Raw genomic sequence first — 57,108 nt, 5'->3', positions numbered from 1 at the left:
ACTGTATTTTCGACTTAGCACAAGCCTCGCCTGCTTTGTTTAGCATGTCAACAAGCTCTTTATAAAGATCAAGGTTCTCCCTCTCTTCTTTATACAACCAGGCACAAATCATATACTTGATGTTCATTGCAGCAGCATCATCAATTGCTTTGTCCCAGCCGTTTTTTAAACTTCCTTTGGTATTGCCATGCCTGCCTGTGAAGTAGTGAGAACTAATAACGGTTAAGCCAAGGTCGTTACAAATCTTGTTGAATTCTTTAGGGCTCTTGCCCCAATAGGTGCCATCGTAATCAAAGACTTCAAGTTCAGTATACCCTAGTTTGGCTAGCCTAGACAGTGATGCCACAAGGTCTTTTTTTAGATATTCACGAATGGTCCATACTTGTACGCCTAATGGATTTTTTGCTGGCCTGGCAAAGAGGGATGAACCAAAGGCGGCTCCGGCCGCCGAGAGAGTAACTGTTTTTACAAAGCTTCTTCTTTCCAAAATAAAAGGTTTTAGGAAAAGTCTGCATCAAATAGGCAAATAGCACGTTCTATCGGGTTTCTTTTTGAGCAGAAAAAAGTCTCAATTGTTTTATTGAAGATATTATAAATTCTTATAAAAATTCGAACAGCAGCGAAACCAAAAAAGACTATAAGGGACTGCACCGTTTTATGTGCAATAATGAAATAGAGTACACGGGTGCGACGCAACAAAAGAATAATGTAATCGAAATGCCCGGTTCATAATTTTTACCATTATTTGCAGATTACTAAATGAAGATTCAACAATTGGTTTAATTTGATGTTGGATTGGAGAAATATTATTATTGAGTGAAAAAATTCTTTTATGCAACAGGAGCGAAGACGGTTTTTGAAAATAGCATTAACAGGCGCAGTGTGGATAGGAGCGGGGAATAAGATGCAGGCATTTGGGGGAAGCAACTTTGTGCTTCCGTCAAAAGACAAAATTAAACTGCGGGTGGCGATAGCTTCAGACGGACATTTTGGGCAACCCCAAACCGCCTTTGAAGCGAATCATGCAGAAATGATTTCGTGGATAAATGCTGAACATGCGGAGCGGGGAGTAGATTTTACCTGTGTAAATGGCGACTTGATTCATGATGATACAGCGTTTATAAAGCCAGTTAAAGACACCTGGGATAAACTGAAAATGCCTTATTATGTTACCCACGGCAACCATGATAAGACGGACGAAGAGAGCTGGAAACAAACATGGAACTATGGTTGGGATTTCGGATTTGAAAAAAAAGGAATTGGGTTTGTCGTGCTGAATACGGCAGACGCAAAAGGTACTTATGTAAGTCCTGAAGTTGAAAAAACAAGGCAGTTATTGAAACAGTACGAGCAGCACAAGCAGCTGTTTGTGTTTATGCACATTACCCCCATTAAATGGACGGAAAATGGAATTGATTGTCCGGAAGTAGTAGATATGTTTAACAAACAGGCAAACCTTAAAGCAGTGTTTCATGGGCATGACCACGACCAGGATAATGTAAAAGAAAAGAACAATCGCTTATACTTTTTTGATTCGCATGTTTCGGGGAGTTGGGGAACGGCGTATAGGGGCTACCGGATTTTAGAGGTGATGAAAAACGGAGATATTCTTACCTACCAAATGAACCCGGCAAGTAATGAAAAGGTGAATAGCCGGAGCTTGACATAAAAGAAATTGAAACTTAGGAAAACTATTCGGGCTGCATCCCAAATTGTTGCTGTTGGCTAACGATTTACGCCGCCGGCTGGGGTTGGTCGTCGCCCGACCGCCGATGCCGGGCAGCAAGGTAGTTGTATGAATTTAGAGATTTGTAAGATCGGGTGTAGCGCCATTAATACCTGTCTTCTTTCGAAGCCTGCAGCATTTTACACTATTGCTTTGCTACAATTATTTGGGCCGGAAGGCAGCGGGTCTTTTTGAGCAATTAGATTAATTGAGAGTAAAAATGAAAGACCAGGTAATGTTATTTTCGTGCCTAAGTTGGGTGATTAGTCAGATGGTAAAGGCCGATAGACGCCACCTGAAAAGTTATCACTTCGCCTGGTGCTTTCATTTTTACTAACATGAATTTTGCCTATCTACTGGTTTTACATATCAATCATCTTCCCGATTACTTCCTGTGGAGTGGATGAATCTCCCTTTGCATTTACCTGCTCGAAGTAATTGTACCATCCTGCGCCATCTACCATTTTTTCGAAGCTTTGTGCGGCTTCATCATTAGGGAAAGTCCATACAGCGAAAAAGTCATAATCGGCCCTGTTAAAAGTTGATGAGTCGTTAACGCCCCAGCTAATAATTTTTACATCATTATCCAGCAGCTGCTGAATGGCCGGTCCTAGTAAATTCATGTAATTGCCTCTTTCTTCTTTTGAAAGATCTTTCCATGCTGCTTTAGCTCTCCAGAGCTCGAGGTACATTTTCATATTGCTTTCGTTTTGGTTGGAAGCTAAATATACATTTAATAACTTTTAAACCTTCCAATGCTCGCAACGGGTTAAAAAAGCTTCATCCACATCAGCACCTATTCCAGGAGCATCGGGGCAGTCGAGCACGTATTTATTATAAGTAGCACCACCAACAACAGGATCTTCCAGGTGGCCCAACAAGCAAGTGTCAAGATCGTAGTACTGCACGTTTTGGCTGGCCCATGCAAAATGAAGGTTTGCAGTCAGGGCAAAGCGGCTTTCAAGCATTCCGCCTATCATGCATGGTATGCCCGCCTCTTCAGCCAGCCGATGTATTTTCAAAGCGCCTGCTATTCCACCAGACTTTGCCAGTTTTATATTTATCGAGTCGCACGATTTTGTTTTTATGAGTCTTCTTGCGTCGTGATGATTGTAGCAGCTTTCATCAGCCATTACATGTACTGCCGCGTTGTGGCAAAGCTCAGGTAAATAATCATCGTACCATGTGCGCATTGGCTGCTCGCAAAATTCTATGTCAAATTGATCCAACGCCTGTAATGCAAATACTGCATCCTCATACACCCAACCCTGGTTTGCATCAACCCTAATAAGCGTTCCTGGTTTTACAGCCTGCCTGATGTGGCCTATTTTTTCAATGTCTTCATATGCATTTTTACCAATCTTTACTTTTAAAATATTGGCTCCCTGCTCCTCAAACTGTGTTGCCTTTTCAACCATTTCTTCAACCGGCCCTATACCAATTGTTATGTCTGTTTCAATGGTTCGTTTTTCGCCTCCTAAATATTTGTATAACGGAACATTGGCCGCCTTTGCTGCTAAGTCGTAAAGCGCCATATCAAAAGCACTTTTAATAGTTGAATTACCTGCGGCAAAGGCATCTAATTCCTTCAGCCTGTCTTCAATATTCCGTGCGTCTTTTTCTTTCCATAAAGCCGCAAAGTCTCTTGCCATAACAAGGCAGGTGTTTTGTGTTTCACCTGTTATATAAGGGAAAGCTGAGCACTCGCCTGCCCCGTAAATTCCCTCATCTGTAAATATTCTTATAAAAACATTTTGAGCTGACTGCATGGTTCCTGTTGCTATAGCAAAAGGAACCATAGGAATGCTATAACGGTAAATTTGTGTGTGCGTTATTTTCAAAACAAGAGGTTTTTAGATAGTTGTAAAAATACAGTAATTACGATGCTCTTATAATATTCATGGTACTGCTACATTAGAAGCGGGCGTTTTTTTTTGGCAAGCTTTGCCCATTATTCAACATTGTTGTGTCACTCACTTATGCTTTTATACACTAATGATCAAAACAACTTTAAAGCTCCATTTTTCCGCTTTGGTTAATAACTGTAAAACTTTTAGATTTGATTTCGAAGCTGCCACATCTCAAAGAAGGAAAACTTCACTTTTGATTTCCTTCCTTCTACGTGCCAACTTATTGTAAATAACCAGTTATAAAATTTAACGAATGCTTTTTACCCGAATAAAGGATAATGTTAGAGTCGTATTTCAAATCCTTATTATTCTCACCATTGCCTTTGCTTCCTTCTACTTTACACCATCCAACCCCCCGGGCTTAACACTAAAAAAAGGATCACACATTATTTTAGTAGGTAATAACCTTGGATCGCGTATGATGAACTTTGGCCATTTTGAAACTGAAATGCACTTAAGGTATCCTGATAGTTTGCTTTACATCCGTAATATGTGTGACGGTGGAAACACGCCGGGTTTCAGACCTCATTCAGGCCGGGTATCGCCCTGGGCATTTCCCGGAGCTGAAAAATTTCAAACCGAACTGGCAAGAAACTCAGACAGCCAGGGGTTCTATGAAACACCCGACCAGTGGAATAGCAATCATAAGGCCGATATTGTAATTGCTTTCTTCGGCTATAATGAATCTTTCCAGGGTAAAGAAGGCCTGGCGAACTATAAAGCAGAATTAGATGCTTTTATCAAACACACATTAACTCAAAAATACAATCGCGTTACTCCTCCGCAGCTTGCCATTGTATCGCCTATCGCATTCGAAAATCTTTCGCACAAGTGGGATCTTCCCAGTGGCAAACAGGAGAATATAAATCTTGCCCTTTATACTGCAGCTATGAGAGAAGTGGCCAGCAAAAATAAGGTTCACTTTGTAGATGCTTTTGCTCCCACAAAAGAGTGGTTCGATGCAGCTAAAGAGCCATTAACGATAGACGGTTCTCAACTTACCGATGCCGGCTATGCCAAATTTTCTACATTACTAACAGATCAAATTTTTGGCAAAGTTTCAAGGGCAGCAGAAGCTCAGCGAAACCTGGTTCATGCAGCGGTGATGGAAAAAAACTGGATGTGGCACAACGATCTGAAGATTCCAAACGGGGTTCACGTCTTTGGCCGTAGGTTCGATCCTTTTGGACCTGACAACTATCCTGCAGAGTTGGTCAAAATCAGGCAAATGACAGCGATCAGAGATACGTCTATATGGAAAGCTGCCAAAGGAGAAAAGATGGATGTGGCAGCTGCAGACGCAAAGACAATTGTACTTCCACCAGTGAAAACAAATTATAACCCTGATAAGAATGGCAGCCCCGAATACTTGTATGGAGACGAGGCCTTAAGCAAGCTGAAAGTAGCGCCCGGTTATAAAATAGAACTGTTTGCTTCAGAAAAGGAGTTCCCTGAGTTAGCCAAACCAAACCAGCTATCGTTCGATAACAGGGGGCGTTTGTGGTTAACCACCATGCCTACTTATCCTGCCTGGAAGCCGGGCGATAAAAAGCCTGATGATAAGATCATTATTTTAGAAGATACGAATGGAGACGGTAAGGCAGATAAATCAACTGTTTTTGCTGACGGCTTATATCTTCCGGTTGGTTTCGAACTTGCTGCCGAAGGAGTATATCTGTCACAGGGAACCAACTTTGTTCTTTTAAAAGATACAAACGGCGACGATAAAGCAGATACCAAAGAAATACTGTTAAGTGGTTTTGATGATCACGATACTCATCATGCACATCATGCTTATACCGTAGATCCGTCTGGTGCTATTTATATGGGTGAAGGCGTTTTTCTGCATACAAACGTTGAAACCTCTTATGGTCCCGTTCGTGCTACTAACGGTGGTTTCTACCGTTACAATCCGCAACGCCGTCAACTTGAACGGACAGCACAACTGTCTATACCGAATCCTTGGGGAATTGCATTCGATGATTGGGGGCAAAACCTTTTTGCTGAAACCTCAAGCCCCGATGTTCGCTGGATGATGCCGGGAACAGTGAAGTCAAGATATGGTGTGGCTACGCCGAGATCAGTCAGCCTAATTGAAGAAAAACACCGGGTACGACCAACATCCGGCTTAGAGTTTATCTCAAGTCGTCACTTTCCTGATGACGTGCAGGGCGACTTTTTAATCAACAATACAATTGGCTTTTTAGGCACCAAACAACACACGCTTCAGGACGATGGTACCGGATACAAGAGCAGGCACCGGCAGGACTTGTTGGTTTCTGAAGATAAAAACTTTCGTCCTGTCGATATGGAGTTTGCACCTGACGGTTCATTGTATGTGGTGGACTGGCACAACGTGCTTATCGGGCACATGCAACACAATGCACGCGATCCGCTGCGCGATCATGCTAAAGGAAGAATTTATCGCATTACTTATCCTTCACGTCCATTGGTTAAGCCTGCAAAAATAGAGGGGGCTGCTATAGATGAATTACTGAATAATTTAAAACTTCCCGAATATCGCACCCGCTACCGCACTCGCCGCGAGCTACGTGGCCGTCCTTCCTCTGACGTGCTTTCTCATCTCAATGCATGGTTAGCCAAACTCGACAAAAATGATTCGGGATACGAACATAATTTGCTTGAAGCGCTATGGGTAACATGGGGCTTAAACAAGGTAGATCAGAAACTACTTCGCCAACTACTACAAGCGAAGGATTACCGGGCGAGGGCAGCAGCAGTAAGGGTGGTTCGATACACGGGACACCAGGTAGCAGATCAGGCTAACCTGCTTGCACAAGCGGCGGCAGATGTTCACGGCCGGGTTCGCCTTGAAGCAATCGTAGCAGCTTCGTGGCTTGACAAAACAAAGGGGCTGGCAGTTTTAGCAGAAGCAGCCAAAAAGCCGTTAGATGAATGGATGCAACCTTCTTACGAAACAGCGCTGGCACATCTAAACAATCGTGAGGTTCCACCAAAAAAAGAAGCATTTGCTAAAACCGACTTAAAAGGACCAGACCTTGAACTACACAATAAAGGACGGGCTATTTACAATCGCGACGGTTTTTGTGGTACCTGCCATCAACCCAATGGTAAAGGTCTTACTGCATCAGGCTTTCCACCTCTCACCGCAAACAATTGGGTGTTGGGTAACCAGGACAGGTTAATAAAAATTGTCTTAAAAGGATTATATGGACCTATGGAAGTTCAGGGGGTCAAGTATTCAGGGCAGGTACCAATGACACCTTTCGGTGGCATGCTTAAAGACGACGAAGTAGCTGCTGTAATAACCTATATAAGAAATTCCTTTGGAAATAAAGCCCCTGCCGTTTCCCCCGACCGTGTAAAACAAGTGAGGGCCGCAACCAAAAATAAAACAGGGTTCTATTCACCTTCCGAGCTGCTCAAACAGCATCCAATGGAGAAGACTAATTTATAATCGTAAGGGCTTCACTAAGCTTGCCAATCATATAAACTTCAATGAAAAAATTAAGAGCTACAACCGGATGTTTTTTGCTGTGTTTTTTACTGGCTGCCAGCTTTTGCTCGTGCGCACAAAACAGGAAAAATGCCAGTGCTAAAAAGCCCACAATCATATTTGTTACCGGCGATCATGAGTACAGTGGAGAGGCCACCCTTCCGTTAGTTGCTGCAGAGCTCGAAAAGAATTACGGCTTTCAAACGAAATTTCTTAAAGCATTCCCTGATCATAATTCCGAAGAGAATATTCCTGGTTTAGAAGCTTTAAAAGAGGCCGATGTTGCTGTATTCTTTTTACGCTGGCGCAGGTTGCCCGCTAACCAGGTAAAGTATATTGAAGATTACCTTAAAACAGGTAAACCTGTGGTGGGTTTCCGTACAACAACGCATGCTTTCAACTACCCTAAAGGACACGAGTTGGAAAAATGGAATTCTTTTGGTGAACTCGTTTTTAATGCCCCTCCTGGATGGGGCGGCAAAGCCAATCACACACACTACGGGCATAAGTCTACTACGGATGTTACCATTATTCCCGAAGCCTCTAAAAATCCCATTCTAACAGGTGTCGGTAATAATTTTCATGCAAGTTCATGGCTGTACAAAGTTCTGCCAGACTACCCTGCAAAAGGCTCTACGTGGCTGTTGACCGGTCACCCTATTAATCCCGATAAAAAAGATGCAACCGATCAGCCGGTTGCCTGGACAGGAAAGAATAGTTATGGTGCAAAATTTTTCATAACCACTCTTGGTCATCCTGAAGACTTTAGTCAGGAGCCTTTTCAACGCCTTGTCATCAATGCCATACACTGGGCTGCAGGAAAACCGATTCCTAAAAAGTGGGCTGGAAAAATGGATATTAGCGTGCCATACCGGCAATAGATAGCTGAACCTGGTAGTATTTATGGTAGCCATTCTTCATTAATACTATGTTGCATCCGTTGCGTCGCACTCTTGTACTTTTTTTCTTTATTCAACATACAGTGGCGGTTGCTCACCCGCCATCATTTCACGAATCAAACTTATAGATCTTAATTAAAATCTTCCATCCATGAATAATATAGGATTTAATGTGCTAGCCTGGTCAGCGGTCATTTCAGATGATTTAAAACCCGTAGTCGAGCGGCTTAAAACGATAGGATACGATGGTGTAGAGTTCTTCATTGGTGCTCCCGGAGACGCTGCTTATAAATGGATGGGAGAATATACAAGAGACCTTCGTTTAGGCGTAACAACCGTTTTTGTGGTTGGTAAAGATGAAAACCCCATTAGCAATCAACCTTCTGTTCGATCTAAAGCCCTTGACAGAATTAAGTGGGCAATTGATCGCGCTCATGATTTGAATTCTCCAATACTTTGTGGTCCTTTTCATTCTGCCCATGCACATTTCGCCAAACGTGCTCCGGAAGACCAGGAGTACGAATGGGGCGCAGAAGTATTGCGTGCTGCAGGCGAGTATGCTGCGCAGGCCAATATTACCCTTGCATTAGAAGCTTTAAATCGTTTCGAGTGCTATTTGTGTAATACAATGCAACAGTTGTTACGCCTGGTAAAAGCTGTCGATCTTCCAAATGTGCAGGCGATGTTTGATACACACCATGGGAATATTGAAGAAAAGAGTTTCAGCGGCGCCATCCTAACTATTGCTCCTGTACTGGCTCATGTACACATCAGTGAAAATGATCGCGGAACACCCGGCGACGGGCAGGTGCGTTTTGATGATGCATTTTCCGGTTTGGCAAATATGCACTACAAAGGTTGGCTCACTATTGAAGCTTTTTCACGGAACGATCCTGATTTTGCCAATTCGATAGGCGTTTGGCGCGAATATTCGAAACCCTGGGATATTGCTGAAAAAGGTTTACAGTTTATCAGGGAAATGTGTAGCAAACATGGGTTGTAGACCCTACTAAAGTTATTGCACTCTGCGCATTGTATCATTCTTCGGGTTGGCTTATAAATTGTACTTGATTAAAAAAAGTAATACGATGAAGAAGCCAATCAGCCGGCAGATGCATGGAGTTGCGGATTACGCGTACGCTCCCCTAATGTTTGCTGCACCCCAGATCATGGGTTTTGAAGATGAACAAAAGGCGCAAACTGTTTGCCGTGTAGTAGGTGTAGGTGTATTAGGAGCGACTATGCTTACAAGGGCAGAGTGGGGCGTTTATAAAGTACTACCGTTTAAAGCTCACCTCGCACTAGACGTTGCCGTAAGTCTTTTTTCCTTAGCTGCTCCCTGGATTTTTGGCTTCGCTAACAACACTAACGCAAGAAATACCTTTATAGCAATGGGTGCTGTTGGCGGAGTAGTGACCGCCCTATCACAACCGGAAGAAATGTTGGTGGTCAAATAACTCAAGTGCTAATCCTATTTCAAGAATCTTAATTGCCGTGGCTATTTACCCTGCTTTTTATTTCAACTTCCCTTCCAGCAATAAAATCCGAACTTTTAGTATGGCTGTTACTGCTAGTGAGTCCGTGATCGTTCCATTTTCAACCATTTGGTAAGCTTCTTCAAAAGAAACTTTTTTAACCACCAATTGTTCAGTTTCTTCCGGCATCGCTTCTTCCTGCTTTAAACTTCTTGCAAGAAAAATGCAACCATATTCATCAGTTACAGAATTGGATAAATGAAGATCTAAAAGCTTTGTCCACTCTTCAGCAACAAGCCCGGTTTCTTCTTTTAGTTCCCTTTTAGCCGATTCTAACGGGTCTATTCCTAATGGCCCGCCACCTTCAGGTATTTCCCAGCTATACTTATTTAATGGAAAACGGTATTGACCAACCAGGTACGTGTTCAACTCGTCATCCAAAACAATTATTCCTATCGCATTATTCTTAAAATGCACTTTGCCGTAAATCCCTTTTCCTCCGGCTGGATTTAGTACATCAAATTCTGCAATGCTTATCCAGGGGTTATTGTAAATGTCTTTTTTGCTTAAAATCGTCCAGGGATTATGTTGTTCGTTCATTCCATCAAAATTAGTATTCCTTAGTATAGCTTCAACTTGGCCTGTATGCAAAATTTGTTGGTCGCTTTCGGTACGATGCAAACATTTTTTCTTCAATTCAGCTTTAGAATATTTTCTTTTTTGCTTGCCCAAAAAAGAAACAAAAAAAGGCCGCCGAAAACGAAACAGCCCGTTTTCGGCAGGGGTATTTCTATTAGGCTTTTGTAGTACTGTGGTGAAGAACATTTGAGCCTTGATGCTTTGATTGTTTTTCGGCTCTGTTTCATTTTAGAAGACAAAAAAGATAAGGCATAAAAACCAGCTGTTGAAGCCACAGTAGCACAACCGCTTAATCAACGAACAATGAAAGGAACGGGCTGTTTCGTTCCTTTCTTGATTTTTCTTTGGTTACTTTCTTTTCATCAAGGAAAAGAAAGTGACAAGCAGCACCCAGGACTTTCTTTTAAAAAGAAACTACCTGGGCATAGGTAAGTATGCAAGCATTTGTTCTATAATTTTTCTTTAGAATATTTTCTTTTTTGCTTGCCCTCCAAAACAAAAAAAGGCCTCCGAAAAGGAAACAGCCCGTCTTCGGAATTGGTATTTCAATGCTTTTGTACTGCTGTGGTGAAGGACAGTGAGGCCTTGATGCTTTGACTGTTTTTCGGCGCTGTTTCATTTTTAGAGGATAAAAAAAGAATAGGCATGAAAACCAAATGTTGAAGCCAAAGTAGCACTTAGCTTAAAGTGACAAGCTGAGCATAGGGCTGCTTTGAAAAGAAAAGCGGGTTATAGTTGCAGACTTGAAGTTTCATTTGCTAGGAGAGTGATGCAAATAAAAAAAGTAAAAGAGAATATCTACAGTTGCAGTGAGTGACACAACAATGTCGAATTATATTCAAATGTGGGTGACCAAAAGAAAAAAATGTACACAGAACTACAGGTAACCACCAATTTTACTTTCCTACGCGGAGCCTCTCACCCGGAAGAATTGGTTGAGCAGGCGGCGGCTTATGGATATAAGGAAATAGCAATAACAGACCGAAATACATTTGCAGGGATCGTACGGGCACATGCTGCTGCGAAAAAATTGGGAATAAGAATAGTAGTGGGTTGCAGGTTAGACTTGCTCGATGGTCCAAGCTTATTGGCATATCCCACTAATAAAGCCGCTTACTCTCAACTCAGCAATTTATTGACGTTAGGGAATACGCGGGCAGAGAAAGGAGCGTGTCATTTATATAAACCAGATGTATTGAAGTATGCTAAGGGGGTAAAGTTTGTTGCGTTACCACCTGATGAATTGAACGAGGCATTTGAGTTTGACCCATCGTTTGAAACGGCTTTAAAGGAATATAAGGAAGCTTTTAAAGAGGACTTATATATTGCAGCATCGCGCCGCTACCAGGGAAATGACAACAAGTATTTATACCGGCTTGAGCAGTTGTCAAACGAACTAGCTATACCTATTGTTGCGACCAATGATGTGCATTATCACACACCATCCCGAAGGCAGTTGCAGGATGTGATGACATGCATTCGTGAAAAATGTACGATCTATAATGCAGGTTTTCGCTTACATCCCAATGCTGAACGATACCTGAAACGCAGCGACGAGATGCTTCGTCTTTTTAGGCAATACCCTGGTACAATCGAGAAGACACAGGAGTTGACGGAAGCCTGCAGGTTTTCGTTGGATGAATTGAAATATGAGTATCCTGAGGAATTAACAAGCGAAGGACGAACGCCGCAAGAGGAACTTACCTACCTGGCATGGGAAGGCGCCAAAGAAAAGTTTGGAGAAGACATTCCAGTGAAAACAAAGGAGGCAATCAAATATGAGCTGGATTTTATCGAGAAGATGAATTATGCAGCATATTTTCTTACCGTGTATGACATCGTTCGCTTTGCCCGTAGCCAAGGTATTCTTTGCCAGGGAAGAGGTTCTGCTGCCAACTCAACGGTTTGTTATTGCCTTGGTGTGACCTCTGTTAATCCTGCAAAGTTTGATTTGTTGTTTGAGCGCTTTATTTCTTCTGCCCGCAACGAACCACCTGATATTGATGTAGATTTTGAACATGAACGACGGGAGGAAGTTATTCAATACATCTATCAGAAATATGGTCGGGACCGTGCGGCTATTGTTGCCACAGTAACACAACAACATCAAAAAGGAGCCATAAGAGATGTAGGCAAAGCAATGGGTTTATCTGTTGACACGATCAATCGTTTGTCAAGTGCTATCTGGGAATTTACAGATGAATGGTTCGAAGGGAAACGGATTGCTGAACAAGGCTTTGACCCCCAGAATAAACACCTGCAAAAGGTATTGCAACTTACCAAAGAGTTTATGGGTTTCCCCAGGCAGTTGGGTCAGCATACAGGTGGGTTTGTTATTACTAATGGCAAACTTTCAGACTTGTGCCCAATTATGAATGCCCGTATGGAAAACAGGACCTGCATAGAATGGAACAAAGATGATATTGATGCATTGGGATTTATGAAAGTGGACGTGCTTGCTTTGGGCATGCTTACCTGTATAAGAAAAGCTTTCGACCTTGCTAAAGAACATTATGGCCTTAATCTCACTTTAGCCAATATTCCCCAGGATGATCCAAAGGTGTATGAAATGATTTGTCATGCTGATACAATTGGTGTGTTCCAGATTGAGAGCCGTGCCCAACAAAGTATGTTGCCGCGATTGAAGCCGAGAGTGTTTTACGACCTGGTGATTGAAGTGGCTATTGTTCGTCCCGGACCAATACAGGGAGATATGGTACATCCTTATCTGCGACGTAGAAATGGCGAAGAAAAGGTAGAGTATCCTTCCCCTCAATTGGAAGAAATATTGAAACGCACTTTAGGAGTGCCCCTCTTTCAGGAGCAAGCGATGAAAATTGCAATCGTTGCAGCAGGCTTTACGCCTGCAGAAGCGGATGAACTGCGTCGAAGTATGGCAACCTTTAAAATGAAAGGAGGGGTTTCTAAGTTTCATAGCAAGCTCATCAACGGTATGACTGAAAGGGGCTATAGTTTAGCATATGCAGAACGTGTATTTAAACAACTGGAAGGCTTTGGAAGTTATGGCTTTCCCGAAAGCCATGCGGCCAGCTTTGCATTACTAGTGTATGTTTCTTCGTGGCTTAAATGTTATTACCCCGATGTGTTTGCCTGTGCGTTACTCAATAGCATGCCCATGGGTTTTTACCAACCTGCACAAATTGTAATTGATGCCCGCAAACATGATGTTGAAGTAATGCCTGTAGATATCAATTATTCCTATTGGGATAATAAGCTTGAAATGCCTCCTTCCCGGCAAGTTGATAAGCGAAGTGAGGGGGCTCTTCGCCTTGGCTTCAGGCAAGTAAAAGGAATACGCGAAGAAGACATGGATTTACTGGTTTCGGCAAGAGAAAAGAAATATGAGAGCATACAAGATTTACGAATGATTGGCTTGTCGGATGCTGCATTGGAAAAACTCGCAGATGCAGATGCATTTAGATCGATGAACCTTGATCGCCGCCAGGCTTTATGGGAAGTCTCCACAAAGGATAAACCGGTAGCAATGTTTACAGGACAACCGTCGGCAGATGAAAAACTTGAAGACATATCACTGCCTCAAATGACAACTGCAGAACATGTAGTGCATGATTACGCTTCCACCTCACTTTCGTTAAAAGCTCATCCTGTAAGTTTCGTCCGCGAGAAGTTGCAACAGCTCCACATTTTGTCAACCAGTCAACTTGCCACTGCAAAAAATGGACAGCCAGTAAAAGTAGCCGGACTTGTGTTGGTTCGTCAAAGACCTGGTACTGCAGGGGGTATTTGTTTTATGACCATTGAAGATGAAACTGGGGTTGCAAACCTTGTCATTTTTCAGAACCTTTTTGATGAATATCGAAAAGAGATTTTACAATCAAGGTTAATAATGGCCGAAGGACATTTACAGGTGCAAGGTGAAGTAATACATGTAATCGTAAAACGTTGTTTCGATTTATCAAAACTGCTGCGCAAACTCACTCCTGCAAATGATAAAATCTCTCCCCTCCCTTCAAAGGCCGAACATCTCCCTCCTCCCTTTAGGGCTGGGGCATCAATTCCTCCAGCACTAAACAAAAGAAGCCAGGTTAGGGAGAATGCACAGGAAAAGCTTTTCCCTGAAGCCAGGAATTTTAGATGAATTTGTTCTTAAAAGTTTTCGCAGCGTTACCCTAAATCTCAAACATTGATGACAATGAAATTTTATCTCAACGAATTGTCGTACAACTGCTACATCTTTCTTTAAACGGCAGCTATTAAACAAATGCAAAGAGGTACTCGTAAAGTATAGAGGTATTGCAGCCTTTTTAAACAAAAAAAGGTCTAATGAATATTTAAACAATCTGTATTATTTTTGGCTTTTGTTGTAGGGACCTATGAAAAGATTATTTATAATTTTAGTGGTTTTTGTACTGTTTCAATCATGTGCAAAAGAATATTCGTTTGAGGGCGGGAGAGCCAGAGATACACTTTTAATAATTACTCCCAATATAGACACTGCCCAAAGACCTGTAGTAGATAGTGCTTTAAAAGATACTACTTCCTTCCTTGTTAAAAAATATGTTGAAAAGCGGGGGAATACATCAGAGGAATATAATTTCAGTTACGACGCCCAGGGCAGGCTTGTAAGTAAGATTTCAGTTACCGGCAGTAACCGATTTATTTATCAATATAATGGAGACAACACCTTTACAATGGATTTTTTTAAAGGAAGTACATTATCCACTCGTCAAATCTTTTATCTCAATAATCTAAATTTAGTAGATAGCCTTGTTGAGATAAATTATGATAGAAAAGATACTGTTAGCGAAAAGTACATATATAATGTAAACAGGTTATTAGTTCAGGTAAGGGAATATGACATTGTGAATACTCGTTCAGTATTGAAAAATACAACCACTGCGGAATATGATACTAATGGAAACGTTACTAAAGAATACAATACTAATAATAACCAAATTGCTTATCAGTATACTAATCTTCCATTCAATCTTAATATAGGATTGAATTTTTTCAGTCGAAATACCAACCTGATTCAAACTTCCACCTATTCAGGATCAAGGAACTTAGTTTTAACCCATAGTTATACTTTCGATAATTTAAAAAGATTGACGAGCGAAACAGTGACAGATGCAAATGGTAATATAGTAGTGGTAAAACTGTATAGTTATTAAAATAGGGCACATTCTTCATCCCTTTTTCCAGCTGCAATCTCTAAAGGTGCCATTGGGTCGCTAAGACAATACATCTCTTAAAAAGTGCAGAGGCCACGCATCCTTGTTTCTTCAATTTTTATCTGGTACCTTTCTATAGGTGTTTAAGTACTAAAAATGAAGAAATTTTCAGTTATTTCAATAATTCTGCTGTCGGTTGCTTGTGGACGGGAGTCATCTCCGGAAGGAAGATCACAAATACGCGATGAAGAGCTCTTAAGAAAAATTGATACTTTAAAAGATCAAAATAGAGCTTTAATGGACTCTATTAGTGAGATTAATAAAGAGATAAGAAAGCTTAGAAATAAATAACTTTTTTCTTGTGTTTAATTTTTTGCGACACTGTTTAAAGACTCCATTTTATTCCTCCGTTCACCACAAATCTATCTAATGGGGCTTACATGTCTTATAAGATTGGATCACTGTATAACTTAATAGTGTTTTGTGTATTTACAAAGAAGACACAAGGAGCACAAAACTTAATAATAGTATAGACTTCACAATAACTTTAAGTCAAAAGAATGATTTAAAAAAATGCTGTACCAAAAACATACACTACCAATAGGCTGGAAGAAAGAGAAGAAATATTTCGACATAGAGCACAAAACGCAGCAGGATAATATATAACCGGATAGCATTGAGATAATTTTTCAATAAATTGTAAGATGAAAAAGATCAACATTACTTACTGGATTATTACCGCAATTTTTGCAGCTTTCATGTTATTTTCTGCTATTCCTGATATACTGGTAGCTCCTGATGCAGTAGCAATGGTTACGGGTTTAGGGTATCCAAAATATTTCATCCCTTTTATTGGTGTAGCAAAACTATTAGGGGTGGTTGCAATATTAATTCCTGGTTTTACAAGATTAAAGGAATGGGCATATGCAGGATTATTTTTTGATTTAGTGGGAGCGACATATTCTGCAATCGCTGCTTATGGGTTTCACACAGCCGTTCTTTTCATGGTGCTGCCAATTGGCTTTTTATTTTTATCGTATTTCTTGTGGCATAAAAAATTTGAACTGCGAAAAAGAACAACAGTTGCTTAAACCTAAACAATAAGCTCCTTGTTGTATCTCGGTGGCCGATCGGGAGAATGTAGTAACAAGTAATGAAACGTCGGTAATAATTGGTGAGGGGCTCAGTAGCAAATTGGTTGTACAAGGGTGCGACGCAACAAAGTTTAATGGTAGTTTTTAAGTTTGGTACATAGAAATCCAGAATCAATGAAATGATGATTACCATGAAGTCTTCTACATGCAAAACAATGCATTAAGGGTTTTAAGTGCCGGAAGGATACAAATCCGGTGGCTCGTTCCGCAATTTTATATCTATCGGGTGCAAGGCATTTGTATAATCGATAAAAATAAATGCATCGTAGCGTTTTGGTATTATGGAAGGAACAAAGTAGGGAAATTGGGCTTCATCGGGATGATAGACTACACCAATAGCCCGATGCCCGATGGACTTTTTGAAAAATTTATTCTCACTAATGTCTTTCGACAAAATGATCTTGTCGGTGCCGCCGAGTTGGTGTAATATTTCTTCCCAGCTACCTTGTTGAGCTTTTGGCACTTCCATTTTTTTAATTGGCTTACCCCAGCCTTCCGCTGCAATTACAGTCCCGTGGTAAGTGCCACTGCCAACAATAAAAACGTTGTTCTCGCCAAATTCTTTTCTGGCAAGCTGACCAACATTTACTTCCCCGCTTGCCGCCATGTTAGTGTATCGGGCATCGCCAACATGGGTGTTGTGTTCCCATACAATGGCTTTAGAATTAGGACCGTGAAAAGACAATAATCGCTTTAATGTTTCCGTCATGTGCCTGTCTCGAATATTCCAAGACTCAGCCCCGTCCGTAACCATGGTGCGGTAGTAACGTTCGCCATTTAGTGCCACTAAGGCATTTTGCTCCATTACAAAATCAGACTCATTTTTTGTTGTTTTGTCTTCCGTAAGCTTTTTAACTGATTGCCAAAAGCGCGTAGTTTCTACCCGGCAATCATCTTCCATTTTAGCAACTGCCATTGCATATTGCTCAGCATCGGCATTAAAAGGTTTGAAACATGCATGTACTTTATTTGCTGCTTTCACCACAGAAGGTGCTGCGCCTTTTAAGTATGGCATTACTTCGCTCATTGACTCCCATAAGCAATACACATCCAGCCCAAAAAAGCCGACTTTTTCTGCTATCGGTTTCGACTGGTTATAACTGTTTAACCAGCTAACCAGCGAAGCTATTTCATAGTTTCCCCACATCCACGTCGGCCAACGATTGTATTCCTTTAAAAGTTCTACTGCCGCAGCGCTATCTTTTTTGCCGCCTTTAATAAAATTATTTACACGATACGAATCGGCCCATTCACTTTCCGAGGCGATGAAATCAAATCCTTTTTCTTGTATCAATCTTTTAGAAATTGCGGTACGCCAGGTGTAGAATTCTGCGGTTCCGTGTGTAGCCTCACCTAACAAAACAACCTTTGCGTTTCCGATCTGTTCCATTATCACGTCAAGATCTTTCTCATTTCTTAAAGGATGGTTAGGTATGGTTAAACGTACAGAGTCTTTGCTATCTTCTGATGCATAACTATAAATCTGGTTGCTATCTTTTATAGGTATAACAGTTACTTCCTGGTTTTGATTTGCCTTAGGTTTACATGCAAGACAGAAACTGATTATACTAAGGCACATCAACAATCTTTTACACACACTATAAAGGCTCCTTGTCATATTCTTTTTTGTTAAATGTTACAATTAAAGGGCCAAGAGAAACTTTAGCAGTGCAACTTAATAGGGTAGGATTAGCAGTGTTTCTCACCTTTTGTTGATTTTATTTTGAGCCCGGCAGTGTAACTCTGTGATGCTTTACTTGCGTCGCACTCTTCAACATTTATCATTCTATTGAGCTATCATTTGCCTGTTGGCGAAAAGGGCGGGCTTTAAAGCGCCCACAGTTATCAACTTCATCCATTTCGACTTGAAAAATTGAATACTTTTAGCGAATTCTTATTTACCATTAAACTCCGTTTAAAGTAGCCATTATGGAAGGCATTGTAAACTGTATCGCTTATTGTGACGGCCGTCGTGTTGCTAATATCCACATTGCAAAAATTCGGGAGACTTTACTGCATAAGGACACCTTTGTTTGGGTGGGGCTGCACGAGCCAGGGGAGGAGTTGCTAAAGTCGATACAGGAAGAGTTTGATTTGCATGACCTGGCGATTGAAGATGCACACAATGCACACCAGCGACCTAAGCTGGAGTTGTACGGAGAAACCATGTTTATTGTTTTACGTACTGCACAAGTCAATTCAATAAATCACCATATTGATTTTGGTGAGACCCATTTCTTTGTTGGTGAAAATTTCATTGTCACTGTTCGCCACGGCTCGTCGCTTTCATACAAAGATGTGCGTACAAGGTGCGAAAACACGCCCGAGTTATTAAGCAAAGGCCCGGCGTTCGCACTATATGCTGTGATGGACTCAATTGTGGACCAGTATTTTCCTGTAATTGAAACGCTTGAACAAAAATTGCTTGACGTAGAAGAGGAAATATTTGGCAAGAAACCAACCCGCGGCACTACACAAAGAATATATGAATTGAAGCGGGAACTATTGGAAGTAAAGCGCGTAATAACTCCACTGATAGATATTTGTAACAGGCTACTGCGTTTTGATATAAAACGTATTCCTGACGATACCCGTCCTTACTTCAGAGATGTATACGATCATGCCGTAAGAATAAATGAAATGCTGGACACTACCCGTGACCTGGTTACCGCTGCACTTGAAGCTAATTTTTCACTTACTTCCATTTCGCAAAGTGAAGTCTCTAAAAAGTTTGCAGGTTGGGCGGCAATCATTGGTGTACCTACCATGATTGCAGGAGTGTATGGTATGAACTTCGAGACGATGCCCGAACTTCACTGGCGTTATGCCTACCCTGTAGTGCTTGTTTCAACTTTTTTGCTTTGTATTATCTTATATTTTTTCTTCAAGCGGTCGGGGTGGTTGTAAAACCGTAGGGTAGCATTAAGCGCTTGGGCCACAGCCCTTTTTACAAATAGCTTAACCACCACTGCTGATGCGTCATTTTATAGTGATTGAACCACTTGGACGGCAAGTAAAGTAGTGCCACAACTGATAGCCAGATTAAATAAACAACAGGCAGCCCATAACCAAAATGTACAGGTCTGAAAGCAAAAATACTTTGGGGATCAAAAATCTGTGCTGAGGTATGTCCTGTTGCATAAAATAGTATAACCAGCAGTATGTGTAAAATATAGAAATGGAGTATGTAGTAAAAGAAGGGAACGCGCCCATAAACACTAACGACTCTTGTGAAGGCAGATTGAAAGTTTTCGAAAAATGCAAGTAATAATAAAGAAGGGCCAATTGTCATGCAGGTGTATTGTAAAGACGGTGGGTATTTACTTGTATCAAAAAAAGAGAATATAGAATGCTCACCCGGCTTCCACACCCCGGGATCACCATAACCGCGGGCAAAACGCAAAATAATAAAAAGAACAATAGCGGCTGATCCGGTTATTAGTAATAATTTTTTTCGCCGTTCTGCAGAAAAATCTTTTTTAAACCAAGGGCCAATGCTATACCCGAGGAACATTAAACCTGTCCAGGGAAGAACGGCATAAAAAGCTCCGATGAAGTGACTTTTATCTATAGGAAATACTGCACCACGAGTCGTCATTAAAACGGTAGTGATGACAGTTGTTACACCGGTTTTTGGAAGAGTGATATAATCAAAAATGTTGTGAGCAAAAACCAGTAATAAACCAATTGCCAGTATAACCTTATAAGAAGTTCTTACAAACAAACCCAAAAGAACCATGCTAAATCCAATTGCCCAAATAACCTGAAGTATAACAAAGTTGTAAAAAGGATTAAACGTTAGCCCAAATGTTACCAATGTTACTTCTACAATAATTAGCCAGAAACCTCTTTTAAAGAGGAAGGAGCTGGCTTCATTTATTGATTTGCTCCTCGACGAAAGATATGCCGAAAGGCCTGAAAGAAATACAAATGTAGGCGCGCAGTAATGGGTAATCCATCTTGTGAAGTACAACATGGGAGTGGTGGTTGCAGGATCTAGTGGGTCTGCAGTCATCGCCGTGTTATGGAAAAAATCCCTGGTATGATCAAGCGCCATGATAACCATTACCAAACCTCTCAAAATGTCTATACTGACAATGCGGTTAGTGGTTGCAGCCTTCATTTATGGAAGATATAGTTTTAAGAGGAGTTTTGGCAACTATGCCAGAATAACTTTAACCGAAACTCGATGGCTCCACCTCTGCGCTTCTATTCTTTCAACAGGGCTTCACCCGCTTGTTCGGAAACTGCTTTTCATGTTTCTAAATGCATGCGCCTTTGCCCCGAACTCATCATGCAGGAAACGGTGGTCAAAGCAATCGCATTCATAGATAAATGCTGGTCTTTATTCAGCAGGAGTACAAAAGATTACCAGGACTTCTTCATTTTCACTATTCCAAAAATGACCATTCCGGTTGCCAGGCCTGTTACTGCAATGGAGGTAATGAGATTTTTTTTACGGGTTTGGGGATCTGCAGTTGTATTCCAGCCACCATGAATACTTGTTCCATAATTAGCGGGTGCAAATAAATTTCCACTTGTTTCAGGGGCAGGCTCAGCTTTTTTAAGATAAGCACTTACAACCTTTGCGGTAACAGATTGGGTGACGGCAGGTAGTAGAAAATGAGCAAACCTCAGGAGATTAGTGACGCTTCCGATTACAACAGATTTTTTGGGATGTTGAGCAACTGAAACAATTGACCGGGCAACTTTTTGTGGATCATAAATTGGGGGTGCAGGACGGAGAATTTTCCCGGAATAATTAGCAGCATGCTGTATTCCCGGAGTATCTAAAAATGCCGGGAAAAGGTCACAAATATGGATATTACGATATTGACTCAATTCTCCGCGGAGGGCTTCGGAATAGCCGCGTAAACCGAACTTGCTGGCTGAATACCCTACGCCGTAAGGAACGGGAAACCAACCGCCAATCGAGATATTGTTTATAAGCACTCCATATTGTTGTTTCTTAAAATAGGGAACAACTGCATGCGCACCGTAGATGTATCCCAGCAAATTTATCCGGATTACCTGTTCATGTACTTCAACAGGCGTTTCGGTAAATTCACCAGCAGCCAGCACACCTGCATTGTTTACCCACACATCTATAGAACCACCAAACTCTACGGCAGTCGCTGCCAGCGTTTTCATTGCTTCAGCATCAGTAACATCCGTTTGTACTGCAAGTGCTAAAGCCCCCATCTCCCTGCATATTGCTTCTACTTCATTCAACACCTCCAGGTTACGCGCCGCCAGAACAATTTTTGCTCCATGTCGTGCAAACTGTATCGCTGTTGCACGGCCGGCTCCACTGGATGCACCTGTGATCACGATCGTTTTTTCGTGCATTGGCCTGTAGTTCATAGTGGCTCCTGTTGAACTTTTCATAGTTGTAGAATTAAGGGTATTCGTGTAAATAAGTGTGCCAGTAGTACCGCTAAAAACATTGCTGTGTTTTAATTCGTAGTTTAGCAATCAGCACAAGATGAAGATTATAACAAAAAGGAACTTAATAATAGCAGCAATTACAGGTACGGCAATTGCAATTTTAGATGCGCTGTTTTTAGAAAAATATTTTTTTGAAATAAAAACATTCGAAGTAGGAAAAAAAGGAGCTGACCAAAAGCTCAAGCTATTATTCTTAACTGATCTTCACTTTAAAAAGTTCCTCGATCCTTCGTATAAGAAGCTTGCAAGGAAGATTAATGAGAGTAACCCGGACCTCATTTTGATTTCAGGGGATGTTATAGACGAGGGTGGAATATACGCACCAGCAAAACAATTTTTTAGCTTGCTACGATATTCAATCCCTAAAGTAGCAATTATGGGAAATCATGACCATAAAAATCGAATTAAGATTGGCACTTATAAAAAGTTATATGCGCAAAATAATTGCGATTTATTATTAAATGAGTCGAAGGTTTTTACTATTGCTGGCAAAAGGCTTATGGTTACCGGTGTTGATGATTTCATAAATGGAACCCCATCGTTTTCGAAAGCTATAAGGGATGTTGGAAGAGAAGAAAACCATATACTATTAATACATAGCCCACTTCAGCAGGAAACGATTTTAAAAGAGATGCAGGAGATCAACCTTGCAAGATTGGAAGAAAATAAACTAAATATTCAATACATTTTTGCTGGCCATAACCATGGAGGCCAATTATGTATTTTTGGATTAGCACCCATACAGCCTGAGATGGCGGGTAAGTATTTAAAAGGGTGGTATAATCAAGAGGCACCTTTTCTATATCTCTCAAGAGGATTTGGTACCACTACGCTTCCATTTCGTTTTGGGGCAAGATCAGAAATGACGGTTTTTTACCTGGGTGTTTAAATCTTTATTAACCCGACATAAATAAAAAGCCACCGGTAAAAGGTGGCTTTTTAAATTCGTTTGTTTATGTTTTTACATACTCTTACTCTTTTTTAGTTTGTCTTTAAATACTTTTTCGAACTTTTCAAGCTTGGGTTGTATAACATACCTGCAATACATCTGGTCCCGATTTGAATTATAATAGTTCTGATGATAATCTTCCGCTACGTAAAAATTCTTTAACGGTTCTATTGTGGTAACAATGGGATTAGGCCATGCATGCGATTTATCCAGTTCTTCTTTATAGTGGTCGGAGAGCTTTTTCTGTTCGTTGTTATGGTAGAAAATTACGCTTCGGTATTGAGGACCGCGATCGTTTCCTTGCTGGTCAACGGTGGTTGGATCGTGTGTTTTCCAGAAAACCTGAAGCAAATCGTCGAAAGTGATTTTTGAAGGATCGTAGACAATTTGGGCCACTTCTACATGTCCTGTTGTTTTCGCACACACCTGTTCGTAAGTAGGATTTTTAACATGACCGCCACTATAACCACTGGTAACTTTTAAAACTCCTTCTAATTGCTGAAAAACTGCTTCAACACACCAAAAGCATCCTGCACCAAGAGTTGCGGTGTCGGTCTTAATATTTGTCATGTTAAAATTAGCTGCATTCATTGTGGAGGACTGCTTTTGTGCACAGGAAACAAGTGTAATAGCAGCAAACAAATGACTAATTAAAACATACCTCATAGTTATAGCTTTTGTTATCATCTACACAAGTGTTATCTTTTTTTGACGACGTTACAAACTTAGTTGAACAACCGGAAAACAAGCGGGAGGGGTATAACTCTTAACAACAGAATAGGATAATCACCCCTTTTTTTAACAGCGGCTTTACTTTAGACCCTATATCTCTTAGGTATTGGAAAATTGCGTAGGATAAAAACTATTTGTAGACGTTTAAATTAAAGCAGCAGCCGGGTTATTAGCATAAAAGAAAAATCGGAGGTCGAGGGTTACTTAAAGAACTGCTGTAAATCTTTAAAGCAGTAGAATAGAATTGGTTAAGTAAAAGGGTGTGACACAACCGGAGACGAAAAAAGGACTAAGGAGGGCTACTAAAAAAAATTGAACAAAAAATGTTGAGTTTAAAAGAAGTGTCACTTTTTAAGTAATGGATACTTAACGATTAATTGCAGTGTGAAGGCTTTACTTTTGCACCTTCAAAAATAATATAACTGCCATATGGGCAGCGGTTTTTTTATGAAGTTATTCCCAGAATCAGCACCGGTACAATTAGAGTTTGACAAGATTAAAGCATTGCTAACAGAGCACTGCAAAAGCGAGTTTGCAAAAAAAAAGGCGACCGAGTTACGCATACATACGAGAAAAGAGTTTATAGAGACAGAGCTGCAGCAATCGCACGAGTTCAAGTTGATTAGCCTCAATAACCAGTATTTTCCTAATGATTATGTTTTAAACCTTACCAAAGACCTGAAGTTGCTTTCTATACCTGGTGCGGCTTTGGTGGGCGACCAGTTTGTGCAGATACGAAAACTTGCTTTAAACATTCAATCCATATTTCGTTGGTTTGATAATGAACGACGAATTGCTTACCCCGCATTAACTAAAGTAATACAGGAAACTTATTACGAGAAGGCTATTCTTGAAATGCTGGAGGAAGTACTTGATGAGCACGGCAACGTAAAAGACAATGCAACAGATGAATTACAAAAGATAAGGCTAAACTTATATAAGAAAAGGAATGAGTTGCGAAGAGTTTTTGAAAGGGTTATAGCACGATTAAATAAGTCGGGTTATGCCGCCGATATTGAAGAGAGTTTCAGTAACGGCAGAAGGGTAGTAGCGGTTTTTTCGGAATATAAAAGACAAATTAAGGGAATTTTACATGGTGAAAGCGATACGCGGAAAACAGCATATATAGAACCAGAAGAAACGATAGAGTTAAATAATGACATTTTTAGTTTAGAAAATGAAGAAAGCAAAGAAGTACAGAGAATATTGAGAAAACTTACTTCAGATCTTTCTGTATATGCTCACTTACTTTCTACCTATCATGCGATAATTGGTGAATATGATTTTATAAAGGCAAAGGCTAAGCTGGCAATTGATATGAACGGAGAGCTGCCAACAGTAGTTGATAAAGCTCATATAGAATTGGTAAACGCTGTTCATCCGCTGTTATATCTCTACAATAAAAAGTCGGGTAAGGCAACCATTCCTTTAACGATTACGCTTAATGATAAAAATCGAATTTTGGTTATCAGCGGACCAAATGCAGGGGGCAAAACTGTTACCCTAAAGACTATTGGCCTTTTACAAATAATGCTTCAAAGCGGTTTGCTTGTATCGGTTCACCCCACGTCGCAAATGGGAATTTTTAAACAGTTAATGATCCATATAGGTGATACGCAAAGTCTTGAATTTGAGCTGAGTACTTATAGTAGCCACCTTAAAAATATGAAGCACTTCATGGAAGTGGCTAATGGTAAAACATTATTTTTTATTGATGAACTGGGAAGTGGAAGCGACCCAAACCTGGGAGGAGCCTTTGCCGAAGTTATAATGGAGGAGCTTGCTCATAAACATTCCTTTGGCATTGTTACAACTCACTATCTCAATTTGAAAGTAATGGCCAATAAGGTGCCGGGGATAATAAACGGCGCAATGGCTTTTGATGAACAAAACCTGCTGCCAATGTACAAATTGATCATTGGCAAGCCCGGTAGTTCTTATACTTTCTCTATAGCAGAACGCATTGGCCTTTCGCCTCATTTAATTAAGAAAGCCAGGGGCCTGGTAAATGAAGACCATTTTAGTTTAGACAAGCTGCTCAATAGAACTGAGCAGGATTTACGCCAAATAGAGAAAAAGGAGAGTGACCTTCAGAAATTGGTTAAAGAGAATGAGCGGCTGAAAAAAGAGATGACCGTTGTAATGGATAAAGAGCGCCACCGCCAGGAAGTGGACTTACTTAAGCAACAAAACCAGGTGACGGAAGAAAGGATTGCTTACTTAAAAGACATGGAGCGGAAGCTGAAGCAGATTTTATTGGAATGGAGGAAAGCTGACGATAAGAGCGAGCCTATTAAGCAAATGCACAGTTTACTGTTTAAAAAGAAAGACGATTTAATAACTAACAAGCTTGCCAAAAAAGTACAAGGCAGGTACGAAGAAGTTGCCACAGACATAGTTGTTGGAGCACAGGTAAAATTGAAGAAAAATTACCAGGTTGGATCGGTAAAGGAGATAAGAGGAAAGAGAGCCATTGTGCAGGTAGGGATGTTACCGATGAGTGTAGATCTGGGAGACCTGGTGGTTGTTCAGGAAAAAGGAGCCGAAGGTTAAGTATTTTTTAATATGGATCACGATCTTTTAATTCTCTTAATGTCAATGCAATAAATAATTAATTTCCATATTTTACGTTATTTACTATTATAATCTTCAATTCGATTTATATTGCATCATCCGTCTATGATAAAGAGTTTAGTTGACAGTATGGCTTCAAACAATATTTCGTTTTTGAATTTTATTGAAAAGCTGCTGTCAGAAACTAATACAGGATGGTTGGTGGTAGATGATAACCTTAAGATCATCAATTTCAACACCGCATATCACCAATTTCACAACCTATTCAACCAGTCTCGCCTCGATTTAGAAACAGTGCTGCGCGATGGAGATTTTAAATCGTTTCCTGATAGCTTTATTTCAAATCTTAAAAAAATTCTTAACAGGGACTCTGAAAAGGTAAAACTGCAAATAGATTACCTGGGGAGTACGACATTGTCATTTGCCATTTCAATGGTTTATATATCAAGCGACGAAGATGATTTTGAAGGAGCGCTGATTATGGTTCAGAAGAAGGAATTCAAACCAGGGATAGCAAGAATATCAGAAAACGAAGATTTTTACAAAGTACTTATCAATACTTCCACAAGTGTGTATCAACTAGCCGATGCAGCACTTGTTTTTACTTACACCAGTGGCCCTATTGAAGATATTTTAGGGTATACTGCTGCCGAGATGCTGGGTAAAAATGCAATAGAACTTGCTCACCCCGATGACAAGGAGCATGTGAGAGATTGGTTGATTAATATACGCAGACAACCAGAAAAGTTACTTACTGCAGAATATCGCATCAAAAATAAGCAGGGAGTATACATTTGGGTTGAAAACAATGCGCGTAATATGCTGAACAACGCAAGCATAAAAGCCATTGTGATGAACTTCAGAAATATACAGACAAAGAAAGTCGCCGATGATGCACTTATTCACGCTGAACAGCGATTGTCGTTATTGCTAAATAACACTGCGGAGTCTTTCATTCTTTTAAACAGCCGCCTACGAATTGTAACGTATAATAAGGCAGCCCAGGAACGTTCACCATTTTTTTATAGCACCGACTTACAATCTGGTATTTCTGTTCTTGACTTAATTAATAAGAGTGAAATTCCTGATTATATAAGTTTATTTGAGCAGGTATTTAAAGGGAAGGAAATAGAAAGGGAAACTAAGTTTGTAGATGCCCACAAAGTAGCCCACGTTTACAGTCACACTTTCCGCCCGCTATTTAATGCCGAAGAAGATATACACGGGGTTTTTATTACGTCAACCGAAATTACCGAAAGAAAAAAATTAACTGAAGAAGTAGCACTTCATTCAGACAGGCTGAAGACGGCGCAGAAGATTGCTCGATTAGGTTATGTAGAATTTGATACTGCTACCAAAACCTTCTTTTGCTCCGAACTTTTTTATGAAATCTTAGGCCTTAGTGAATCCCTGGAGAGTTGCAGGCAACTGGTAATTCTCAGAAATTTGGTACACCCGGATGACAAGGAGTTGGTAAAAAAGGAAATTCAGGAGTCGGTGGTGCATGGTAAAGACTTTAACCTCGAATTCCGCTTCAATTCAATAAATGGCGCTACAAAGGTCATACTGGCAATGGGCGGTTCAGAAAAAGATGAATTGGGAAAGCTGGTTAAACTAAGGGTAACGTTACAAGATATTACGGATAGCAAGATGGCTATATTGGCTCTTCAAACGCTTGAAAGCAAATTCAAATCTTTATTCGAAAACAGTATAGATGGAGTTATTCTCTCTAAAATAGATGGAGAAGTTGTATCTGCAAATCCGGCAGTCTGCGAAATGTTGGGTTATACTCATGCTGAATTGATAAGTCTAAATAGTTTTGATCTTCTTGATAAAGATGCGTCATTAGTCGCCGATATACTTCAAGAGCGAAAAGACACAGGATCTTATATAGGAGAATTGTTTTTAAAGCATAAAGCAGGATATTACGTACCTGTAGAAGTTACCTCCGTTTCAATGAAGGATGGCAATAATAACAATTATCTTTCAACCATCGTCCGCGACATAACAGACAAGAAAAAGATCGAAGGCGAACAAAAAGCTTTAACGGAAGAACTGCTGAAAAATAACCAGGATCTTCAGCAATTTTCCTTCATCACTTCCCATAATTTAAGAGCACCTGTAGCCAACCTGTTAAGCTTGCTGAGTTTGTACAACAAAGAGAGTCCTCTGGATGATTTTAATCAGTTGTTGATAGAAAAATTTGAAGAAGCCACACAGCAATTGAACCAGACATTAAATGACCTGGTAGATGTTTTAGTTATTAAATCAAATCCAAATATTGAGCGTGAAACGGTAAGTTTTACCGATGTATTTATAGAAGTTAAAAAGAATATCGATAACCTTTTGCACGTGCAAAAAGGCACGATACAAGCTAATTTTTCCGCAGTTGACGAGATACAATACAGCCGCATTCATCTCGAAAGTATTTTTCTGAATATGCTTTCAAATGCCGTTAGGTATAGTTCGCCCGATCGCACCCCCGAAATTAAAGTTACCTCATACAAAACCGATAACTGGGTTGTAGTTGAATTTGAAGATAACGGGTTAGGAATGGATCTTAATCGCTACCGCGACAGACTTTTTGGATTATACCAACGCTTTCATGGCCATAAAGAGGGAAAGGGATTGGGCCTGTATATGACTCGTTCGCAGGTTACAGCAATGGGTGGCAAGATAGAAGTCGAAAGTGAACCTGGAGTAGGTACTAAGTTCAAGATATATTTTAAACTACAAGATTAGTAATGGCGAAGTTTACAGATGTGCTTTTGGTAGAAGACGATCCCATAACTGTGATGGTCTGCGATAGAATAATTAAGATGTCGTCGTTTGCTGATAAAGTGAAATCGTGCGAGAATGGTAAGATAGGAATTGAATATTTGTTAGGCCTCGACGAAAACTGTTGTGCCCCAACAATCATTTTTCTGGATATCAATATGCCCATAATGAACGGATGGGATTTTCTCGAAGAATTCGAAAAGATTAAGTGGCGTTTCCGGTCGCTTCCACGTATTTATTTACTCTCTTCTACAGTTGACCCCGAAGATTATAAGAAGGCAAAAAAATTTCCGTTAGTACAAGATTTTATTTCAAAGCCTTTAAATAGAGAAGCATTACAAAACATCATCTAAGCTTTTTATAAAGTCTGCCTTATAAAGATTGTTCTTTTTCAGGGTGCAGGGGTTTGGTTTTCTACTCATCCCCCTTGCGACGCTCCGTTCAACTGGTGTCTCACTATCTACCTTTCTTTCGCGTTTTGTCTGGCTAAGGTTTTACATAGCATTATTATAACAATCGGGGATGTGACCATACCGTTCCCCTTTATTGCTGGCAAAATATTTATAACTGGTAAACACCGATAAAATTTCAATAATGGACGCTAATATCAGTACCCAAATATTCTACCTGTTCTTTCTTGCCATTCCTGTTGCATCCATAGCATGGACCGTAACGCATGAAGAGGTGTTTCGCGAACCAAGAGAGTTTTGTGAAAAAAGGAGTAAAGAGTGTCAAAAGCTGGTACAACGAAAGTTCTTTTACCTGTTTACCTGCGAATACTGCTTCAGTCATTATGTTACGGTTGTAATGCTAATTATTACTGGTTTTAAATTAATCTTTAATGATTGGAGAGGATACTTTATCGCTGGTTTTTCACTTGTTTGGATTGCAAATATCTACATGAGCCTATTTGCATTAATAAGGGTTGACTTAAAGAAGGTTAAATTCGAAGCGAATATAAAGGAAGTAGAACATAAGAGGGCGGCAGAGGAAGATGGCAGAAGTGAGTAGAAATTTTACCTACATTAGCTCTCTTATGCCAGGTTTGTTTTTATCCTACCACAATAACAATAGCTGTGAACGAATCGAAAATTGTTGGACTTGCAGAAGCACTAAACAACACCCCCTCCTATAAAACGCTGCTTACCAGTCGCCACCACGCTTTAATAGCAGATGAGCCTACAGGAGTTGGGGGTACTGATGAAGGTCCTTCTCCGGGTGATTATATCTGCATGTCTCTTGCATCTTGCAAAACAATTACATTAAGAATGTATGTACAACGTAAACAGTGGGACGTTGGCAGTATACATGTAAAAGTGAACCTGGTTAGAGAAGAAAGTGCTGCAGGGCCTGTGCATTCATTTTTATGTGAACTGTCTATATCAGGTGTTCTTACTGACGAACAAAAACAAAGGTTACTTCAAATAGACAAAGCTTGCCCCATATCTAAGCTACTGGCAAAAAGCGCTGTTGTTACAACTATTATGGTGTAACAAATACTACATCCATAATTAATAAGTTTGTTACAGAACAACTTTATAGTCTAAAACAGAGCCCGGTCATTAAGCCCTTCCGCCCGCCGTTTTTTTTTTAAGATGTACGTTTCTGCCGTTAATGTTGCGCTCCCTTTTTTGTCTTAATACACCTCGGTAATTACATTTTTTGTGCGCAAAAAAGAATTAAGTAATGCCGATATGAGGTTGAAAAGAAATACATGTTGCTTAAGAGTAAATACTTTGCTATTGCAATCTGTTCAGCTTTATCTATTGCTTTTATACTGTTTATTATTTTTGCTCGTTATAAGTATATAGGTTTGTCTGGTCTATATGCATTTTGCTTAATGTGGCGGATCTTTGAAAAAACGTTTAAAAAAGTATAAAACAAGGGCGGTAGTAGAACCGCTTCGCACAGCGCACTAATTATTCATCTTGTTTAATTAATCCGCAAAAAGTCTCGTTTACATTTGTATTCCTCTACTATAGCGTGCCATACAATTTTTTGTTTTTGCTAAGACAATTGTAAAAAAGGCCCAACAATTCATCTTGATTAAACCTGCTTCAGCCTTTTCTATCTGATTACAATCTTTCAGTATTTTTACGAATTACAACTACCGGGAGAAGAATGAGATTATGGTGTATAGCAGTTATGGTATCAGATAAGCAATAAAGGCAATAGTAAATCTTTGAAACAAATATGCTTTATCTGGTATGTTGCCCTAAAGTGGAGTAAGGTTTTGGTTGATGAAGTAATAAATTAAAATGTAAGGTGGCTGGTAGTATTAACAAAACATCTAAAATGATTGTAAGATTATTTATTTCGGTTTTCTTTATTGCGATTATGCATTCAGCTTTTTCGCAGGGGCAATGGGAGCTTAGTCGAGACCAAAATGGCATAAAAATATTTACAGGTAAAGGGGGTTCATCTAAGTTTAAAGAAATAAAGGTGGAAGCAACTTTTCCGGGTACAATACAAAAGCTAACTAATATTTTATTAAACGTTGGCAATACCAAAGGATGGGTTTACGGAACAAAAGACTCGTATGTGATCAGAAGAATAAGTGCAAACGAAATTTTATATTATTCTGAAACTGCCTTGCCGTGGCCGGTCAGTAACCGCGATATTCCTATTAAAATGATTGTAAGTCCCGATGTAAAGAACAACACTTTAAAAGTAGCTGCTGCCGGTATTCCTAATGCAATTCCTGAAAAGAAAGGTATTGTGCGCATACCTTATTTTAATGCTACCTGGGACGTGAAATCTGATGGGAAAAATAAATTGGATGTTGTTTACATTTTAAAAATGGACCCGGGTGGAAGTGTTCCTGCCGGGGTAACTAATATGTTTGTTTCAAAAGGCCCTTTTGAAACATTTAGTAATCTTTCTGAGATGATGAGAAAGTAGGCACTTTCGTAATTTCAGTTCCATGCAGTATCATAACATTATTCAACCTTTTCAATAATATAGGTTGCTCCATTCACCGTTACACTTTCCGTCGCTTTCAATTGCATCAATTTGCTTCCGAGAGGAGATTGAGGTGACAAGGCAATGACGGCAATATTTTCTACAGACATTTTACCCAATGCGATACTTACAAAAAAATAGTCTTTGTCTGTTTTCACCAGGCTTCCTTTGGTAATTATTGAAGAGCTTTTAGTAACGTTGATTTGTTCAAATATCGCTTTTTGCTCCAGCGCTTCTTTCAACTGTTTTCTTACGTTATCCTGTTCTATTTGTAGCATTGCCCGGCCTGTCTCATACTTGTCGCCCGCTGAACTTTTAGTTTCATTCCTGGTGCTTTCAATTAATTCACCCAACATATGTTGAAGTAGTGAAACTTTGTTATTCACCAATTGCGCAGCATGTTCATAAACTTTTATCTTGAACTGCATCATCTGTTTTTAGTAAAAGTAGTATTCAGGTTTCATCAAAAGCATCTTTTTGGGGAAGTCTTCTTGCGACGCAGGTACCTTAAAAAAATGTTACATAGGAGGGGTGTAAGGAATTTAAGTAATAGATGAAAAAAGATGAAAAGTACAAGAGTGCGACGCAACAATGCCGGGCAGTAGCTATGCTGCCGGTACCAAAACATTAAAAAGCAAAAACTATTTCAGATGACTATTGTCATGTAAATAACAATTCAATTGCAGACCTTCGCGCACATAAATAGATCGATATGACCAAATCCATTTTTATTGCCACCACCGAGCCATATAGCGGAAAGTCGGTTGTTGCCCTTGGTTTAGTTAACATGTTATTGGGCAAGACAAAACGGATTGGATATTTTAAGCCAATTATAAATGTAGACCCGCTGGAAGGGAAGGATGCACATATAGAAACGACGATTGCTTATTTTAACCTCGACATAAAATACGAGGATACTTATGCTTTTACCAGGGCGCAGGCGCTGCGGGAGATGGAAAATGAGAGCCAGGGAAGCATGATGAATACGATCATCAGGAAGTACAAAAAAATTGAAGAAGAATATGATTTTACGGTAATTGAGGGAAGTGATTTTCTTGGGGAAGGGACTGCATTTGAATTTGAGTTGAACCTATCCGTTGCAAAAAACCTGGGTACGCCGGTGATTGTTGTTAGCTCTGGAGAGAATAAAAGTACTGCCGAAATTGTAAGCGCGGTGCTTAATGTAATGCGCAATTTCAGTTCCCGAGAGGTGCAGGTGTTGGCAGTAATTGTGAACAAAGTGAAACCGGAGCAGGCAGACGATATTCGTCAGTTGCTGACAGATACATTTAACGACGGAACAATACTGGCCGTAATACTTGAAAACAAAGCGCTGGCCAGCCCTAGTATGAAGGAGATTTTAGAAAATCTTCAGGGGGAGTTGTTGATTGGTGAGCAGCAGCTGAGTAACCAGGTAGATAATTTTGTTATAGGTGCGATGAACGTGCCTAACTTTTTAAATTACTTGAAAGAGAATGTGCTGATCATAACTCCCGGAGATCGCGGGGACATGATTATAGCGGCGATTCAGGCAAATTTGTCAGCCAGTTATCCGAAGGTAGCGGGAATTGTACTTACTGCCGGACATCAACTTGATGAACCTATTATGCGGCTGTTAAAAGGTTTGGAAACAGTTATCCCGATCATATTTGTGCAAACAGGAACGTTTGAGACCTCTCAGAAAATCGGTGCAATAAAATCGAAAATAACACCTGATAACACAAAAAAAATTCAGCTGGCTATTAGCATTTTTGAAAAAAGCGTCGACCTGCAGGCGCTTGATCAAAAGATCGTAACCTTTACTTCTGAAGGCATTACTCCGCACATGTTTCAGTACCAATTGGCCAAGTGGGCGAAAAAGAAGATCAAACACATTGTTTTGCCGGAGGGAAATGATGAACGAATTTTAAGGGCCACAGCAAGGCTGGTGAGCGAAGAAGTGGTTACCCTTACTTTGCTTGGTGATCCTAAAGAAATTGCTTTATCGGTTAAACGCCTTGGTCTAAGTCTCGATCTTAGCCGCATTCGTATTATCAATCCCGCTTATTCTGAGTACTATGAGGATTATGTAAACACTTTGTACGAGTTGCGTAAGAACAAAAGCGTAAACCTGGAAATGGCCCGCGACCTGATGGCCGACGTTTCTTACTTTGGAACTATGATGGTATATAAAGAGCATGCAGATGGGATGGTTTCGGGTGCAATTCACACTACGCAACATACCATACGTCCTGCCTTACAATTTATAAAAACCAAACCTGGCATTACCGTGGTTTCTTCAGTGTTCTTTATGTGCCTTGCTGACCGCGTTTCTGTTTTCGGCGATTGTGCGGTTAACCCAAATCCAACTGCCGAGCAATTGGCAGAGATAGCCATTTCATCTGCAGCAAGCAGTCAGCGGTTTGGTATAGAGCCGCGCATTGCCATGCTGTCTTACTCGTCGGGCTCGTCGGGCGAAGGTGAGGATGTTGAAAAGGTGCGCAAGGCAACTGAAATTGTAAAACAAAAACGACCCGACCTGAAAGTAGAAGGTCCAATACAATATGATGCGGCGGTGGATCCCACAGTAGGTAAACAAAAATTGCCCAATTCTGAAGTTGCAGGGCAGGCAAGTGTACTAATATTCCCAGACTTAAATACAGGTAACAATACCTATAAAGCTGTTCAACGCGAAACCGGTGCTTTAGCTATTGGCCCAATGTTACAAGGACTTAACAAACCCGTCAACGACCTTAGCCGTGGTTGTACAGTTGATGATATTTTCAACACGGTAATCATTACCGCCATACAAGCCCAGGACGAATAAGTTAATTGCAAAATGGCGTAATTTGAAAATGTCGCTTGCTGCCATAACTCCTTCCATATTCTGCATATTCGAATTTTCTCATTTTTGAATTTTCACATTGTTTCATTTTCACATTCTCAAATTATTCCGATGAATATTTTCGTGGTCAATAGCGGCAGCAGTTCAATTAAATACCAGTTGTTTAAAATGCCTTCTAAAAACCCTGTTTGTAGTGGTTTGCTTGATCGAATAGGATTAAGTGGATCAACAATTACACACAGAGTTTTTATAGGTGATGAAAAAAAAGTTATCAAAAAAAGCCTTTCTCTTAGTGATCATGAAGCTGGATTAAAGGAGGTTGCTGCACTGCTGACGGATAAAGAGTCTGGGGTAATTAAAGATCCTGAAGAGATAAGTGTAGCGGGTCATAGGGTAGTACATGGAGGTGAAAGTTTTGCTGCAACGGTAGTGATAAATGAGGCGGTAAAAGAAGAGATTAAAAAACTTTTTCCATTAGCCCCCCTTCATAATCCGGCTAACTATATGGGCATCGAGGTAGCCGAAAAAATTTTTACAAAAGCAGTTCAGGTAGCGGTTTTCGACACCGCCTTTCATCAAACTATGCCTGAGAAAGCTTTTCGTTATGCAATACCTCAGTCTTTTTACAAAGATCTTCGTATTCGTGCGTACGGCTTTCACGGCACCAGCCATAAGTATGTAAGTGAACGAGCGGCTGAATATTTACATAATGATGCAGCAAAAGTCGTCACCATTCATCTTGGTAATGGTTGCAGCATGGCAGCTGTCGATGCCGGTAAGTCCATCGATACCAGCATGGGGTTTGGTCCTTTAAGTGGTCTGGTTATGGGCACGCGCTCTGGCGATATTGATCCATCCGTTATTTTTCATTTGGTTGACGAGGTAGGTTATGATCTTGATAAGGTAAAGGCATTGCTAAACAAACAAAGCGGCATGCAGGGGCTTACCGGATTTAGCGACATGCGCGATATTTCAATAGCAATTGCTGCGGGTGACAGAGAAGCAGAGATGGCTTATGAAATGTATGCTTATAGGATCAAGAAATATATTGGCTCTTACGCAGCAGTGCTAAACGGCCTGGATGCAATTGTATTTACAGCAGGAGTAGGAGAGAACGATGCAAACATTAGAAAGTGTATTTGTGCAAATCTTGATTTCCTGGGAATTAAACTTGACGAAGAAAAGAACAGCCAGCAATCAACTGGGTTAAGAGAAATTAATGCTAACAATGCCCGCGTTAAAATTTTAATTGTTCCAACTAACGAAGAACTCGAAATTGCGCAACAATGTTACGAGCTGTTGAATAATTAGTGTAGGTTTTGTTACCACCGTTTGATTTAAAAATTCACATCCTGCTAATGAACATGTTTATTTTTTTGTTACCGGCGGCAGAATATCTATTAAACATCGTTGTGTCACACTCTTGTACTGCAACAGAAAATGAGCTGGTTTTAAAGCCCCTTTAGGGGTTTAGGGTTACTCTTACATGGCATTACGTTCATCTGTAGTGCTGCTATGTAGCCTGCTTGTATTTGCTGTTATTTAAAAATGACTGTTCCTAATTGACGTGTAATTTTTTGCTCTTCGTCTTTAAGAACCTTGTGAATTTTAATTAGATCCATTTGCTCTTCAAATGAAATTGCTTTTTCTAGATCTCGCTGATTTTCGTCAAACATTTTTTTGATCTTCCTGAGTTTAAAGTAGTTCAAACTCATGGTAACATCCTGCCTGCTGATGTCACGATTATTTATATTCATTCCTTCTATCTTTGAGTCCCAGCGCGGGCTCAATTCATATTGCTGAATGCTTAAAAGAACTGCAAGTTTCCGTACGCTCTCATTTTCATCATAAAGCAACGTTTTTGTCGAAGGCTGCTGGCCTTTATAATAATAATCCTTGTAAGTCTGTAATAAGTTATCCAGGTTAGGATCTTCAATCGAGTACTGCTCCAGCTCCTCAAAAATGTAATCAGCCATTGTTCTTTCTTCATCCCATGTCAACAACCCATATTCCAATAAGGCTCTCAACAAATTTTTTTCCTGGTATTCATCATTTATAAGCAGCGAGGAGGTATCGTCAGTATCAACAGTATTTTCAGACGCCCCAGGTTGAGGGTCAGGATTATTTATTTGCCTGTTTTCCTCCTTGGTAATTCTTTCACGCTTCAGCTTATTAACCAGGGTAGTAAGGCCGCTCTCATCAATTTTAAGAATACCCGAGCATTGCCTGATATAGTCCTGTTGCTTCGTAAAATCTTCCGCACGGTGAAATTTGCTCAAAGTTTCCGCAACCTGGTTAACCACCGCTGATTTTTTAGCGGTATCATTTCCGGCATCCTTTAGCATTACTTCCAACTGGAATATGATAAAGTCTTTTTTATTTGCATCAACAAATGCTCTAAAAGGTGTCGCTCCAATTTTCTTTACATAACTATCCGGATCTTCATTGTCAGGTATCAGCACCAGTTTCACGTTGAGCCCTTCCTCCAGTGCCATATCCAATCCTCTCAGCGCAGCTTTCACTCCAGCATCATCACCATCATATATAATGGTCAGGTTGTTCGTATGCTTCCTTATAAGTCGTAACTGGTCAATAGTTAGCGAAGTTCCTCCACTCGCCACTACGTTTTCAATACCTGCCTGGTGCAGGCTCACAACATCTGTATATCCTTCGACCAGCAAGCATTCATCAAACTTGTTTATTGCCTGCCTGGCAAAATAGGTGCCGTATAGTATTTTGCTCTTAACATAAACTTCATTCTCGGGTGTATTAATGTATTTAGGTGCCTTATCGTTCGATTTAATAACTCTTGCCCCAAAGCCAATAATCTTTCCACTCTGATTATGTATAGGAAAAATAATACGGCCACGGTAGTTATCGTAGAACGTATCGTTTCTTTCAGTCACGAGCCCGCCCTTCTGAGCAATCTCAATGCTAAACTGATTTTTTATTAGGCTTGCCGTCAGGTCGTCTTTTGCTTCCAGGTTATAACCTAACTGAAATTTTTCAATAACTTCTTCACGGAAACCCCGATGTTTCAGATAAGAAAGTGCAACGGATGTACCCTCCTCGGTTTCAGTAAGATTTTTTGAAAAATGTTTTTGTGCAAAGGAATTCAGAATTAGGAGGCTTTCTGCCACTTGCTGTTGCTGCTTTACCTCGGGGCTTGTTACAGTTTCTTCAATTTCAATATTATATCGTGTTGCAATCCACTTAAGTGCTTCAACGTAACTATACTTTTCATGCTCCATGACAAAGCCAACAGCGTTACCACTTTTGCCACAGCCGAAACATTTATAGATCTCCTTACTGGGGGAAACGGTAAACGAAGGCGACTTTTCGTTGTGAAAAGGACAGTTGCCGAGATAGTTCGCACCGCGCTTTTTAAGCTTGACGAATTCCCCCACTATTTCCACTATGTCTATTCTATTAGTTATTTGTTGTATCGTCTGTTGTGTAATCATGTTTATTCAAAGCGAATATCTGTAATTAAAGGCAGGCAATCACCGGACGCGGATTAAAATTTGGCATAATTATTTTATTACATGTGTGGAATAAGGAAATCAACTATACTTTTTTTGGGGGTTTTTTCATGTTAGGGTTAAACGTTGCCCTCCGGAGCTTATTCGGGGGGTTTATTTTTAAAACTAAAACATTAGGGGTACTGTAGAAAAGTTTCCTCCCTTTGCCTGGAGGATAAGAAGAAAGCGAAAAAGTAGGTGTAATAGAAATAGAATTTTCCCAGTTGTTTAGAGATTTTAAAGTGTGCGGTTCTATATATAAACAAGATTTTAAGGGTTTATTAATTGCACTAATTGTAGGCGTTTCAGCAATGTTTCCTAAAGTAATAGATGTGATTAAAAGCGTAAACCTGACAGAAAGAGAGCTTGTTCTGTCTTTAAAGCAGAAAGATGAAAAGGCATTTGGTCACCTCTACGACCAGTACGCACCGATTATTTACGGAATAATTTTAAGGGAAGTAAATAATCACGACATTGCCTCGGAGATTTTAAAAAGCACATTTCTTAATGTTATTAATGAATGCGATAATATTGACTGTGTAAAGCACTCCTTACTGATATGGCTTCTGGTGATGACTAAAAAAACAGCCAGTGCTAATTTTAAAGTTAATATCAATTTCAATTCCTTGTTGAAGTCTCAACAACTCTCTTCGAGCAGCGTTGGTTATCAAAACACTTCTCTTCGTACTTGTCTCTCTTAGCCCGGCTACTACACAGGTTAGAATTTTACCTTAAATCTTGTCACACTCATCACCTACGCTACTTACGGATTTTGCTACAACTGTTGTTTGTCACCCTTTCTAATGCTGTCATCAATCCGATATTACAATCAGCGTACAGCTTTTGACAAATCGTGCCATTTCTGCAACTACTAAAAAAAGTTTATTTTCTGTTTTCCCTCGTAATTAAAAGGAACAGTGACGTAAAATCCTCCTTTTCCAACTCGCGTAGTTCCCTTTGCCCCTAGTGTAACTTCTTTATTAAATAAGATAGTCCAAGAGTTTTTAAATAAACCCTTCATGTCTACCCGCATGCTTGCAGGTAAGGTAAACTCGGCAGATTTTGGAATAGCCATTAAAGTATCAAGCACAAATTTTCCGAGGTAGTTACTGTCAATATAAAGATCACAGTCTACATTTTTCAATGTCACTCCAAAAGAGTTTGGATTAAAAAATACAAGGTCCATAGAAACCTTGGAAGTGTTAAGGCCAAAACTTTCTACTCTTATGTTTTTTACATCTTTATAATCAAAGGCAGTTGGCTTTTTACAAGAGATACAGAAAAAGGATAACAGAACTAGAAATAAGAGGAGGAGCTTACACATGCAGACGTTTTGTGCAAAGTAACAGTTTTTATAGTTCGGTAAAAATGAAAATAAATGGCTTACATTCGATGCTAATATTTTTAGAAATAGGACGTGATTTCTGGCAATGCCTTAAACGATATCATTACTATTATTTTTAGTATTATCATTGTGAGTTAACAGACTATCTTACAGTATTTTATATACGATAACGGAATTTATTAGTACTACTTTTTTACCCATATTTAAGTTAATAGTATCTCATAAAAAAACTTTCACTAATCATATACTTTATAGACCTATAAAATGATATTAATCACTGATTGTCAGTTGTTTCCACCGATTGACTTCTTTAAAAAAGTAACGGAATACAAATATGTTGAAATTGAAACATGTGATTGGTTTAAAAAATCTACTTTTCGAAATCGATACATTATTGCAGGAGCAAATGGGCTGGTAAATCTGACAGTTCCGATTGCAGGGGGAAGGGAGCAAAAAAGATTATTTAAAGACGTCAAGATTGATAATGCAGATAATTGGCGTATTAAGCATTGGAGGAGCATCGTCTCCTCATATAGAAAATCTCCCTTCTTTGATTATTACGAAGAAGAAGTAAGAGCTCTGATTTTTAATGGAGAGGAAAAACTGCTCATCTTTAATATTACAATACTCAATAAATTCTGTAATCTATTGAATATTAGCAGTTCTGTTAGTTTTACAAGTGTTTATGAACAGCTTGCAGAAAACAAATTTGACTTTCGCGATACGTTATTGCCTGCCACCTTCCAGGCGAATGGGGAGAATTGGCAACCGAAGTATTCACAGGTGTTTGAGGAGCGGCGGGGCTTTCAACCTAATTTAAGTATTCTGGATTTGCTTTTTTGTGAAGGTCCAAATGCTTTGAATTTGATGGAAAAGAGTGTTGGTTAGATTGTCAAGTACCGTCATCGCTTCTCTTTTTATTACACGTCTCCAGTTGTAATGGTCTGACTATCAATTTGTTTTTATCGATCTATTTACGATATGCTTGAGCTTTTAATTTCCTCAAGCCATTTCATCTTTTGTTAGTTAACCAGGTAAATCTATTTAGTACTCCAAGTAGTTATGGGTAAACTACTGTGAAATGCAATTTCAAAAGCAGCCGTTTTCTTTCAGCTTAAGTTTGCTTGTTTACTGTAAATTGCCAGTCGTTTAACCCCCGTTCATGATTTTTAAAAGTTTCTTGAAAACCATTTTTTATTTGTTCATTTTTCCCAGCGTGGGGGCGCAGGATCTTAGCAACAAGGGTACCGAGTTCTGGGTAGGTTACGGTTATCATCATGCTATGACACATGTGACGAACCAGCAGGAAAATGAGCAAGACATGGTTTTGTATTTTACCGCTGATGAAAATGCGACAGTGAAAGTAGAGATACCGGCACTTGGATGGACTAAAACATACGCGGTATCGGCAAACAATGTGACAGAGTCAGACGCAATACCAAAAATTGGTTCACAGGATGCAAGGTTATTATTGGAACAAGTATATAAGTCGGGAATACACATTACCAGCGACAAACCAATTGTGGCTTACGCACATATTTATAATGCAAGTGTTTCCGGTGCGACTCTACTGTTCCCGGTTGCTACTTTAGGCCAGGATTATTATTCCATAAATTTTACCCAGCGCTCAAATACTCAAGATGCGAATTCCTGGGTGTATGTAATAGCTACAGAAGATAAAACAACTGTAGAAATAACTCCTTCAGCCAATACGCTTACACACGTAGCCGGACAGCCCTTCACCGTTTCGTTAAACAAAGGCGAGATTTATAACTTAATGGGTACTACCAGCGGGAATGTGGGGGTTGACCTTACCGGCACGCGCATTCGCTCAATAAGTACCGGTACTTCTGGTTGTAAAAAAATTGCTGTTTTTTCGGGGTCCGGCAGACTCTCTATTTATTGTGGCAATACCGTTACAACTTCCGACAATGTTATTCAGCAGGCATTTCCAAGGAGTGCGTGGGGAAAAAAATTTCTTACTGTTCCTACGGCAAAACTTCCTAATAACTATTTCCGTATCGTAGTTTCCGATCCCTCTACAGTTGTGACAGTGGATGGATCTCGCCTTACTAACCTTACCAATAATTTTTATTACGACATCCTAACTAACAGCCCAAAAAGTATTGTGGCAGACAAGCCAATTACGGTGGCTCAATATATCACCTCTACCAATAGTTCTGACGGCCCTACCTGCGGCAATTCCTTTAACTTCAGCGGCGATCCGGAAATGATATATATAAGTCCTGTAGAACAAACAATTGATAAAATAACACTCAATTCTACATCGCATTTTAAAATAACATCTCACTATATTAATGTTGTCATCAAATCTTCGGCTGTTTCTAGTTTTACTCTTGATGGGGCTAACGTAAATTCTTCGTTCATTTCTCATACCCAGGATCCTTCATACTCTTACGCTGTATTCACCGTCGCGGCAGGAGCGCACAGACTAAAGGCGGATGTAGGCTTCAATGCGATTGCTTACGGCTACGGAGGTACAGAATCCTACGGTTATAATGCAGGAACAAATATCAAAGATCTCTACCAGTTTTTGTCCCTAAGAAATGAGTATACTAAAATTAATCTTCCTCTAACCTGTCAAAGTACTAAGTTTTTTTTCTCTATCACTCTTCCATATAAGGCTTCGTCACTTGCCTGGGATTTTGGTGCAAACACGAACATCACTCCCAATAATAATATCGCTCAAAATAGCCCTCAACCTGATTCTTCATACATCCTGGATGGCCGCAGTTTGTACGTTTACTCCTTACCCCTGTTGTATTCGTTTAACTCAACAGGTACTTACCCGGTTAAGATAACTGCCAATAATCAAACAAGTGATGGTTGTAATGGTATTCAGGAGTTGACTTACAACGTGCAGGTGATCGACCGTCCTGTTGCGGCCTTTGCGGCTACTGATACCGGTTGTTTGACTGACTCGGTTTTTTTAACAGACGCCTCAACTGGAAATGGAAGACAGTTAGTTAAGTGGAAGTGGGACTTTGGCGACGGAACAATTGATACAATGATGAGTCCTCATAAGGCTTTTGCCAAATCAGGTACTTATAGTATTAAGCATACATCGATAAATGATATCGGTTGCTTTGCCGACACTACTAAACTTTTTACGATCACTCCACAGCCAATCGCAAATTTCAATTTTTTAAAAGCTGGATGCGAAGGAAATCCGGTAACATTTACTGATGCATCTACAATTGAAAGCGGGAGAATTGTAAAATGGAATTGGAATTTTGGAAATGGAAAAGCAATTACAAATTTGACAAATGTGGCAGTAACCAATAGTTTCAACGCCGGCACTTATACTGTGAGTTTACAAGTGGAAAGTGAGGCCGGTTGTAAAAGTGTAGTATCAGAGCAAGCGGTTCTTATTGAGACTTTGCCGGTTTCAAATTTCATAGCACCGCAGGTTTGTGTTAATGATCCCTTTGCTGCTTTTGTTGATAGCAGCCGCGTTGCGGAAGGTGGGGCAGGTGTGGGGTTAACTTACAATTGGAATTTCGGTGATGCTAATGCAACGCCTGAAAACCCAAATATTTCTACTGTACAAAATCCGCAACACAAATATTCTGCTGCAGGTCCTTATAATGTGGCGCTGACTGTAACTTCAAATGCCGGTTGTACTGCAACAAAAACCAAAGCTGTTTTTATTAATGGAGGATTGCCTATAGCAAATTTTGAGATAATAGATGATGGGCCAGTGTGTAGCAATGCACAAGTTCGAATTAAAAATGGTTCTTCTATAGATATTGGAACGATTACTAAGACACAAATAATCTGGGATTTTCAAAATAACCCTACAACCATTGAAACTGATGATACCTCCGTTACTGGTAAAATGTATTACCACACGTTTCCTGCATCACCAACGGTGAAAACTTACCAGGTGAAAATGCTTGTGTTTTCGGGGGCCAACTGTTTTAATGAAAGAATAATACAGGTAACGGTAAATCCCGCTCCTAAAGTGGTTTTTGCAGACGTGCCGGAATTTTGCGTAAACTCGGGTGTACGCTTGATAACACAGGCAAAAGAGACAAGTGGACTGACAGGAAGTTTTTTATTTTCGGGAGGTGGTATTGCACCGGAAGGCCTTTTCAATCCGGTGACTACTGGAGCAGGGAGCACTGCAGTTACATATACATTTACTTCTGATGCCGGCTGTAGAGACTCGGCCTCTCAAATTATTAAAGTAACATCAAATCCGACTGTGAGGCTCAGTTCACCATTGTATGTTTTAGAGGGAGGGTCTACAGTATTAAATCCTTCCGTCACCGGAAATGCTGTAAAATATTTCTGGACCCCGTCGACCTATCTCGACAACCGGAATATTAAGAGCCCGATAAGTTTGCCAAAAGATAGTATTACTTATAAGTTATCGGTAACAACGCAGGGAGGTTGCGAAGGAAATGGAGAAGTTACAATTTTGATACTTAAAGATCTTGGTATTCCAAACTCATTTACGCCAAACAATGATGGCGTAAATGACTTTTGGAATATTCCTTCCTTATCAACTTACGTGGATTGTACGGTAGAAGTATTTAACAGATACGGAGCAATTGTTTATCGTAGTGTTGGTTACACCAAACCCTGGAATGGAACACTTAACGGCAGCACGCTGCCAGTGGGTGTTTATTATTATATTATAAATCCTAAAAACGGTAAAAAAGCATATACAGGTAATGTGACTATTTTAAGATAGCACATACGAAGGATGGATATTAAGCGTTGAAGGTTTTAGTGAGATAGAGCGTGGGATTGTAATGTGTTGCACAAAGGGCAATTGGTACAAGTGTGCGACGCAAGAAATGTGAACTAGTAGTACATATGCTAAGGCAGAAAAATTTCTATAATATTTGCTACTAGTTCTCTAATATAATATGAAGGCGTACGAATAGGTGAAGCAATGGGTTCTAGCAAGAATGCTATAAATTTAAAAAATGAAAAAAGGAATTTCTTTTGCCATAATTACTTGTTGGATTTGTGTTGCTTCTTATGCTCAACAGCTTCCTCATTACACTCAATATGTTCTTAATAATTTTATTTTAAATCCTGCAGTAGCGGGGATTGAAAATTATACCGATGTTAAAATTAGCCACCGGCATCAGTGGGTCGGTATAGATGGTGCCCCTGTTACCACTTACTTAACCATACACGGGCCTTTAAAGAAGAGTGATTATGCGCGGGAGACAGCAACCGGTTTTCATGCGGAAGGTGAAAACCCGAGGGGTAAGGCGTATTGGCAGGATTATGAAAAAGCAGATCCGCATGCAGGAACTGGTCTTACAATTTTAAACGACCGTACAGGGCCGCTTAATCGTTTTGCAGCGTATGGGACCTATTCTTATCACATTGGCATTTCGAGCAAAACAAGTCTATCTGCCGGAATTTCTGCGGGAATAAAAAATACTTCTTTAAATGCTGGAAAACTGTCTTTTGATGTGCCTGTTGACCCGGCCGTAGCCGGAAGTGGCTATTTGAATAGGTTAAGCCCCGACATGAATGCAGGGGTCTGGTTGTACTCGGCTAATTATTTTGCAGGCATTTCAGCTCAAAATATTATTCCCTCCAAATTAAAATTCTCAGAAGATACAGTGAAACTGGCCGGGGGACGACAAATACCGCACATGTTTTTGACAGCGGGGTATCGTTTTTTTGTAAACGATGACATTACTTTTTTGCCAAGTACGCTGGTAAAATATGTAACATCGACGCCTGTTAGTTTTGACTTGAATGCCAAGCTACAGTACCAGGATTTTTTATGGGTTGGCGGTAGTATGCGCTATAAAGACAGTTGGGCCGCGATGGCCGGACTAAACATTAGTAATGCAATAAATATTGGTTATTCATACGATATCACTACTTCACAACTTAATACTGTTAGCAGGGGTTCTCATGAAATTGTTGTTGGATTTCTTCTTGGAAACAGATACGGGGACTGGTGCCCGAGAAATTTGTGGTAAAGCAATTGGTGCTATACATTAAAATGCGCTGTTTACAGAAATAAACAGGGCATTTTTTGCCGAAGGAAAATTATTGCTGCATGTTTCGTATGGCCGTGCGCATTTTCTCGAGTTCCTGCAGTTTCTCTTGCTTTTTCTCTAGCTCAGAACTTAGTTTAGCTATTTTTTTATCCTGGTCTTTTGTTTTGTTGTTCGCGTCATTTGCATCTTCTGCATCTTTAAGCGCTTTATTTGCTTTCTTTTTTGCACTCTTTGCATCTCCTATGTCGCCATTGGTCGCCTTCGATGCCTGGTTGCTACTTTCCATTACAGAACTCTGGGCATCAGAAACAGCATTAGCTGCTTTTGCCTGGTAACCCGGAAGGTTGTTTTTTGCAATTGCTAGTTTGGAAGTAAGTTCTACAATGCTATTACTTACTTTCACGTACTCTTCATTTAGTTTAACTGTGTCTGCAGCTGACTTATATTTCTGGGAAGAGGCAGAAAAGCTTGTTAGAACAAATATCATAACAGGTAGTAGAAAAGTAAATTTTTTCATTTTGTTTGTTTAATTGTATGCTTAATATGATGCCTTTTAAAATAGGTCTGAACAGAAGGTTCTTATGAAACAACATCCAGGCGGGTTAACAAAGCAACTATCAGGCCGCTTACATCCTTTCTCACTGATAACGGGGCGTAAGTAGGTAAATTGTCAATATATTTAGTTTATTGTGAAAGTAACAGACTAAGCAGAAGTACGCTGAAATAGTGCTCTTATCTTATCATTGGCTTTCTAACTAAATTTACAAATCACACACCATTTGTTATGTTCAAGTTAGTGTTATTAGTATCACTGTTAGCACCCACCTTTGTAAACGGCCAGGTTATTAGAGATTCTATTTTGATTGAAGGTCATTACCGAACTTTTAATTTCAATAATCCTGGAGACGGTGAGAGATCGAATCTCGTCTTTGTTATGCATGGCTCAGGTGGTAACGGAAAGGATATGATGAATTCAACAACGGGTCTCGAAGCGAAGGCAGCAGCAGAAAAGCTTCTTTTAGTTTACCCGGATGGCTACCAGCGTTATTGGAATGAGTGCCGCAAAGCAGCAACATCCACCGCCAATATTGAAAACATTAATGAGAATGCGTTCTTCGAGGGAATGATTGATTACTTCGAAAGCAAATATCGTATTGACAGCAAAAAGGTGTTCGCAGTTGGTACTTCGGGTGGAGGACATATGGCATTCAAACTGGCACTTACAATGCCCGACAGGATTCGAGCGGTGACTGCTATTATTGCCAATTTACCCGATACCAATAATTTTGATTGTATAGAAGTAAAACGCCCCATTTCTGTAATGATTATAAATGGCACTGAAGATCCGTTAAACAATTACAACGGGGGAATGATGGTTTTAGGAAATGTGACTTTAGGTCATGTTCGCTCAACTGATAGAACTTTTAGTTATTGGTCTAGCCTGGCTGGATATAAGGGGCAGCCGGTGAAAGAAAGTTTACCTGATACAGATCCTTCAGATGGAAGAACAATTGAGCGATATACTTTTAAAAAGAAAGGAAGACCAGAAGTGGTACTGTTAAAAGTTATTGGTGGAAAGCATGACTATCCAAAAGACATTGATGTGCATGAAGAGGCCTGGCAATTTTTTAAAAGGCAATTATAAAGTTGTATAGTGAAAAGACGGGTTTAGGGTATTTCAAAAAATATAAAATTTCTAGCGAATGAAGTTGCTGACTAAAAATGTAACCTATTTACTAATATCTGTATTGGTAATTACAGGATGTAAGAAAGATACTGAAGTTGTTAATTCTGGCACCGGCGCAGAGTTGTTTGTTTCTGCTACCTCTTCTGGGTCTTATACAAAAACACAAATTCAGGCTTTTGCATCAGCGGCTGGTTTAGCAAGTTATATCCCTCTAATAAAATACGATGTTGATTTTTTTAAATTCATCTATAAAACTAACTTTAAGGGTAGCACAATACAGGTTTCGGGATTGTTAGGTGTTCCAAAAAACCTTCCCTTTGTGCCGTCGTTGCTGAGTGCCCAGCATGGAACTATGTTTAAGGCAACGGAAGCACCGTCTAACTTTCCTGCAACCTTTACCGGCTTTGAATTATTTGCCGCGGGGGGATTTGTTACCGTTATTCCTGATTTTATAGGTTATGGTGTGTCGCAACACATACCTCATCCTTACTATGACCAATTGTATTCGGGAAAGGCTGTCGTTGACATGATCAAAGCGGTGAAGTACCATCTCGCGCAACAAAAAACTGCGTTCAGCAACCGGTTGTTTTTATTTGGATACTCAGAAGGCGGGTACGTTACCATGGCCGCTCAGAAAGAAATAGAGACAAATGCAACCCATAATCTCACGGTTACCGCAGCCGCGGCAGGCGCAGGAGGTTATGACTTAAACGGCGTGCTGTCGGCTATTGCCGGCACTTCAAGCTATTCTGCACCTTCGTACCTTGCTTTGCTGCTGAACGGATATAATAGCACATATAATTGGAACCGTCCGATGACCGACTTTTTCAAACAGCCTTATGCCGACAGGATACCTGCATTATTGAATGGAACAAAAGATCGCGGACAAATAGATGTACAATTAAACAATTCGCCTACTGCATTATTTAACCCCGTTTTTTATGCAAACCTGTTGAACGCCAGTGGTGAGACTGCATTAAAGCAAAAACTTACTGCTAATAGCTTTGTTGATTGGGTACCAAAAAGCCCTACTCGTCTCTTTCATGGAACGGCTGATGAAGCGGTTTTTTATCAAACATCAGTGACCACTTTTAATAGATTTAAAGCTGCAGGAGCTACTAACGTTGAATTATTTAGTGTTCCAAATGGAACGCATGAATCAAGCGTGCAACCTATGATAGAAAACGTTTTACCATGGATTCAATCACTGGATAAATAAACAACGTTATTGAAGAAAAGGTGTTTTGTACGTTGTGAGAACATAGCTGTTAGCCAACTTTTTTTGCGAAAGTCTAATGTTTTTTCTTTTTCTTGTTGCTGCCTGTGATATTACTTTTGCCTGAGTAAGTTTATACTTTTTGTTTTTTTGCCGAAAGAATACAATCATCCTGCATTAGTTTGATTTGTATTTTAAAGGTCAGTGTGGACGCAATTCTTTACGATAACCTATTAACCTTACCATGAAAATAGCTACTTATAATGTCAATGGTATTAATGGCCGTTTACCTGTGCTGCTTCGTTGGCTGGATGAAACAGAGCCGGACATCGTATGCCTGCAGGAACTAAAAGCGCCGCAGGAAAAATTTCCTGAAAAAGCTATACAGGATGCCGGGTATAATGCGATCTGGAACGGGCAAAAAAGTTGGAACGGGGTAGCTATACTAGCTCGTTCAGGAGAAATACAAGAGGTACGTAGGGAACTTCCAGGAGATGCAGAGGATAATCAAAGCCGGTATATTGAAGCGATGGTCAACAACGTTCTTATTTGTTGCCTCTATCTGCCAAATGGCAATCCTGCTCCCGGGCCCAAGTTCGACTATAAATTGAGATGGTTTGAGAGGTTAACCGCACATGCTGCAATGCTACTTGTTTCTGGTAATCCTGTGGTTCTGGCCGGAGATTACAACGTGATGCCTACAGCGCTGGACGTATACAAGCCGGAGCGTTGGAAGGACGACGCGCTGTTTCGCCCGGAGGTGAGGCAAGCATTTGAAACACTGCTTGCACAAGGGTGGACAGATGCAATACGGAAACTTTACCCCAACCAAACCATCTATACATTTTGGGATTATTTCCGCGACGCGTATAATCGTAATGCCGGTTTGAGGATCGATCATTTTCTACTTAGTCCTGGCATCGATAACCGTCTCATTGCTGCCGGGGTTGACTCTGCTGTTCGCGGCTGGGAGAAAACAAGCGATCACGGGCCGGTTTGGATCGAGTTGTCAGATGACTAAGTTTGATTGATCTGAAACAAATAACTAAAAATATTTGCCTGACAGTAGTGCAGTGCAAAGTAAGCGGCCCAGTTTAGGAGAGCATGGTAAGGTATTCGTGTAACGTTATTTTTGATAAATCCTCACGTAATCCACGACCATCTTTTGAGGAAAAATGCTATTTGCGTCGGGACTTCCTGGCCAGTTGCCACCGACAGCAACATTTAGAATAAGAAAGAAATCTCCATTGAAAGGATTATTACCTCCGGTGATCTCCCCTTTATTTACAGTGTAAAATTTATTGCCGTCGAAGAACCATTGAATGGAGTTCGCATCCCATTCTACTGTGAAAACGTGATAGTCGTCAGAATAGTGCCCTGAAGGCAAAACATAATAGCCGCCCTTACTTAAGTGACTGGCCGGGTTTACTCCCCAATGAGCGGTGCCATAAGTCTTAGAAGGGGTTTCTTTATTTATGGCTTCCATTATATCAATTTCGCCACAAGCCGGCCAACCAACCTGGTCAATATTTTCGCCTAACATCCAAATAGCTGGCCATAGCCCGGTGGTTGCAGGCACTTTTGCTCTTATTTCAAACTTACCATATGTGAATTTTCTTTTTCCTTTTGTGGTAAGTCTGGCAGAAGAATACGCATTGCTGCCTATTCGTTCCTTTTTGGCTTCTATTATTAAATTCCCATTTTCAATATAGGCATTGTTAGTACCACTGGTATAATTCTGCAATTCATTATTACCCCATCCTCCTCCTCCGGTTTCATAATTCCAGTTAGTGGTGTTTAGTGTAGTTCCGGTAAACTCGTCACTCCACACCAGTCGGTAATCAAATCCTGGATTTTCAATAAATACTGTGGCTTTCTCAACTTTTAAAGTTGCGTTAACTGCATTAGATAACTTCAGGCTAAAATTTTGCGTGCTGCTCATTAGCTTTCTTCCAATCAGCTGTACTGCTACTTCGCCAGTGACTGAGCCAGGATTAATAGTTAGAGTACCTGCCACGGGCACAAAGTCTATATTAGCTTTGGCCGTACCCTCCTCAGTCGTATAATTAACCGTAATTGTTTTGTTACTGACAGGCGCAACAGTAACTATTAATTTTATCGTAGTGTTTACAGTATCTCTTACGGGCCAGATATCGGATATAGATAAATAAGAAGTTGGAAGATTGCTTTCCCCGGTATCTTTTTTACAATAAACAAACGGCAATAACAACAAGAGACAAACAACTGCGAAAAGTTTCATTATATTATTTTGAAGCATTGTTAGAAACCCTTAAGATCCTGGTAACTGTAGCAAATCTATGAATACAATTTCCGCAAACGTTCTGCTATAAAAAATACTTATAAGAGACATAATAAGTACACGAAGAAGCAATAGCATGGAGAATGATTAAAACAAAGAAGCCCGGCGATAACTAAAATAAAAGCCTCTGTAAATTCTGTTACAGAGGCTTTTATTTTAGTTATAGATCTTACTTCTAACTGCTATAAGCGTTTCCTTCGCCAAAATGAGAATTTGCACTGGCTGTACCACTGGTAGCACTACCTGAGGTATTACCGGTATTTTTAGAAAAAAAGCTTTTATACTTTTCAGGTACATACTCATCGTAAAGTTTTTGGCCCTTGGCTTTTAAATCACCCACCAGGGTTTCCTTTTCGGCACTACTTAACTTAGAGTACTTGTAATAAGCAAACGCAGCTAAACCAGCTAATAATAAACCTCCTGTTCCTTTTCTATTTTGCATAATCTTCTTTTTTTACGGTAAATAATACTGTTTAAATTAATAAAAACCGTGCCTTAATAAACAACAAGGCTTAACTGGTTTTTAGAAATACAATAAAAACAGTGTAATCACATGATGGGTTGTATTCGCATTTTATTAGATACTTATAGCTGTTTCTTCTCCATCACAATAAAAACTAATACTTCTTAAGCAGCTCGTGGCGTATCAAATTTTCCCACTCTTTTTGTTTGAGTTTGTTGTTGCTGTGCCTTGTTTGATCATCATATTTTTTTTGAAACTTTTGTAAATACCGAGTATAACGGTTAAAAATTCTGATAATCTCATTTTTAAAATTCTTACTGTAGACTGTTTTTTCTGCCTCTTTTTTAAATTGTCTGCCGACTACTTCGCAAATATCAAAATGTAATTGTTCGTGCCTGAGGGTACCAGCGCTTCTTTGCGATTTTTTACTCCATGATTTTGTTTTATCAAACGCTGCATCTATATCAAAGCTTACTTTAATAAGCTTTCCTTTAATGGAAGAATTGTATTTATAGTGTATTCCTACTGCTGACATTGCCGCAAAAGGACTATTTGTCTCTACTTCTCCTTTAAAGTCTGTCCACTTTATTTTTACGTTATCACCCCATTTTAAAAAGTCCTTCTGACTGTGTGCGGGAAAATAAATTAAAGTGCCGATGATTATGATTGGTAATATTTTCATTCTGTTAAAGGAATAATACATTTTAGGATCGAAGCTAATATAGAATGAAATAAAAGCGTTCCTGATATTTGCTTAGCTGCAGGGAGAATTCAAAGAAGAAAAGTTTACCATAATGAAGGATAACAAGGGCTGGTAGTTTTATGATTTTGAAGCAAAAATTGCCCAACCTTCCATAATTATTTCAACAACTGTGTAATGCTATTTAGCCTAAATCGGTAATAATTAAACAAGCAGTAGTGGAATGATATTATTAATATTTTATAACTAAAATTATTATGTATGGACTTTATTAAAACAATCGACTCTTCAGCGGGAGAGGAAGTACAATTGTCTTTTAAAGATTACGGAAAGGGCAGACCTATAGTGTTAATACATGGGTGGCCGTTGAGCAAAGAAATGTGGGAGTACCAGATTGACGACCTGATAAGTGCGGGCTTACGTGTTATAAAATACGACAGACGAGGATTTGGCAAATCATCGAAACCGTGGAATGATTATGACTATAACTCGTTGACTGCAGACCTCCATTCGATTATGGAAACCCTTGATCTTCGCGATGCTGTATTGGTTGGTTTTTCTATGGGGGGAGGAGAAGCTGTTCGCTATTTAAGCAAATATGGAAGCGACAGGGTTTCAAAACTGGTATTGATTAGTGCAGTTACACCTTATTTAAAAAAGACTGATGATAATGAAGACGGTGTGCCCGGTGAAGTGTTTGAAGAAATGATGACACAAATGAAAAAAGACCGCATAGCATTTCTCGATGACTTTGGTAAAAAGTTTTTTGGAGTCAATCTTATTAGCCATCCGGTTAGTGCACCTTTGCTAGAGTATTACCGTATGCTCGCTTCTGTTGCAGCGCCAAGAGCTACTCAACATTGTGCAGTTTCCTTTGCATCCACTGATTTTAGATCTGATGTAAAGGCTATAAAAATTCCTACACTTATTATTCATGGAGATGCTGATCAAACCGTTCCGATCAAAGCCAGTAGTGAGCGAACGGCTGCGATGATGCCAAATGCTACCTATAAAGTATATGAGGGAGCACCACATGGTTTATTTTATACACATCGTGAAAAGCTTAATCAAGACTTGATTGAGTTTTGCAGGTAAGGTAAAAAAGTGAAGTTTATTTTGGAATAGCGGCATTATTGTCGCTATTCTGCTTATATAAGCAATCTAAAAAACCCGATGTGTGTTTATGTTTCCTCAACCAAGACTATCAATAGGATTACGGCTACGAAAAAAAGTTAAAGATCGATTGTAGTAGATATTTAGAAATCTTAGCTGATGAGTTTTATATAAATGTACAAGTGAGTGACACAACAAAAGCTGCCATTAATACTGAAGATGGTAACATTAAAACTACTTCAAATCATCATAAAGTTACAACGAGTGCTTACTTGCCATCAGCTATTTACAGCATCTAGACAAATTTGCATTCGGAATACGGAAAATGTATTTTTATTACATCGGCTTGAATTATAGTTTTAATCGGTGGGATGTTTTGTGATTGGATGAAAACCAGGTTTCGATAGTTTACAAAAACCTTTTTAACCATGAGTGAAGATTTTGAAGCTTCAAAGAGCGCCGGCGTACATCATCAACTAAGTAAACTGGAAGGTAAGTGGGAGGGAATAGCCAGAACATGGTTTGAACCTGGTAAACTTGCTGATGAGTCACCGATAACCGGCACGATGCGACTTATTCTTAGTGGCCGATTTATACTTCATGAGTATGTGGGGAGCCTGCAGAATAAGTCTTTCGAAGGCATAGCCATCTACGGCTATCATCTGGGACTTAAAAAATTTCAGGGTGCCTGGATTGACAGCTTTCATAATGGCACTGCAATTATGTTTTCTGAAGGAAAAAAAGGAAGTGAGGATTTTACAATGCTTGGCAACTATGCTTATGTAACTCCCGATATTGAACAGTATTGGGGCTGGCGTACAAAAATTGATTTTGTAAATGATGACGAAGTGATGATTATGGCTTACAATGTTTCGCCGGAAGGTGAAGAAGCTAAGGCAACAGAGGTGGCTTATAAAAAAGTGAAATAGAACGAATTATTCGTGTAAACAAAAAAAATACAGATGATTACAAAGGGGGAAATATTGCTTTTTATTTTAGTTATGTTTACTGTTACTGCAAACAGTCAAACACTAAAAAACACCTCTTACAAGAACCAGGTGGGAGAAAAAGTGCTAAGACTGGAAATTACTTTACCAGATAATATCACTTCAGTCTGGAAGTTTTTTACAACTGATGAAAAATTAAAAAAATGGGTTGCCCCTATGGCACATATTGAACTAAAGTTGGGCGGGTATATGGTAACCAATTATGATAGTACTAAATCGCTTTCGGATAGCAGCTCGATTATACTGCCCATTCTTAGTTATATCGACAACGAACTGATTTTATTTAAAGTAAATTTAAACAATCACTTTTCTAAAACCGCACAAGAAAGCGATGAAAATTTGCAGGAAATCATTCAATTTATTAAAGTGGATGACAAACACACAAAGATAATTTCCTCGATGATAGGCTGGAAGCCAGGCAACGACTGGGACAAGATATATGACTTTTTTGTAAAAGGGAATGAATGGACTTACAAGGAATTATTGAAGAATTACAAATAAGAATCGAGTTAACTCTTCCCAACAAATTGTTGCCTGCTCCGTTTCACAATATTACCAGAAGCGCTTGTTCTCCTGCAAACTCTCCATAACCGCTATTCCTTTTGGAAGAATTTTAGCCTTTATTTCTTCCCCGTGACCAAAATGTTCTACCTGGTAATAATCTTCATCCACCTGGTAAACTTCACGGTCAGTACATATCAATGCGTCGTTCCTTAAATTGTAGATATACCTGTACGTCTCTTTTTTTGATTGAATGTTTAGCACGTTTTCATCCAGTGTATAAAACTTGTTATCATCCTTAAACTGGTATAAGAATTTGATTATTTGGTAATGCGAATGATTCGTAGACTCTGCTTTCACTTATTGCCTTTTAATAATTAATAAAATAATTACAATACCAATGATGACTCATGTTTTAGATAAGTTGCATTATATCACACGCAAGCGTTAGTGTAGTTTTAAATTGAGTTTTTATTGAATTACTGAGATTGTCTAAGGTTACAAACTAAAAAGCATCTCGCTTGCAGTAAATTGACAAAAGACACCCATAGTGAAACCGCATTGCGACTGCTCATATCCGGGCTCGGGCCGGTGAAGTAGCAAGGAGCCTTGAAGCAGTTGATGACATTTTTTCTAGGGGCAGAGAACGGAAATTTTTTCTGGAGATAGTGCCGGACTAACAAATGGTATATTTAGGTTTAGCCCTCTGAAGATCAATAAAATCGCCATGGTAGCTACAAAAAAAGGAACAACACGACGGATAGTATTTCGTACAGCAATACCAATCATAAAACCAAAGTAAGAAAGCAGGAACATGGCAGGCAATGTGCCTAAACCATAAGCAACCATAAAACCGGTTGCACTTGTGACGGTGCCTGCGGCTAAAGCGCCTGTGATAGCCATATAAACAAGTCCGCAAGGGAGAAGGCCGTTAGCCGCGCCAAGCATGTAAATACTACCTAAGGAAGGTTTGCCAATGAATTTTGATACAAGTGTTGTTATGGAAGCGGCAATGGCATTGTAACCAGGCAGGTGAAAGACCGGCTTTTTGAAAAAGTTTTGTACAACGATCATCAGGATAACTATTCCTGCTATTATTGAAAACCATTGCTGAAAGCCTGCAAGTGAAATTTGTCGTCCTAACAATCCGAAGATTAATCCCAGAACACTGTACGTAGTGATGCGACCAAAGTTATAAAGCAATATGGCAAAGGCTTTTTTGGCATCAGGCATGTTTTGCGTGGGGATTGAAAAAGCGAACGCGCCGCACATTCCTACGCAGTGGAAGCTGCTTATGCCACCCAGTACAAGCGCTGATATAAAAAATTGCAGGCTCATTAATCAATGGATAAATTCTGCTCGGTATAATATTGTTCATTTCCTATCTGCCAGTTCAGTTTCACCGTGTAATTAGCTTTTGCAAGCTTTGACTTATCTATCAACATTAGCCCTTCATCGTTTATGGCCAACGGCAGAGTACGGTCGTTAGTTGAGTTAACGGGGCAATAAAAAAGTGCTTGTCCTGTAAGCGCTAAACCCTGCACTTCCTTCGGCAGTTGAATGGCAACTTTATTACCGTTGTCTCTTATTACCACGTTACCTATTTTGTTTACGTTGTTCATGCCATCAATTTTATCCTGGTAGCGCAATTCTTCTTTATAATAGTCTTTTGACACCAGTTCAAAATTTTGCTTCATGCACATATACACGAGGGTGCTCATTAGTAAAGCAAATGCTGCAAACACCAGTAGTAATTTTGTTCCCCAGGTCATATTAAGTTATATGTGGTAAACCCCAAACCCCTAAAGGGCTTAAGAAATGTGTTGATTATTGATCCCTATTAATTGCTCCGCCGTAAAACGGTATTATCTGAGCACAAAAGTGGATTATTGATGTTTTTAAAAAGATGACTTGTATCATGTGCTTTTATGAACTTAGTTGGAACGATGAACTAGTTGCGGCCGGAATGCCGACAACAGTAACCTCTGTAGTAGCGGCTTTCCATCTTCAAATTTTTCAAATTTCCCTTATTTTCAAATTAATCTCCCACCGGCCCTAAAAAGTTGGTTTTAAGTACTGTAATCTTTTTGTCTCCTTCATATAAGGCAAGATTGAGTTCTGTTTTGCGTTGGTGTATTTCGCTCTTAGGTAACACTACGAAAAACGAACCGCTTCCCTGGCCTTCTTTTGCGATCGTTATGTATGATTTACCTATAATCTCTACGTTACCACCTTTCTGTTCCAGCTTCACTGTAAGTGGTATTTCGGCTTGCGTCTTATTTGCAAGCTTTATATTGTACAGGTTCGAAACACTGTCTTTGCCTCTTTCCTGGTAAAGGATGCCAGGGGTGCGCATAATGGTAGCATCAATATCCTTCCGGGTAAAAAGAATGGCTGATAAAACCAGTACTACAAAACCACAGGCAGCCGTATACCATTTCATCCTGCTTGTATACTTTAAAGGTTGTCCGTGCTTTATGCTGTTTTCAGAAGCGTATCTTATTAAACCCCGGGGCTTGCCAATTTTATCCAT

The 57,108-nt window shown here is 39.8% G+C and carries 48 protein-coding genes; 29 read left to right on the top strand and 19 right to left on the bottom strand.

From position 1 onward, the window contains the following. The coding region (locus tag JWR87_RS13220; RefSeq protein ID WP_297820831.1) for a twin-arginine translocation signal domain-containing protein at window positions 1-487 on the bottom strand (487 nt) is incomplete at its 3' end. Between the two features lie 345 nt (window positions 488-832). Here JWR87_RS13220 and JWR87_RS13215 point away from each other — a divergent pair. Next, a complete protein-coding gene (locus tag JWR87_RS13215; protein ID WP_297820829.1) occupies window positions 833-1,669 on the top strand; it encodes a metallophosphoesterase in 837 nt (278 codons plus the stop codon). Window positions 1,670-2,088: 419 nt separating this feature from the next. Here JWR87_RS13215 and JWR87_RS13210 read toward each other — a convergent pair whose 3' ends face one another. Together JWR87_RS13210 and JWR87_RS13205 are read right to left on the bottom strand one after the other, a co-directional pair. Beyond that, window positions 2,089-2,424 (bottom strand): DUF6616 family protein, encoded by a 336-nt coding sequence (locus JWR87_RS13210; RefSeq protein ID WP_297820827.1) that lies wholly within the window; start codon window positions 2,422-2,424, stop codon window positions 2,089-2,091. Between the two features lie 45 nt (window positions 2,425-2,469). Continuing rightward, the gene (locus JWR87_RS13205) at window positions 2,470-3,567 is read right to left on the bottom strand and encodes a dipeptide epimerase (protein WP_297820825.1); all 1,098 of its coding nucleotides are present in this window, start codon (window positions 3,565-3,567) and stop codon (window positions 2,470-2,472) included. A gap of 322 nt (window positions 3,568-3,889) precedes the next feature. On the opposite strand from JWR87_RS13205, the gene JWR87_RS13200 reads away from it, so the two are divergent. From JWR87_RS13200 to JWR87_RS13185, 4 genes are all read left to right on the top strand, one after another. Beyond that, the gene (locus JWR87_RS13200) at window positions 3,890-7,075 is read left to right on the top strand and encodes a PVC-type heme-binding CxxCH protein (RefSeq protein WP_297820823.1); all 3,186 of its coding nucleotides are present in this window, start codon (window positions 3,890-3,892) and stop codon (window positions 7,073-7,075) included. Between the two features lie 41 nt (window positions 7,076-7,116). Next, entirely contained in the window at window positions 7,117-7,995 is an 879-nt protein-coding gene (locus tag JWR87_RS13195; protein ID WP_297820821.1) for a ThuA domain-containing protein, read from the top strand. A 169-nt stretch (window positions 7,996-8,164) separates the two neighbouring features. Then, on the top strand, window positions 8,165-9,016 hold the full coding sequence (locus tag JWR87_RS13190; protein ID WP_297820819.1) for a sugar phosphate isomerase/epimerase family protein: 852 nt from the start codon (window positions 8,165-8,167) through the stop codon (window positions 9,014-9,016). 85 nt (window positions 9,017-9,101) lie between these two features. Beyond that, window positions 9,102-9,470, top strand: a complete 369-nt coding sequence (locus tag JWR87_RS13185; RefSeq protein ID WP_297820817.1) for a hypothetical protein — start codon at window positions 9,102-9,104, stop codon at window positions 9,468-9,470. Between the two features lie 57 nt (window positions 9,471-9,527). Here JWR87_RS13185 and JWR87_RS13180 read toward each other — a convergent pair whose 3' ends face one another. Continuing rightward, window positions 9,528-10,088, bottom strand: coding sequence for an NUDIX hydrolase (locus tag JWR87_RS13180; RefSeq protein ID WP_297820815.1), 561 nt, complete (start codon window positions 10,086-10,088; stop codon window positions 9,528-9,530). A 904-nt stretch (window positions 10,089-10,992) separates the two neighbouring features. Between JWR87_RS13180 and JWR87_RS13175 the strand changes: the two genes are divergently transcribed. The 4 genes from JWR87_RS13175 to JWR87_RS13160 all read left to right on the top strand — a co-directional run bounded on the left by JWR87_RS13175 (window position 10,993) and on the right by JWR87_RS13160 (window position 16,371). Then, entirely contained in the window at window positions 10,993-14,247 is a 3,255-nt protein-coding gene (locus tag JWR87_RS13175) for an error-prone DNA polymerase (protein ID WP_297820813.1), read from the top strand. A gap of 235 nt (window positions 14,248-14,482) precedes the next feature. After that, complete coding sequence (locus JWR87_RS13170) at window positions 14,483-15,280, top strand: hypothetical protein (RefSeq protein ID WP_297820811.1); 798 nt, start codon at window positions 14,483-14,485, stop codon at window positions 15,278-15,280. A gap of 156 nt (window positions 15,281-15,436) precedes the next feature. Continuing rightward, a complete protein-coding gene (locus JWR87_RS13165; protein WP_297820809.1) occupies window positions 15,437-15,631 on the top strand; it encodes a hypothetical protein in 195 nt (64 codons plus the stop codon). Between the two features lie 353 nt (window positions 15,632-15,984). Beyond that, on the top strand, window positions 15,985-16,371 hold the full coding sequence (locus JWR87_RS13160; protein ID WP_297820807.1) for a DoxX family protein: 387 nt from the start codon (window positions 15,985-15,987) through the stop codon (window positions 16,369-16,371). Window positions 16,372-16,603: 232 nt separating this feature from the next. On the opposite strand, the gene JWR87_RS13155 is transcribed toward JWR87_RS13160, so the two are convergent. Then, a complete protein-coding gene (locus JWR87_RS13155) occupies window positions 16,604-18,013 on the bottom strand; it encodes an erythromycin esterase family protein (protein WP_297820805.1) in 1,410 nt (469 codons plus the stop codon). A 350-nt stretch (window positions 18,014-18,363) separates the two neighbouring features. Between JWR87_RS13155 and corA the strand changes: the two genes are divergently transcribed. Further along, the gene (gene corA / locus JWR87_RS13150; protein ID WP_297820803.1) at window positions 18,364-19,341 is read left to right on the top strand and encodes a magnesium/cobalt transporter CorA; all 978 of its coding nucleotides are present in this window, start codon (window positions 18,364-18,366) and stop codon (window positions 19,339-19,341) included. A gap of 40 nt (window positions 19,342-19,381) precedes the next feature. On the opposite strand, the gene JWR87_RS13145 is transcribed toward corA, so the two are convergent. Both JWR87_RS13145 and JWR87_RS13140 read right to left on the bottom strand, forming a co-directional pair. Next, window positions 19,382-20,557: a heparan-alpha-glucosaminide N-acetyltransferase domain-containing protein gene (locus tag JWR87_RS13145; RefSeq protein WP_297820801.1), complete on the bottom strand. Its 1,176-nt coding sequence runs from the start codon at window positions 20,555-20,557 to the stop codon at window positions 19,382-19,384. A gap of 245 nt (window positions 20,558-20,802) precedes the next feature. After that, entirely contained in the window at window positions 20,803-21,822 is a 1,020-nt protein-coding gene (locus tag JWR87_RS13140) for an SDR family oxidoreductase (protein ID WP_297820799.1), read from the bottom strand. A gap of 97 nt (window positions 21,823-21,919) precedes the next feature. Here JWR87_RS13140 and JWR87_RS13135 point away from each other — a divergent pair, with 97 nt between their 5' ends. Beyond that, the gene (locus tag JWR87_RS13135; RefSeq protein ID WP_297820797.1) at window positions 21,920-22,771 is read left to right on the top strand and encodes a metallophosphoesterase; all 852 of its coding nucleotides are present in this window, start codon (window positions 21,920-21,922) and stop codon (window positions 22,769-22,771) included. Window positions 22,772-22,843: 72 nt separating this feature from the next. On the opposite strand, the gene msrA is transcribed toward JWR87_RS13135, so the two are convergent. Next, window positions 22,844-23,401: a peptide-methionine (S)-S-oxide reductase MsrA gene (gene msrA / locus JWR87_RS13130; RefSeq protein WP_366090658.1), complete on the bottom strand. Its 558-nt coding sequence runs from the start codon at window positions 23,399-23,401 to the stop codon at window positions 22,844-22,846. A 609-nt stretch (window positions 23,402-24,010) separates the two neighbouring features. Between msrA and JWR87_RS13125 the strand changes: the two genes are divergently transcribed. The 6 genes from JWR87_RS13125 to JWR87_RS13100 all read left to right on the top strand — a co-directional run bounded on the left by JWR87_RS13125 (window position 24,011) and on the right by JWR87_RS13100 (window position 31,816). After that, window positions 24,011-26,116: a DNA mismatch repair protein MutS gene (locus JWR87_RS13125; protein ID WP_297820793.1), complete on the top strand. Its 2,106-nt coding sequence runs from the start codon at window positions 24,011-24,013 to the stop codon at window positions 26,114-26,116. 126 nt (window positions 26,117-26,242) lie between these two features. Further along, window positions 26,243-28,879, top strand: a complete 2,637-nt coding sequence (locus tag JWR87_RS13120) for a PAS domain S-box protein (RefSeq protein ID WP_297820791.1) — start codon at window positions 26,243-26,245, stop codon at window positions 28,877-28,879. A 2-nt stretch (window positions 28,880-28,881) separates the two neighbouring features. Further along, window positions 28,882-29,268: a response regulator gene (locus JWR87_RS13115; RefSeq protein WP_297820789.1), complete on the top strand. Its 387-nt coding sequence runs from the start codon at window positions 28,882-28,884 to the stop codon at window positions 29,266-29,268. 241 nt (window positions 29,269-29,509) lie between these two features. Then, window positions 29,510-29,926 carry a hypothetical protein gene (locus tag JWR87_RS13110; protein ID WP_297820787.1) on the top strand — a complete coding sequence of 139 codons (417 nt, stop codon included), beginning with the start codon at window positions 29,510-29,512 and terminating at the stop codon, window positions 29,924-29,926. A gap of 65 nt (window positions 29,927-29,991) precedes the next feature. After that, window positions 29,992-30,408, top strand: coding sequence for an OsmC family protein (locus tag JWR87_RS13105; protein ID WP_297820785.1), 417 nt, complete (start codon window positions 29,992-29,994; stop codon window positions 30,406-30,408). An 802-nt stretch (window positions 30,409-31,210) separates the two neighbouring features. Further along, complete coding sequence (locus JWR87_RS13100) at window positions 31,211-31,816, top strand: START domain-containing protein (protein ID WP_297820783.1); 606 nt, start codon at window positions 31,211-31,213, stop codon at window positions 31,814-31,816. A 38-nt stretch (window positions 31,817-31,854) separates the two neighbouring features. Here the strand turns inward: JWR87_RS13100 and JWR87_RS13095 are convergent, their stop codons facing one another. Beyond that, the gene (locus JWR87_RS13095; RefSeq protein ID WP_297820781.1) at window positions 31,855-32,307 is read right to left on the bottom strand and encodes a hypothetical protein; all 453 of its coding nucleotides are present in this window, start codon (window positions 32,305-32,307) and stop codon (window positions 31,855-31,857) included. A gap of 281 nt (window positions 32,308-32,588) precedes the next feature. Between JWR87_RS13095 and pta the strand changes: the two genes are divergently transcribed. Further along, window positions 32,589-34,682 carry a phosphate acetyltransferase gene (gene pta / locus JWR87_RS13090; RefSeq protein WP_297820779.1) on the top strand — a complete coding sequence of 698 codons (2,094 nt, stop codon included), beginning with the start codon at window positions 32,589-32,591 and terminating at the stop codon, window positions 34,680-34,682. A gap of 129 nt (window positions 34,683-34,811) precedes the next feature. Next, window positions 34,812-36,011, top strand: coding sequence for an acetate kinase (locus tag JWR87_RS13085; protein WP_297820777.1), 1,200 nt, complete (start codon window positions 34,812-34,814; stop codon window positions 36,009-36,011). A gap of 227 nt (window positions 36,012-36,238) precedes the next feature. Here the strand turns inward: JWR87_RS13085 and dnaG are convergent, their stop codons facing one another. Then, window positions 36,239-38,164: a DNA primase gene (gene dnaG / locus JWR87_RS13080; protein WP_297820775.1), complete on the bottom strand. Its 1,926-nt coding sequence runs from the start codon at window positions 38,162-38,164 to the stop codon at window positions 36,239-36,241. A 281-nt stretch (window positions 38,165-38,445) separates the two neighbouring features. Here dnaG and JWR87_RS13075 point away from each other — a divergent pair, with 281 nt between their 5' ends. Further along, window positions 38,446-38,922 carry a hypothetical protein gene (locus JWR87_RS13075; RefSeq protein ID WP_297820772.1) on the top strand — a complete coding sequence of 159 codons (477 nt, stop codon included), beginning with the start codon at window positions 38,446-38,448 and terminating at the stop codon, window positions 38,920-38,922. A gap of 170 nt (window positions 38,923-39,092) precedes the next feature. On the opposite strand, the gene JWR87_RS13070 is transcribed toward JWR87_RS13075, so the two are convergent. After that, complete coding sequence (locus tag JWR87_RS13070; protein WP_297820770.1) at window positions 39,093-39,407, bottom strand: LEA type 2 family protein; 315 nt, start codon at window positions 39,405-39,407, stop codon at window positions 39,093-39,095. Between the two features lie 423 nt (window positions 39,408-39,830). Between JWR87_RS13070 and JWR87_RS13065 the strand changes: the two genes are divergently transcribed. From JWR87_RS13065 to JWR87_RS13055, 3 genes are all read left to right on the top strand, one after another. After that, window positions 39,831-40,454 carry a WbqC family protein gene (locus JWR87_RS13065; protein WP_297820768.1) on the top strand — a complete coding sequence of 208 codons (624 nt, stop codon included), beginning with the start codon at window positions 39,831-39,833 and terminating at the stop codon, window positions 40,452-40,454. A gap of 292 nt (window positions 40,455-40,746) precedes the next feature. Beyond that, window positions 40,747-44,286, top strand: a complete 3,540-nt coding sequence (locus tag JWR87_RS13060; protein WP_297820766.1) for a PKD domain-containing protein — start codon at window positions 40,747-40,749, stop codon at window positions 44,284-44,286. A gap of 238 nt (window positions 44,287-44,524) precedes the next feature. After that, window positions 44,525-45,547: a type IX secretion system membrane protein PorP/SprF gene (locus JWR87_RS13055; protein ID WP_297820764.1), complete on the top strand. Its 1,023-nt coding sequence runs from the start codon at window positions 44,525-44,527 to the stop codon at window positions 45,545-45,547. Window positions 45,548-45,617: 70 nt separating this feature from the next. Here JWR87_RS13055 and JWR87_RS13050 read toward each other — a convergent pair whose 3' ends face one another. Then, the gene (locus tag JWR87_RS13050) at window positions 45,618-46,085 is read right to left on the bottom strand and encodes a hypothetical protein (RefSeq protein WP_297820762.1); all 468 of its coding nucleotides are present in this window, start codon (window positions 46,083-46,085) and stop codon (window positions 45,618-45,620) included. A gap of 267 nt (window positions 46,086-46,352) precedes the next feature. Here JWR87_RS13050 and JWR87_RS13045 point away from each other — a divergent pair, with 267 nt between their 5' ends. The 3 genes from JWR87_RS13045 to xth all read left to right on the top strand — a co-directional run bounded on the left by JWR87_RS13045 (window position 46,353) and on the right by xth (window position 49,492). Beyond that, complete coding sequence (locus tag JWR87_RS13045) at window positions 46,353-47,213, top strand: PHB depolymerase family esterase (RefSeq protein WP_297820760.1); 861 nt, start codon at window positions 46,353-46,355, stop codon at window positions 47,211-47,213. A gap of 58 nt (window positions 47,214-47,271) precedes the next feature. Further along, entirely contained in the window at window positions 47,272-48,474 is a 1,203-nt protein-coding gene (locus tag JWR87_RS13040) for an alpha/beta fold hydrolase (protein ID WP_297820758.1), read from the top strand. 241 nt (window positions 48,475-48,715) lie between these two features. After that, entirely contained in the window at window positions 48,716-49,492 is a 777-nt protein-coding gene (gene xth, locus JWR87_RS13035) for an exodeoxyribonuclease III (RefSeq protein WP_297820756.1), read from the top strand. Window positions 49,493-49,597: 105 nt separating this feature from the next. On the opposite strand, the gene JWR87_RS13030 is transcribed toward xth, so the two are convergent. The 3 genes from JWR87_RS13030 to JWR87_RS13020 form a co-directional block, all read right to left on the bottom strand. Beyond that, a complete protein-coding gene (locus tag JWR87_RS13030; protein WP_297820754.1) occupies window positions 49,598-50,731 on the bottom strand; it encodes a family 16 glycosylhydrolase in 1,134 nt (377 codons plus the stop codon). Between the two features lie 235 nt (window positions 50,732-50,966). Next, window positions 50,967-51,233, bottom strand: a complete 267-nt coding sequence (locus tag JWR87_RS13025; protein ID WP_297820752.1) for a hypothetical protein — start codon at window positions 51,231-51,233, stop codon at window positions 50,967-50,969. Window positions 51,234-51,408: 175 nt separating this feature from the next. Then, a complete protein-coding gene (locus JWR87_RS13020; protein ID WP_297820750.1) occupies window positions 51,409-51,936 on the bottom strand; it encodes a hypothetical protein in 528 nt (175 codons plus the stop codon). A 279-nt stretch (window positions 51,937-52,215) separates the two neighbouring features. On the opposite strand from JWR87_RS13020, the gene JWR87_RS13015 reads away from it, so the two are divergent. The 3 genes from JWR87_RS13015 to JWR87_RS13005 all read left to right on the top strand — a co-directional run bounded on the left by JWR87_RS13015 (window position 52,216) and on the right by JWR87_RS13005 (window position 54,575). After that, a complete protein-coding gene (locus JWR87_RS13015; protein ID WP_297820748.1) occupies window positions 52,216-53,049 on the top strand; it encodes an alpha/beta hydrolase in 834 nt (277 codons plus the stop codon). 446 nt (window positions 53,050-53,495) lie between these two features. Continuing rightward, a complete protein-coding gene (locus JWR87_RS13010) occupies window positions 53,496-53,996 on the top strand; it encodes a DUF1579 domain-containing protein (protein WP_297820746.1) in 501 nt (166 codons plus the stop codon). Window positions 53,997-54,029: 33 nt separating this feature from the next. Continuing rightward, window positions 54,030-54,575, top strand: coding sequence for an SRPBCC domain-containing protein (locus JWR87_RS13005; RefSeq protein ID WP_297820744.1), 546 nt, complete (start codon window positions 54,030-54,032; stop codon window positions 54,573-54,575). A gap of 51 nt (window positions 54,576-54,626) precedes the next feature. Here the strand turns inward: JWR87_RS13005 and JWR87_RS13000 are convergent, their stop codons facing one another. The 4 genes from JWR87_RS13000 to JWR87_RS12985 form a co-directional block, all read right to left on the bottom strand. Then, window positions 54,627-54,935 carry a hypothetical protein gene (locus tag JWR87_RS13000; RefSeq protein ID WP_297820742.1) on the bottom strand — a complete coding sequence of 103 codons (309 nt, stop codon included), beginning with the start codon at window positions 54,933-54,935 and terminating at the stop codon, window positions 54,627-54,629. A 273-nt stretch (window positions 54,936-55,208) separates the two neighbouring features. Beyond that, window positions 55,209-55,913, bottom strand: a complete 705-nt coding sequence (locus tag JWR87_RS12995; protein WP_297820740.1) for a sulfite exporter TauE/SafE family protein — start codon at window positions 55,911-55,913, stop codon at window positions 55,209-55,211. Beyond that, a complete protein-coding gene (locus JWR87_RS12990) occupies window positions 55,913-56,347 on the bottom strand; it encodes a FixH family protein (RefSeq protein WP_297820738.1) in 435 nt (144 codons plus the stop codon). The genes JWR87_RS12995 and JWR87_RS12990 overlap by 1 nt, the downstream gene beginning before the upstream one ends. 266 nt (window positions 56,348-56,613) lie before the next feature. Further along, window positions 56,614-57,108 (bottom strand): FixG Ig-like domain-containing protein (locus JWR87_RS12985; protein WP_297820736.1); only part of this gene is annotated, 495 nt, incomplete at its 5' end.

Origin of the sequence: Segetibacter sp., assembly GCF_025963695.1 — a bacterium.
Taxonomy (GTDB): Bacteria; Bacteroidota; Bacteroidia; order Chitinophagales; family Chitinophagaceae; genus Segetibacter.
Note: the sequence above shows the minus strand (reverse complement) of the source record. Positions and strands in the feature narration are given on the sequence as shown.

Bases quoted from the DNA above. Each gene is read 5' to 3' on its own strand.
- corA (WP_297820803.1), top strand. From the start codon at position 18,364: ATGGAAGGCATTGTAAACTGTATCGCTTATTGTGACGGCCGTCGTGTT.
- pta (WP_297820779.1), top strand. From the start codon at position 32,589: ATGACCAAATCCATTTTTATTGCCACCACCGAGCCATATAGCGGAAAG.
- JWR87_RS13040 (WP_297820758.1), top strand. From the start codon at position 47,272: ATGAAGTTGCTGACTAAAAATGTAACCTATTTACTAATATCTGTATTG.
- JWR87_RS13135 (WP_297820797.1), top strand. From the start codon at position 21,920: ATGAAGATTATAACAAAAAGGAACTTAATAATAGCAGCAATTACAGGT.
- JWR87_RS13185 (WP_297820817.1), top strand. From the start codon at position 9,102: ATGAAGAAGCCAATCAGCCGGCAGATGCATGGAGTTGCGGATTACGCG.
- msrA (WP_366090658.1), bottom strand. From the start codon at position 23,401: ATGACAAATATTAAGACCGACACCGCAACTCTTGGTGCAGGATGCTTT.
- JWR87_RS13015 (WP_297820748.1), top strand. From the start codon at position 52,216: ATGGACTTTATTAAAACAATCGACTCTTCAGCGGGAGAGGAAGTACAA.
- JWR87_RS12990 (WP_297820738.1), bottom strand. From the start codon at position 56,347: ATGACCTGGGGAACAAAATTACTACTGGTGTTTGCAGCATTTGCTTTA.
- JWR87_RS13095 (WP_297820781.1), bottom strand. From the start codon at position 32,307: ATGATGCAGTTCAAGATAAAAGTTTATGAACATGCTGCGCAATTGGTG.
- JWR87_RS13145 (WP_297820801.1), bottom strand. From the start codon at position 20,557: ATGAAGGCTGCAACCACTAACCGCATTGTCAGTATAGACATTTTGAGA.
- JWR87_RS13025 (WP_297820752.1), bottom strand. From the start codon at position 51,233: ATGCAAAATAGAAAAGGAACAGGAGGTTTATTATTAGCTGGTTTAGCT.
- JWR87_RS13195 (WP_297820821.1), top strand. From the start codon at position 7,117: ATGAAAAAATTAAGAGCTACAACCGGATGTTTTTTGCTGTGTTTTTTA.
- JWR87_RS13050 (WP_297820762.1), bottom strand. From the start codon at position 46,085: ATGAAAAAATTTACTTTTCTACTACCTGTTATGATATTTGTTCTAACA.
- JWR87_RS13120 (WP_297820791.1), top strand. From the start codon at position 26,243: ATGATAAAGAGTTTAGTTGACAGTATGGCTTCAAACAATATTTCGTTT.
- JWR87_RS13155 (WP_297820805.1), bottom strand. From the start codon at position 18,013: ATGTGCCTTAGTATAATCAGTTTCTGTCTTGCATGTAAACCTAAGGCA.
- xth (WP_297820756.1), top strand. From the start codon at position 48,716: ATGAAAATAGCTACTTATAATGTCAATGGTATTAATGGCCGTTTACCT.
- JWR87_RS13020 (WP_297820750.1), bottom strand. From the start codon at position 51,936: ATGAAAATATTACCAATCATAATCATCGGCACTTTAATTTATTTTCCC.
- JWR87_RS13165 (WP_297820809.1), top strand. From the start codon at position 15,437: ATGAAGAAATTTTCAGTTATTTCAATAATTCTGCTGTCGGTTGCTTGT.
- JWR87_RS13175 (WP_297820813.1), top strand. From the start codon at position 10,993: ATGTACACAGAACTACAGGTAACCACCAATTTTACTTTCCTACGCGGA.
- JWR87_RS13045 (WP_297820760.1), top strand. From the start codon at position 46,353: ATGTTCAAGTTAGTGTTATTAGTATCACTGTTAGCACCCACCTTTGTA.
- JWR87_RS13065 (WP_297820768.1), top strand. From the start codon at position 39,831: ATGATATTAATCACTGATTGTCAGTTGTTTCCACCGATTGACTTCTTT.
- JWR87_RS13180 (WP_297820815.1), bottom strand. From the start codon at position 10,088: ATGAACGAACAACATAATCCCTGGACGATTTTAAGCAAAAAAGACATT.
- JWR87_RS13215 (WP_297820829.1), top strand. From the start codon at position 833: ATGCAACAGGAGCGAAGACGGTTTTTGAAAATAGCATTAACAGGCGCA.
- JWR87_RS13055 (WP_297820764.1), top strand. From the start codon at position 44,525: ATGAAAAAAGGAATTTCTTTTGCCATAATTACTTGTTGGATTTGTGTT.
- JWR87_RS13170 (WP_297820811.1), top strand. From the start codon at position 14,483: ATGAAAAGATTATTTATAATTTTAGTGGTTTTTGTACTGTTTCAATCA.
- JWR87_RS13190 (WP_297820819.1), top strand. From the start codon at position 8,165: ATGAATAATATAGGATTTAATGTGCTAGCCTGGTCAGCGGTCATTTCA.
- JWR87_RS13100 (WP_297820783.1), top strand. From the start codon at position 31,211: ATGATTGTAAGATTATTTATTTCGGTTTTCTTTATTGCGATTATGCAT.
- JWR87_RS13210 (WP_297820827.1), bottom strand. From the start codon at position 2,424: ATGAAAATGTACCTCGAGCTCTGGAGAGCTAAAGCAGCATGGAAAGAT.
- JWR87_RS12995 (WP_297820740.1), bottom strand. From the start codon at position 55,913: ATGAGCCTGCAATTTTTTATATCAGCGCTTGTACTGGGTGGCATAAGC.
- JWR87_RS13110 (WP_297820787.1), top strand. From the start codon at position 29,510: ATGGACGCTAATATCAGTACCCAAATATTCTACCTGTTCTTTCTTGCC.
- JWR87_RS13115 (WP_297820789.1), top strand. From the start codon at position 28,882: ATGGCGAAGTTTACAGATGTGCTTTTGGTAGAAGACGATCCCATAACT.
- JWR87_RS13010 (WP_297820746.1), top strand. From the start codon at position 53,496: ATGAGTGAAGATTTTGAAGCTTCAAAGAGCGCCGGCGTACATCATCAA.
- JWR87_RS13070 (WP_297820770.1), bottom strand. From the start codon at position 39,407: ATGGACCTTGTATTTTTTAATCCAAACTCTTTTGGAGTGACATTGAAA.
- JWR87_RS13200 (WP_297820823.1), top strand. From the start codon at position 3,890: ATGCTTTTTACCCGAATAAAGGATAATGTTAGAGTCGTATTTCAAATC.
- JWR87_RS13085 (WP_297820777.1), top strand. From the start codon at position 34,812: ATGAATATTTTCGTGGTCAATAGCGGCAGCAGTTCAATTAAATACCAG.
- JWR87_RS13030 (WP_297820754.1), bottom strand. From the start codon at position 50,731: ATGAAACTTTTCGCAGTTGTTTGTCTCTTGTTGTTATTGCCGTTTGTT.
- dnaG (WP_297820775.1), bottom strand. From the start codon at position 38,164: ATGATTACACAACAGACGATACAACAAATAACTAATAGAATAGACATA.
- JWR87_RS13160 (WP_297820807.1), top strand. From the start codon at position 15,985: ATGAAAAAGATCAACATTACTTACTGGATTATTACCGCAATTTTTGCA.
- JWR87_RS13140 (WP_297820799.1), bottom strand. From the start codon at position 21,822: ATGAAAAGTTCAACAGGAGCCACTATGAACTACAGGCCAATGCACGAA.
- JWR87_RS13005 (WP_297820744.1), top strand. From the start codon at position 54,030: ATGATTACAAAGGGGGAAATATTGCTTTTTATTTTAGTTATGTTTACT.
- JWR87_RS13125 (WP_297820793.1), top strand. From the start codon at position 24,011: ATGAAGTTATTCCCAGAATCAGCACCGGTACAATTAGAGTTTGACAAG.